Origin of the sequence: Paenibacillus sp. XY044 (assembly GCF_002257645.1) — a bacterium.
GTDB lineage: Bacteria > Bacillota > Bacilli > Paenibacillales > Paenibacillaceae > Paenibacillus_AQ.
Genome location: NZ_NQMO01000001.1, coordinates 1210427 through 1268097, shown reverse-complemented (window position 1 = coordinate 1268097; position 57671 = coordinate 1210427). Strand labels below are relative to the sequence as shown.

Annotated in this window: 42 protein-coding genes (2 of these 42 running past the window's edge); 4 read left to right on the top strand and 38 right to left on the bottom strand. The window is 54.2% G+C overall.

Features of this window, described 5'->3' with window-relative positions:
* Both CJP46_RS05865 and CJP46_RS05860 read left to right on the top strand, forming a co-directional pair.
* Positions 1-1145, top strand: partial view of a Ger(x)C family spore germination protein gene (locus tag CJP46_RS05865; RefSeq protein WP_094594620.1) — the 3' portion only. The gene continues 79 nt to the left of window position 1, outside the view; only the last 1145 of its 1224 coding nucleotides appear in the window; the start codon falls outside the window, past its left edge; the stop codon is at positions 1143-1145.
* 18 nt (positions 1146-1163) lie between these two features.
* Positions 1164-2273 (top strand): GerAB/ArcD/ProY family transporter, encoded by a 1110-nt coding sequence (locus CJP46_RS05860; RefSeq protein ID WP_094594619.1) that lies wholly within the window; start codon positions 1164-1166, stop codon positions 2271-2273.
* A 115-nt stretch (positions 2274-2388) separates the two neighbouring features.
* On the opposite strand, the gene CJP46_RS05855 is transcribed toward CJP46_RS05860, so the two are convergent.
* The 26 genes from CJP46_RS05855 to rhaB all read right to left on the bottom strand — a co-directional run bounded on the left by CJP46_RS05855 (position 2389) and on the right by rhaB (position 41256).
* Entirely contained in the window at positions 2389-4209 is a 1821-nt protein-coding gene (locus CJP46_RS05855) for an alpha-L-fucosidase (RefSeq protein WP_094594618.1), read from the bottom strand.
* 49 nt (positions 4210-4258) lie between these two features.
* The gene (locus tag CJP46_RS05850; RefSeq protein WP_094594617.1) at positions 4259-5440 is read right to left on the bottom strand and encodes a glycoside hydrolase family 88 protein; all 1182 of its coding nucleotides are present in this window, start codon (positions 5438-5440) and stop codon (positions 4259-4261) included.
* Between the two features lie 37 nt (positions 5441-5477).
* On the bottom strand, positions 5478-6509 hold the full coding sequence (locus CJP46_RS05845) for a glycoside hydrolase family protein (protein ID WP_256992203.1): 1032 nt from the start codon (positions 6507-6509) through the stop codon (positions 5478-5480).
* A gap of 92 nt (positions 6510-6601) precedes the next feature.
* Positions 6602-7798, bottom strand: a complete 1197-nt coding sequence (locus CJP46_RS05840) for a glucuronate isomerase (RefSeq protein ID WP_094594616.1) — start codon at positions 7796-7798, stop codon at positions 6602-6604.
* 22 nt (positions 7799-7820) lie between these two features.
* A complete protein-coding gene (locus CJP46_RS05835) occupies positions 7821-10205 on the bottom strand; it encodes a glycosyl hydrolase family 95 catalytic domain-containing protein (RefSeq protein WP_094594615.1) in 2385 nt (794 codons plus the stop codon).
* Between the two features lie 58 nt (positions 10206-10263).
* Positions 10264-11826 (bottom strand): extracellular solute-binding protein, encoded by a 1563-nt coding sequence (locus tag CJP46_RS05830; protein ID WP_094594614.1) that lies wholly within the window; start codon positions 11824-11826, stop codon positions 10264-10266.
* A 197-nt stretch (positions 11827-12023) separates the two neighbouring features.
* The gene (locus CJP46_RS05825) at positions 12024-13898 is read right to left on the bottom strand and encodes a cache domain-containing sensor histidine kinase (RefSeq protein ID WP_094594613.1); all 1875 of its coding nucleotides are present in this window, start codon (positions 13896-13898) and stop codon (positions 12024-12026) included.
* Positions 13895-14920, bottom strand: a complete 1026-nt coding sequence (locus tag CJP46_RS05820) for a response regulator transcription factor (RefSeq protein WP_094595091.1) — start codon at positions 14918-14920, stop codon at positions 13895-13897. The genes CJP46_RS05825 and CJP46_RS05820 overlap by 4 nt, the downstream gene beginning before the upstream one ends.
* Positions 14921-14996: 76 nt before the next feature.
* Positions 14997-16577, bottom strand: a complete 1581-nt coding sequence (locus CJP46_RS05815; RefSeq protein ID WP_094594612.1) for an extracellular solute-binding protein — start codon at positions 16575-16577, stop codon at positions 14997-14999.
* A gap of 143 nt (positions 16578-16720) precedes the next feature.
* Positions 16721-17584: a carbohydrate ABC transporter permease gene (locus tag CJP46_RS05810; protein ID WP_094594611.1), complete on the bottom strand. Its 864-nt coding sequence runs from the start codon at positions 17582-17584 to the stop codon at positions 16721-16723.
* A gap of 19 nt (positions 17585-17603) precedes the next feature.
* A complete protein-coding gene (locus tag CJP46_RS05805) occupies positions 17604-18497 on the bottom strand; it encodes an ABC transporter permease (protein ID WP_256992255.1) in 894 nt (297 codons plus the stop codon).
* Between the two features lie 163 nt (positions 18498-18660).
* Positions 18661-19293 carry an SGNH/GDSL hydrolase family protein gene (locus CJP46_RS05800; RefSeq protein WP_094594609.1) on the bottom strand — a complete coding sequence of 211 codons (633 nt, stop codon included), beginning with the start codon at positions 19291-19293 and terminating at the stop codon, positions 18661-18663.
* An 83-nt stretch (positions 19294-19376) separates the two neighbouring features.
* Positions 19377-21785 (bottom strand): glycoside hydrolase family 95 protein, encoded by a 2409-nt coding sequence (locus CJP46_RS05795; protein WP_094594608.1) that lies wholly within the window; start codon positions 21783-21785, stop codon positions 19377-19379.
* Between the two features lie 47 nt (positions 21786-21832).
* Positions 21833-23125 (bottom strand): Gfo/Idh/MocA family oxidoreductase, encoded by a 1293-nt coding sequence (locus CJP46_RS05790; protein WP_094594607.1) that lies wholly within the window; start codon positions 23123-23125, stop codon positions 21833-21835.
* Positions 23126-23383: 258 nt separating this feature from the next.
* Entirely contained in the window at positions 23384-26065 is a 2682-nt protein-coding gene (locus CJP46_RS05785) for a discoidin domain-containing protein (protein ID WP_094594606.1), read from the bottom strand.
* A 259-nt stretch (positions 26066-26324) separates the two neighbouring features.
* Complete coding sequence (locus CJP46_RS05780; RefSeq protein ID WP_094594605.1) at positions 26325-26642, bottom strand: thioredoxin family protein; 318 nt, start codon at positions 26640-26642, stop codon at positions 26325-26327.
* Entirely contained in the window at positions 26643-27017 is a 375-nt protein-coding gene (locus CJP46_RS05775; protein ID WP_094594604.1) for a MerR family transcriptional regulator, read from the bottom strand.
* 276 nt (positions 27018-27293) lie between these two features.
* Positions 27294-29366: a serine hydrolase domain-containing protein gene (locus CJP46_RS05770; protein WP_094594603.1), complete on the bottom strand. Its 2073-nt coding sequence runs from the start codon at positions 29364-29366 to the stop codon at positions 27294-27296.
* Positions 29367-29550: 184 nt separating this feature from the next.
* Complete coding sequence (locus CJP46_RS05765; protein ID WP_094594602.1) at positions 29551-31797, bottom strand: FAD-dependent oxidoreductase; 2247 nt, start codon at positions 31795-31797, stop codon at positions 29551-29553.
* A 4-nt stretch (positions 31798-31801) separates the two neighbouring features.
* Positions 31802-32647, bottom strand: a complete 846-nt coding sequence (locus tag CJP46_RS05760; RefSeq protein WP_179281044.1) for a carbohydrate ABC transporter permease — start codon at positions 32645-32647, stop codon at positions 31802-31804.
* A 23-nt stretch (positions 32648-32670) separates the two neighbouring features.
* Positions 32671-33552 carry a carbohydrate ABC transporter permease gene (locus tag CJP46_RS05755; RefSeq protein WP_094594600.1) on the bottom strand — a complete coding sequence of 294 codons (882 nt, stop codon included), beginning with the start codon at positions 33550-33552 and terminating at the stop codon, positions 32671-32673.
* 269 nt (positions 33553-33821) lie between these two features.
* The gene (locus CJP46_RS05750; RefSeq protein WP_256992202.1) at positions 33822-35159 is read right to left on the bottom strand and encodes an ABC transporter substrate-binding protein; all 1338 of its coding nucleotides are present in this window, start codon (positions 35157-35159) and stop codon (positions 33822-33824) included.
* 151 nt (positions 35160-35310) lie between these two features.
* The gene (locus CJP46_RS05745) at positions 35311-36060 is read right to left on the bottom strand and encodes a response regulator (protein WP_094594599.1); all 750 of its coding nucleotides are present in this window, start codon (positions 36058-36060) and stop codon (positions 35311-35313) included.
* A gap of 116 nt (positions 36061-36176) precedes the next feature.
* On the bottom strand, positions 36177-37967 hold the full coding sequence (locus tag CJP46_RS05740; protein WP_094594598.1) for a cache domain-containing sensor histidine kinase: 1791 nt from the start codon (positions 37965-37967) through the stop codon (positions 36177-36179).
* A 525-nt stretch (positions 37968-38492) separates the two neighbouring features.
* Positions 38493-39770 (bottom strand): L-rhamnose isomerase, encoded by a 1278-nt coding sequence (gene rhaA, locus CJP46_RS05735; RefSeq protein WP_094594597.1) that lies wholly within the window; start codon positions 39768-39770, stop codon positions 38493-38495.
* A 37-nt stretch (positions 39771-39807) separates the two neighbouring features.
* The gene (rhaB, locus tag CJP46_RS05730) at positions 39808-41256 is read right to left on the bottom strand and encodes a rhamnulokinase (RefSeq protein ID WP_094594596.1); all 1449 of its coding nucleotides are present in this window, start codon (positions 41254-41256) and stop codon (positions 39808-39810) included.
* Between the two features lie 256 nt (positions 41257-41512).
* Here rhaB and CJP46_RS05725 point away from each other — a divergent pair, with 256 nt between their 5' ends.
* Positions 41513-42418 (top strand): AraC family transcriptional regulator, encoded by a 906-nt coding sequence (locus CJP46_RS05725; protein ID WP_179281043.1) that lies wholly within the window; start codon positions 41513-41515, stop codon positions 42416-42418.
* 134 nt (positions 42419-42552) lie between these two features.
* Here CJP46_RS05725 and CJP46_RS05720 read toward each other — a convergent pair whose 3' ends face one another.
* The 3 genes from CJP46_RS05720 to CJP46_RS05710 form a co-directional block, all read right to left on the bottom strand.
* Entirely contained in the window at positions 42553-44148 is a 1596-nt protein-coding gene (locus CJP46_RS05720) for a histidine kinase N-terminal 7TM domain-containing diguanylate cyclase (RefSeq protein ID WP_094594594.1), read from the bottom strand.
* 186 nt (positions 44149-44334) lie between these two features.
* The gene (locus CJP46_RS05715; protein ID WP_094594593.1) at positions 44335-45204 is read right to left on the bottom strand and encodes a sugar phosphate isomerase/epimerase family protein; all 870 of its coding nucleotides are present in this window, start codon (positions 45202-45204) and stop codon (positions 44335-44337) included.
* Complete coding sequence (locus CJP46_RS05710; RefSeq protein ID WP_094594592.1) at positions 45204-46196, bottom strand: Gfo/Idh/MocA family protein; 993 nt, start codon at positions 46194-46196, stop codon at positions 45204-45206. Before CJP46_RS05710 ends, CJP46_RS05715 begins: the two co-directional genes overlap by 1 nt.
* 300 nt (positions 46197-46496) lie before the next feature.
* On the opposite strand from CJP46_RS05710, the gene CJP46_RS05705 reads away from it, so the two are divergent.
* A complete protein-coding gene (locus CJP46_RS05705; protein ID WP_256992201.1) occupies positions 46497-46697 on the top strand; it encodes a hypothetical protein in 201 nt (66 codons plus the stop codon).
* A 51-nt stretch (positions 46698-46748) separates the two neighbouring features.
* Here the strand turns inward: CJP46_RS05705 and CJP46_RS05700 are convergent, their stop codons facing one another.
* The 9 genes from CJP46_RS05700 to CJP46_RS05660 all read right to left on the bottom strand — a co-directional run.
* Entirely contained in the window at positions 46749-48053 is a 1305-nt protein-coding gene (locus CJP46_RS05700) for a discoidin domain-containing protein (protein ID WP_256992200.1), read from the bottom strand.
* A 293-nt stretch (positions 48054-48346) separates the two neighbouring features.
* Positions 48347-50299, bottom strand: a complete 1953-nt coding sequence (locus CJP46_RS05695; protein WP_094594591.1) for an elongation factor G — start codon at positions 50297-50299, stop codon at positions 48347-48349.
* Positions 50300-50549: 250 nt separating this feature from the next.
* Positions 50550-51107, bottom strand: coding sequence for a GNAT family N-acetyltransferase (locus tag CJP46_RS05690; RefSeq protein ID WP_094594590.1), 558 nt, complete (start codon positions 51105-51107; stop codon positions 50550-50552).
* 158 nt (positions 51108-51265) lie between these two features.
* Positions 51266-51550, bottom strand: coding sequence for a DUF4183 domain-containing protein (locus tag CJP46_RS05685; protein WP_094594589.1), 285 nt, complete (start codon positions 51548-51550; stop codon positions 51266-51268).
* A gap of 165 nt (positions 51551-51715) precedes the next feature.
* Positions 51716-54004, bottom strand: coding sequence for a 5-methyltetrahydropteroyltriglutamate--homocysteine S-methyltransferase (gene metE / locus CJP46_RS05680; protein ID WP_094594588.1), 2289 nt, complete (start codon positions 54002-54004; stop codon positions 51716-51718).
* Between the two features lie 186 nt (positions 54005-54190).
* Entirely contained in the window at positions 54191-55216 is a 1026-nt protein-coding gene (locus CJP46_RS05675) for an iron-hydroxamate ABC transporter substrate-binding protein (RefSeq protein ID WP_256992199.1), read from the bottom strand.
* Between the two features lie 94 nt (positions 55217-55310).
* Positions 55311-56243, bottom strand: a complete 933-nt coding sequence (locus CJP46_RS05670) for a DMT family transporter (protein ID WP_094594587.1) — start codon at positions 56241-56243, stop codon at positions 55311-55313.
* Positions 56240-57100 (bottom strand): AraC family ligand binding domain-containing protein, encoded by an 861-nt coding sequence (locus CJP46_RS05665; protein ID WP_094594586.1) that lies wholly within the window; start codon positions 57098-57100, stop codon positions 56240-56242. Before CJP46_RS05665 ends, CJP46_RS05670 begins: the two co-directional genes overlap by 4 nt.
* Positions 57101-57298: 198 nt before the next feature.
* Positions 57299-57671 carry the 3' portion of a gamma-glutamyltransferase family protein gene (locus CJP46_RS05660; protein WP_094594585.1) on the bottom strand. Its footprint extends 1235 nt past the window's final position, so the window shows 373 of its 1608 coding nt (coding positions 1236-1608); the start codon falls outside the window, past its right edge; its stop codon occupies positions 57299-57301.

Below are 57671 nucleotides of genomic sequence, written 5' to 3'. Positions count from 1 at the left end.
TAAATACGCTGAGCATCATTTCTGCGACGTCCATCGACCGGAGCAACGGGAAATGGGAGATTTCGTTCCAGGTCGTCATTCCGCAATCGATTGCCACCCAGACAGGCGGCGGCAGTGCTGGAAGCCAGTCTCCGACGACCATTTTCTCAACCAAGGGGCGCTCGATTGCTGAAGCGATGCAGAATGCCAGCCTGGAAACATCCCGGAAGCTGTTTTTCGCCCACAACTCCGTCCTAATTCTTAGCGAAGATGTGGCCCGGGAAGAAGGAGTCGGAGAGATTCTTGATTTTTTCCTTCGCCCGTTCGAGAGCAGGGAGACCATGTCCGTCCTGTTAACCAAGGGCAAAGCCTCCAATTTGCTGGAAGTGCTAATCCCTTTGGAGAAAATATCCGGCAACGCCATCCAGCGGATCATCGAACAAAGCCAGAAAAATTTGTCCCAAGCCCAAAACATGCGGCTCATTGACTTCGCCAGAATGATCGCCAGCCCAGACCAAAGCGCCATGGCGCCCGAACTTGAGGTATCCGGAGATCTGACCAAGCAGTCTTCCCTCGATTCCCTGAAATCGACGCGAAATGACGCGGTCATTAAGCTCGGAGAGCTGGGCGTATTCCGTAAGGACAAGCTGGTGGGATGGATCGATCAAAAAAACAGCCGTTCTGTAGCATGGCTCTCCGACAGCGTAAGCAGCATGATCATCGTGTTTCCGTGCAACGCAAAAGGCCAAGAAGAACAGCTTGTCAGCTATCGTGTGCTGAAATCGTCAACCAAGCTGGAACCGAAGGTCATTCATGGAAAATCGATCATTCTCGCCAAGATTCAAGCAACGGGAGCGATCGACGAAGCCGGCTGCAACCTGGACCTGAACAAGCCCAGCGTTATCCGGGAATTAGAGCGTACAATAAGCAAACAAATCGGCGATGAAGTCATGGCGACCTGGAGCCATCTGCAGGAAATGAACGTCGATCTGACCGGATTCATGAACGCGATTCATCGTAAAGATCCTCCCACCTGGAGAAAACTGATGGAATCGAAGCGTCCCATTGAGGAAATCAGCCTGCGCGTCCAGGTCAAAATCAACATCGAGCACACGAACATGATTAACAAGTCATACTCCAGCTTGCTCAAAAACCAAAAGTTCTAGCGGAAGGAGTGCCCCCACTTGCAAAAAATAGACAAATTTGAGCTGATTGCGATGATGATCCTGTTTCTGATTGGAACCACTCCACTATACGAATTGGGCGTGGGAGCCAAGCAGGACGCTTGGTTGGTCGTCATCGTCGCAATGCTGGCCGGACTGCTGCTGCTGCTGGTATATCTGTTCATCCAAAAGCGTAATGAGGATCACAATCTCTTCGAGATATTGAACCAACATTTGGGACGTTTCTTAGGGACCATCGTCACCGCCGCTTATATTTTCTATTTTTCTTATGAGGCCATGAGGAACACCAGGGAGTTTGGGGATATCATCAACATTTCCTTTCTTCCAAAAACGCCGCTGTCCCTCCTGATGCTGATTATGATATTGCTGTCCGCCTATGCGATTTCCAAGGGAACGGAAGTTTTTTTTCGTGTCGTCGAGTTTCTGCTTCCTTTTACCATCCTCGGCTATTTCCTGATCATCGTCATGTTCATTGTCTCCAAAAATATCCATCTGGAACGGCTTCAGCCCGTACTGGAGCACGGGGTGATGCCGGTGATCAGGGAAGCCATTCCGAAAGTCATCAGCTTCCCGTTTGGCGAAGTCGTCGTATTCCTTGCGTTTTGGAAGCATTTGAACAACAAAAAAAACCTGTCCAAGCTATCGATCTATTCCTACCTGTTCGTGGGAATCCTACTGCTGCTATTCAACCTGTTGAATTTAACGATACTGAGCCCCCAAATCTTAAGCATTACCACCCTCCCTATGCTCAGATCGGTTCGCTTAATCGAAATCGCGGACTTTCTCGAGCGTCTCGACCCGGTCATTATTTTGCTGATTTATATCGGCATTTTTGTGAAAATGACAGCTTTTTATTTGGGGGCGGTCATCGGCCTGTCTTATCTGGTCAAAATGAGCCACAAAAAATTGACGATCGTCGTCGGCACATTTATTTATGCCATTTCATTCGCCTCGCCCAATTTTATTTACCATACCTGGATCGGCTTTACGCGCAACCTAATGTATGACTTCCCGGTGTTTCAGATCTGGATCCCCCTAGGCCTGGCAGCCGTTGTGATGATAAAAATGATCTTTTCCAAAAAAGGAAAGCAGACGAATGGATCACAATAAGAAAGTTGCGCCTCCGAAGCTTCGTACTTTCTTATATCTTAAAAAAAGGGACCGCCGCCTGCTGCTTCGCAGAATCGGTGGTCCCTTTTTCCGAAAACAGCGCATGCCGGTTCGGTCAACGCTGCAGTTTCAAGCATCTTGGCTGCATTAAGTAATGGCCTGTAATTCTTTCCGCCTGAAGACGGATCAGATATTCCCCCGCTTCAGGGAAGCGCAGCCTCCCCACATCAAACTCGCGGAAGTCATACGGTCCGCCGGTAGGCTGCACCTGAGCATGCAGTGTCTGGTCTCCGGCGGCAACCAGGTAGGTCCCGCCTCCTCCCTGTTCGCCTACACCACTGCCGTATTCGATGTGGACGTCGAACTCTGCGGGACCCGAAGTCCGCACGGGCCAGACGGCCTCGGCATGTTCATCCGTCCAATCCAACAGGTTGTCACGGCCCCTTTTTCCGGTATCGTACTTCAGGCCAGCACCGGATATTTCGCTATCGAATACGCCCAGTTCATGGGAGCTATCTTCCCGCGAGTCCAGCAGCCTGACCGGATTTCCTGCCACCGGACCAGCACAAAGGACGGCGATGACCTGCGGTTTGGCACTGCCATCCGCGTCGGAAGACACCGATTCAGGGAGTTCGATCTCCAAATCCTGTTCCGATCTCCTGGATAAATTCAGCTCCCTGCCGTCTTCCAGCATGTAGGCTCGGAGAACATCCGTTTTCAGGCCGGGCACGACCAGCTTGTGGTCCGCCGGACGATCGAACACGTGCAGATACAGCGTATTCCCTTTCAACGTACACCTTCCCCATGATGGTCTTGCAGTGGGAGAAGCTCCTGCCCCGTAAATACTGTCTCCGTAAGTATCTAACCAATCGCCGATTTCCAGTAAAATCGATTCGGATACCGGATCCCACTCCCCCGTTTCCGTAGGGCCGATATTGATGACCAGATTACCGTTTTTACTAACAACATCGATGATCTGCCGGATAATGGATGCCGGGGATTTCCAATTGTGGTCCGATTTTTTGTAACCCCACGAATCGTTTAACGTGATGATGTTCTCCCAATCCCTGCGCAGGGTCCGTGTCGCCAGCTGATTATCGGATGTATTGGAATAATCCCCGAGGGGAGCCTTCCACACCCGGCTGTTCACCAGGCAGCCCGGCTGCAGCGAGTATACGGTGTCCAGAAATTGCTCTCCCTGCTCGCGGGTCAGCTTGCCGCCGCAATCGAACCACATCAGCCCCACCTTCCCGTAATCCGTAAGAAGCTCGCGAACCTGGGGAATCGATTTACTGTGCAGATAATGCTCGAAGCGGCTTCGTTTATCCGGATCGTGCAGCCAACTCTCTACGTCATCGTAAGCACCGATATTTCCGGGGTAGTCCCAGGTGTTCCCTTGGGAATCGGGATCATGCCAGTCCATGGCGTGCGAGTAGTAAATGCCCAGCACCATTCCTTCCTCCCGGCATGCTTCCGCCAACTCTCGGAGCGGATCGCGCCCAAAAGCGGCATGCTTGACGACCGAGTAATCGGACACGTACGAGTCATACATGGCAAAGCCGTCATGATGCTTGGCCGTAAAGATAATGTATTTCAAGCCGGCCCGTTTGGCGGTGCGTACCCACTTCAGCGCGTCAAAGGAGACCGGATTAAAACCCGCCGCCATCTCTTCGTATTCGGTGACCGGGATCCTTGCGCGCAGCATAATGTGCTCACTGTAGGAAGCTTGGATCTCCTCCCCATTCCACTCGCCTGCCGGCACTGCATATGGCCCCCAATGGATAAACAAGCCCAGCCGGGCTTCCCTCCACCATTCCATGCGGTGATCCCGATCCGCAGATTCCTGCGTTTCAGGAGCCGTCTCTATATGGTACGGATCATCGAGCAAGTTCTCCGGTGTGGACCCCGCTGCTGTCTGCTCAGCCTGTCGTTTCATTCTGCATGTCTCCTTTCCTGCTGATTCACTGCCTCGATGCTGACGAACATTACCACAATCTCCGTGCCGAGCCGCGCAGCTTGGAAACCGCCTCAACAAAGAAGTAATCGCCGTAAATCAGCGGCGTATCGATGTGCACGCCGCCCGGCAAATTGGATGTGCCGGACAGGATCAAGCCTTCTTCCTCCGGCATATCCCACGTCCCATAATGCTCATGAAGTGAGCGCACGATACGTTCCGCTGAACGGAGATACAGCTGTGCTTCCGCCTCGGGAACCAGACGGGACAGCTCGATCAGCCCGCAGGCCGCGCAGGCTCCAGCTGAAGTATCACGCGGCTTGCCTCCTTCTTCCGGTGCCCGGAAATCCCAATGCGGCACATGATCGTCCGGCAGGTTCGCCAGGAAGAAATGGGCCGCCCGCTTGGCCCCCGTCAGGAAGCGCTCTTCTCCCGTGTAAATATAAGACAGGGTCAGACCATAAATCGTCCAGGCGCTGCCCCTGGACCAGGCGGATTCTTCCGCATAACCCTGGCCTGGCATCGCGCCGATTCTTTCGCCCGTCTCGGAATCGAACTGGAGGATATGATAACTGGATCCGTCCGGACGCAGAAAATGCGCCAGTACCGTATCTGCATGTGCCGCGGCAATATGTCGGAACCGCGGATCCGCCGCCGCTTCGGAGGCCCAATACAAGAGCGGCAAATTCATCACCGTGTCGATGATGGACCAGCCTGCCCGGTTCACCTGCTCCAGGTCATGCCAAGCCCGGATGAAGTTCCCTTTTATATTAAAGCGGCTTGCCAGCTGGGCAGCGGCCATCAGCCCGCGGTGCTTGGAATGCTCGCTGCCGGTAATCCGGTAGTCGGCCACGGCCGAGAGCGTCCATATAAATCCGGCATCATGATGCACAGCGAGCGCATACAGCGGTTCGTCCAGCTTCTCCTCGATCAGCTCGGCAATCCCCTGCAGCCCAGGATGGTGCCCGCCTTCGGCGATAAGCCATAATATCCCCGGCCAGAAGCCGGCGGTCCACCAGGACGGTCGCATATTGTCGTACACCCCGTTAATGGAAGCATGCGGAAAACTGACGCCAATCCGCTGACTGGTGCGCTCCACTTTGTTCACGATTTGCTGCCAGGCGCCATCCGCCCACTGCTGAACGGATTCCGAAATGCCAAGAGCGCTTCCTTCAGTACCCGTTACCGTTTGTTTCGATCCGGTTTCTCCCATTTGATCTCCTCCTGTATCTGTTTGATCATCCTTGATTTCATGGCGATGTCCGCAGCGGGATCACCATATTCCACGTATGTTGCGCCTGCCGGAACCCTCCCGGTCCATCCGCAACCGCGGCAAATAAATGCGTCGGCTGCCCATCCTGGAACAGCAGAAATGGTCGTTCGAAACTGCCCATCCACAGCTCCGAGCCGTCTTCCCATCGAACACGCCGGGAATAGGATTTAGAGTTGTCCTCCAGCCTCCAATCACTGCCGTCCGAAGAAGTGGCCAGTATGCCACCGTGCATCTCGCCGCACAAATTCCCGTCCATATCTTTGGCGATCATGGCGTACCCGTCCGACGTGCGCCAGATGAACGGGTCTTCGATATGAAACCGTTCCGGCGGAAACAGCGGTGTATCCCGCATGACGCGGTACGGCCCTTCATACCTTGAAGCTTCTGCTGCCCCTAACGTCATTTGTCCATGGGTTGTACCTTCATATTTCCGGGCTTTATACACCAGCAGCACGGACCCGTCCTCCCGGATACATGGAGCCGGATTGGAGGTCAGGAAGCTGTCGAACTTGCCCGGCCTCGTCGGTAAAATAGGCGTATCCAGGCGCTTCCACGGCCCGTTGACGCTGTCGGCGACGGCCAGACCGACACGCTTGTTCGCCCTTGCCGCAATGACGCGGCAGTCGTCTGCATCCACCGTCTCTCCTGGCTGCGGCTCGGGGAAGGGGTGCGTCGTCCCCATGTAATAGAGCAAATACTTGTCTCCATAACGGAGAATGTGCGGGTTATGGGTGCTGCGTCCGTCCCAGTATTCCGCTCCTCTCGCGGGAAATACAGTCTCTTCGTAGGTATAGGGCCCTTCCGGGGTATCGGACGAGGCTCGGACGATTTCCGAGCGGAGCAGCCAACCCGGGTGCATCGGCAGCCATTTCGGCCACCGGGACGCAAACATATGAAAGCGATCGTCGTCTCCGCGTACGATCGACCCGCACCATACCCACCAGCCTTCCATCCGGAAGCCCCCATCCAGCGGAGCGGGCAGCATCCGGTCAAGCAGTGAAAATGTCACGTTCTCCCTCCGTTCTTCATTGAAGTTCATCGACCAGCCGTTCTGCCAAGCGCATTGCGGCTTACACGATTCAGCGGTTAGGGTTACGGCGATCAGATCACGTCCGCTAAACCGTAACGTTTTGCAGCACTGCCGTGCAGCCACTGCGCGGCCACTGCCAACGCATCGTCACGGGTGAGCCAGCCTTCCCGAACCTGCTCATCCAGAAAATGGGCCAGCAGCTGCTTCACGACCAGCAGCTTGCCGTACGTCCATTCGATGCACCGTGCATCCGAGACGATGAGCGAGCTTTTGAGCGCAGATATCGCCTCGAGCCGGTATTGCATGCTCTGCTTATAGGTGCTGGCACGGAAGTTGTACCACCACATGCCGCCTACGTGAACGTTGGCAAAATTCCAGGCTGCCTGTACGACGTCCAAATTGTTCAGTTCCGATGCAACCACCAGCTCGAACGGGATGGCGTAACGCTCGAACAAGCCATACAGCTTGACGATCCGGAGCGGATCGTTTACCGGGGCGGCCGAAGTGCTACCCCATCTTCGTTCCACCCCGAGGAACAGCTGCAGGAACATGCCGCGCTCCTGCAGGCCGGAGCAGATTTCATGGAGCAGCAGCATCATGATCTCATCCGTCCGCGCTGCGGTTTCGAGCTTGTAATCCTCGTGAGCCGCAGCCTCATAGTGGGGAAGTGTCGTCATGATCCCTGGACAGCCCATCTCATGATAGGACTGCAGCTGCTCGGAAATGAACGATTTCGCTTGCTCAAAACGATCCTGACGTTCGGCGTCGGCAGAGGGGGCGATACCCGCAGCGAGCCCCGGCAGCCATCCGTCGATTCGCGGCAGCAGCAGGGCGTCCTCCCGCATGCCCTCAAATCCGGCATGTTCGGGACGGTTCACGACAAACCGCTGCACGTGCAGCCGGTCAGCTACGCTTTGAGCCCAGCCCGGGGTGCTTCTCTGCCTGCGGACGACTTCATCCGCCTGCAGCACCGATGCCGCGTCATCGATGGCGATCCCGTATAAATCCCCCATGATCGCCGTAAAGGCACGATTCATCATCGTGTTGCGGGAAGCCTTGTAAGCCCTGACGAAGGCCTCCGCCCGCTCTTGAAACGGCATCTGTGCCGCATCCGCTGGATATCCCGCCGTTTGCAGCTCTTGGTTGAACCAGAAATAATCGGCGATTTCCCAGAAATCAGCCGCGCACAGCTTATCGCCTATCAAATGCGTATGCGTATCGATCACGGGCAGACGCATCATTTCTTCGAGTAATGAAGATGGATTCATGTCCTTGTCTTCTCTCCTCTCATTAACTGAATGACAACTGCAAGGTTAGGGATTCTCCCTGTTCAAACATGGCTTGGATCTGCCGATTCTCCGGCAGTCTGCTTCCGTTCCGAAAAACGCTGCATTCTTCCGGAAACACAAGTGTAACAGGACCTCCCGACTTCACTGAGCGAACCTTTACATCAAGCATACTTTCCTTCCTGTCCCAGGCAATATCTACTTCGTAGCCTCCGCAAGCCAGCATTCCAGCAGCGTTTCCAGACTGGAAGCGATCCGGCAAGGCAGGCAGGATGCGGATGACGCTCGGATCAGAATACAGCAGCATTTCCTGAACCGCAGCCGTCAAGCCCATATTCGCATCGATTTGGAAAGGAGCCCACTCCATATCCAGGCCGACGCCCATGCCGCGCCAGTCGTTGTGAAGCGTAAAGAAGTTATTCATCACGGCCGATCTGCCGAGCAAATCCAAACACTCCAGTGCTTTATCCGCTTCGCCCATACGGGCATACAAATTGGACATATGGGCAAGCGACCATCCCGTCTGCTCTTTTAAACCCACGACGAGCCTCTTCCTTACGGCGGTCACGAAGGCTGCAAACAGGCCGGGATCTTTCTCATGTGTTACCTCTTTCCCCGGGAACACGGGATAGAGGTGGGACTGGTGCCGGTGATGGTATTGATCCTCATAAGCAGGATGCATCCATTCGCGGACCGCGCCGTCCGCATTGACTTGATACGGCGGGATTTTGGCGATCATGCCTTTCCAGCCCGCCATTTCTTCGGCATACAAACCTTCCTGGGCAGCTCCCTCAACCAATCGGGTCAGCACTTCCTTGGCAATGGCAAAATCCATCGTCGCATTCATCGTCGTTCCCTTCGGTCCCCCTGCGCCGTTACCCGGCCGGTTCTCGGGTGAATTGGATGGGAAGCTGATGTACAGGCCGTCGTCCCCGGTTATCAAGAAATCTTCGTAGAACAAGGCGGCTTCCCGCAGGAACGGCAGGGCCCGGTTTCTTAAAAATTCCCTGTCCCCTGTGTACAGGTAATAATCATAATAATGCTGCGCGATCCACCCAGCCGCACCGGTCCAGTGGATAATATGGGGCGCGATCGTCTTCAACAGGCCGGAATCGGGTGCGGTCGGCGCAGGAATCCAGATCCCGCGGCAGCCGTAGATGCGGCGTGCATTACCGCGGTAATCGTCCATCTGCCGCTCCACGTAATCGAATACGGGCAGCAGCAGCTCGGGCATGTGTCCCGCGAGCGCCTGCCAATAAATCATCTGCAGGTTCTCGTTGGCCATATGAAACGCCCAGAAGCCGCGGTATTCCCCGCACCATAAGCCGTAGAGGTGGCAGGGATCCCCGCCTTCGCGCGAGCTTGCGATCAGAAGATAACGACCGTAGGCCCACATCTTCTCCAGCATGGCCAGCGGGGCTTCCCCGCGGTAAGCTTCAAGCAGCAGCTCTTCGTTCGAGGCGTCTCGTCCAGGTGCATCTAAACTCAGCGTCATCCGGTGAAATAAGCCTCCATGCTCCTCCATGTGCGGCTGCCGCAGCTCGTCATAGGAGCGATGTTCCGCGGCCAACTCCCGCTTTAACCGTTTCCAGGCCGCTTCACGCGGCTCGTGGACAAACAGTTTAACCAGGATCAGTGCCTTGGAGGCTTCTTCAAGAACGGACTCGCTGCCCGAGCTGCTGATCCTGCCATCTGTCGCCACAACCCGGACGACCGCGCCGAAATCGCTGCCGTTGTCATGGCATGCGGCATACCATATGAACTCGCCGTCGGACCCTGATTCGCTTCCTGTCGGCAAAGAAGCCTCAGGTCTGCCTGGCGGACGCCTGACATCCCCGCGATGATGCAGGTCAAGCCCGATCTTCGCCGATATCGAGTCCGGCCCTGACGACCGCAGCGAATAGACGATCAAATCATCCGTCCGGGACACGAACAAGGCCCGCTCATAATGCGTATGTCCGTCCTGCCAACGAACCGTGATTTCACCGGTTTCCATGTCCAGCTCCCGGCTGTAGTCTTTAAAGCCTTCGCTCACTTCCATGCTCAAGTTCAGATCGCCGAGCGGCAGCGGAACAGCCATGACCGGATCGTAACCTTGCTCCTTCAAGCCATCGATCAGTACATTTTCGGCAAGCGCCTCCTGGCCCTCCATCATTAACCGCCGCATCTCTCCTAGCCGGCCGCTCACGTCAGGCAGCTCCGGCGTGCGGCTCTGCCACCATAAGCCGCCGTGGGTTAGCATAACCGTTTCCAAATGAACTCCGCCATATACAGCTGCTCCGGTTATTCCGTTGCCTGCCGGCAGCGCTTCTCTCCACTTGGCTCCCCACCAGGATGAAGGGGTCAGAAGCTTCAGCTTATTCCGTCCGTCTCCGGTTTTCCTGCCCATATATTCCCCTCCTAACAGTGAGGAAGCCCTTCGCGTGAAAGGCTTCCCCGGAATCAACCTATTTGCGGCTTTGCTGATCGATAATTCCGTCTTTGTTGTTGTAACGCTCGGTAGCTTCCTTGACGATCTCATCGCCGCCCTTTTGCTTGTACTCTTCGATAACTTTAGGGAAATCGCTGATCGGCTCTTTGCCGTAAATCATTTTGACCATGTGGTCGATGATGAGTTTCGGCGCCTGGTCCGGACGCTTCGAAGCCAAGTCCGGGAACTGGCTGAACGATTCCAGGTCCGGTACAAACCCGATGCCGCCGACGCCTTCTTTGGCCAGCGTATCATCCAGCGCCTTCAGCACGTCCTGGCCGCCAGGGAGCAGTTCGGTGCGTTCACGGTTGACCGTTCCGTCACCGACCCAGCGCAGCAGCGAGCGGAAACCAGATTCGTCTTGCGCTGCTTTTCCTTCCGGCAGCTTGTAATCGATTTTTCCGTCTTTGACCGTATAATCCTCGCCTTCGATGCCAAAGCTGTAGAAATTTTTCGCTTCCGGCGTCTGCATCCACTCAAACATTTGGATGATGCGGGCCGCTTTCTCTTTGCTGACCTTGCTGTTGATATAAAGCGAAGTGTTGACCGAGCTGTACAACCCATATCCCTTCTGTCCGTTGTCACCTATCGGCGACGGGATGATATCGACCTTGGCGCCCGGAACCGCAGCGCCGATCTTAGTCCGGAAATCAAGAAGGCTGGCGGCGTTGGCCGTCCACATGCCGGCATTGCCTGCTTCGATATTTTCGCCGTACTGAGGCGCCTGGATCGTCGCGAAATCTTTTTGAATCAGACCTTCGTCATACATCGTTTTGTAGACGGTCAACGCCTTTTCCATATTTTCAGCGTTAAAGAATTTCGGCACGACCTGGCCGTTCATCTCGGTAAACTGATAGCCCAGGGCGTCATAAGCTCCGAATACGATATCCGCGTACTTAAAATTTTCCCGCAATTGATACGGCGCGCTGACGCCGAGTTTTTTGAATGCGCGCAGAACGTTCAGAAAATCGTCCATCGTTTTAGGTGCCGGCAGGCCCGTTTTTTCCAGCAGGTCTGTCCGTATGTAAGTGGCGCGCCGTGAAGGGTTGCTGAGCCATGTTGGAACACCGTAGATTTTCCCCTTGTAGCTCACCTCGTCCCATGCTTCCTTCGGTACGGCGTTCATCAGGTTCGGAGCGTACTCCTTCAGCAAGTCGTCCAGCGGCATAAACACGCCGGCCTGAACCGAACCGGCCATGGATTTATCCGTTGCCCCGCCGACATTTTGCACGACGTCCGGAATATCGCCGCCGGCGAACATGACGGCCATTTTCGAATCGAAGTCTTTCAGGGGGATCAGCCTGATGTCCAAATCCACGTTTGCTCTCTTCTCTACTTCCTTGACCCATTTCTCATTGTTGATGTCCTTGGAGCCTTCCGCGTAAGCGTTTCCACTTGTGGTTAAAGAAATGCTGAACTTCACCGGTTTCGATGCGTCGGCCGCATCATCCTTGCCGCTCGAGGCGCTTTTGTTTCCGCAACCTGCGGTCAGACCCGTGACAAGCGCCGTCGCGAGGATCAGACTGACCCATTTTTTCATCTTATAATCCCCTCTCTTCATGCAAAATGCAAAAGGTTTTCTATTTGCTGCTGTCCCCATCATAAGGCTTTGCCAAGGGAGCTCCCATGGGGCGGATTATTGTCGTGATGTGTTTTTTTGCGGTCGTTGGGCCAAAAAAAATCCCGCATTCCGCGCTCGGAATACAGGATCACCTTAAATTCATCCATCGTTTGCGTCTAGCCGCTGCCCGCCATGGGAAGAGACCGCAAAAGCTGAGCCGCCTCCGGCTCGGCCGGACCGCGCAGTTCTTTTACGCCGGAAATCGGCATCCGCATGATCATCCGGGTTCCCCACGCCGGGCTGCTCTCCACGGTTACGCCGTAGTCCTCGCCGAACACCAGCTGAATCCGCCGATGCACATTGGGCACACCGATCCCTCCGGCGCTGCCCCGGTCCTCTTCGTCAGCAAGTCGGTTCTCGCTCAGCTTGGCGCGAAGCTCCTCAAGCCGCTCGGGGGTCATGCCGCAGCCGTTGTCCTGGACGCTGACCCAGAAGGAATCCCCTTCTTCACCGGCGTCAATCGTTATCGTATGATGATCCTCCACACCTTGCCTGAAGGCGTGCTGGAACACGTTTTCCACGAGTGGCTGCAGCGAAAGGCGGACCATCTTCCGTAGAAGCAGCTCTGGACGTACCCGCACATCAATTTCGAATGTCCGCCCGATCCGGTGATTAATAATGACCATGAAATACATGACGTGCTTGAGCTCATTGGCTACCGTGATCTCTTCCAGGTTGGTGCGCACCGAATAGTGCAGCATATAGGACAGAGCGCCGACGATCTCCGTAATTTCGTCCGAGTCCTGAATGACCGCATAACATACGACTGTTTCCAGCGTGTTGTACAAGAAATGCGGGTTGATCTGCAGCTGGAGCGATTGAAACTCGGCTTTCTGCCGCTCGGCCTGCATTTCCTTGTTCCTCAGCTCTGCGCGGTACACAGTATCGACCATCTCCGACAATCGGTTCACCATCAAGTTGTACCGAATCATCAGCTCGGTAATCTCGTCCCGGTGCTTCGGAAGCGGGATGAACTTCCAGTTCCCTTTCTCCGTCTGGCTCATCCCCTTCATCAGCGTCCGGATCGGGGTTGTAATCGACTTCCCGAACCGGCTCGCCAGGAACAACGCCGTCAGAAATGTAAGGACTGCAACGACGATAATAGAGCTGCGAATCGTGGCAAGCGGTTTTTGCAGCTGGCTGTACGGAATGGATACGACCAGATTCCATCCGGAGTAATCGGCTTTGCGGCTGATGTACACCCGATCCATGCCCTCCGCCGAACTGCGGAACATCTCGGTGCCAGCCCCACTGATTTGCTGGCCGAGGCTGGCCGGAACGATCGAACCTACTTTGGCCTGATCGTTATGGTATTGAATCCTGCCTTCGTCATCCACAATAAAAAAATAGCTGTCCTTCCCCAGATCGATCCCCTTCCAGAGGGTAGACAGCTCCTCCGCCTTAACCTCGATGCCCACGAAACCTTTCATGTCCGTGGAACGCAGACCGCGGATACGGCGGATGAGCGTCAGCATCGGCGTCTTTTCACCCAAAATGCTGTAATTCATAATGGTCAGCCGGCCGCTCTCATCCGTGTTCTGTTTGAAGTACCGGATCTGTTTGGCGGTATCGTCAGGCGTAAAGGATGGTTCCGACCCTCCGTTATAATAATAGAGCGCATTTCCGGAGTAACCGATGATGTACAGGGCTTCGATCTCGGGATTGCGAATCCACACCGGATCCACGATCGCATCCCGGATATCGGTCATATAGCGGTAATTTTCGTATTCCTCCCGGTCCGCCGGCAAATCGATGTACCGTTTGACCTTGAGGTCGGTCAGCAGCGCCACCATCGACCGCTGATAAGAAGACAAATACAGGTTGGTATGGTGAACGGCATTGTCCACTATCTGGACCATTTGGCTTGTTGCGCTTTTTTGCAGCTGCTTGGCTGAAATACTGTAGAAGGCGATGCCTACCGCGGACAGCGAAAGAAGGATCACGATGGTAAAATACAGAAGCAGCTTCAGCCTCAGGGTTACTCTCATCATTCAATGCCAAAGGAAGACCGGTATTCCGACGGCGATACGCCGACAAAATTTTTGAACGTCTTCGTAAAATGGGGATAATCCTCGTAGCCCACCTTGACCGCGATGTCGGTGATCGTCAGGGTCGGTATGGCAAGCAGTTTGCGCGCTTCTTCCATCCGTTTTTTGATCCGGTAATGCACAAAGGTTTCCCCTGTCATTTTTTTGAAAAGGGCGCTGAAATAGGTTCGGGCCAGTCCCACCCGTTTGGCCACTTCTTCCAGCGTGATGTCCTCCGACAGATGCCGATCGATGAATGCCTTGGCCTCTTCAATCGGATCCTTGAAATTGCCTTTTCGCGTCAGCTGAAGCTCATCCAGAATCCGGTCAATACAGGCTGAAAAAGCGCGCATGGCTTCCTTTTTCGTATTGGTCGCACCGTTTGTACTCCGGCATCCGGACTGCGGCTTCCATCCGCGGCTCTCCAGACGCTCTGCGATCATGCTGAGGCAGTCGTTCAGCACCGCCTCCATGTTGATCACGTTCATTCCTTCGAACAAGCCCGAACGTTCGCCCTCCTCAATGACGCGAATCGTTTCGTCCCGCTGCAGCAGCCATATGTTCTGCTCAAGCTGCTGAGCCCAGTCCACATATTTTTGAACAGGAATAATACTGCCGGTCATGCCTGAAATCAGCTCCTTCAGCGTATCATGCACGTCCTGCTGGGTCACCGGCTTCAGCAAGTAACGTTTGACCCCGTACGCCATCGCCCGCTGTGCATACTGGAAGTCATTGTAACCGGAAATGACGACAACCTGAACATGACTGAATTCACGGTGAATCCGCTCGCATAACTCCAGTCCGTCCATCCGCTTCATCCGCAAATCCGTCAGCACCAGGTGCGGTTCCAGATTACGGATCGTCTCGAACGCAGTCTCCCCATCATCGGCGGTGTAAATCGCTGTGAAGGATGCCGGATATCGCTGAACCATCTTGACCAATCCTTTTTGAATAACAGGCTCATCTTCCACAATCAAAACTCGCACTTGGATCAAACCCCTTCCTATAGCGGATAGAAAAAGCGCAGCTGCTGTATCTAAAAGAGTCGGAAATACGTCATCCCTATCGGTTGTGCTGGATGAGCACTCCCTGCTTGGCCCGGTATCTCTCCGTGGCTTCCTGGATAATCGCATTTCCGCCGCGTTCCCGGTATTCCCGGACGACCTTCGGCCAATCCGAGATCGGTTCCTTGCCGTAAATCATCTTGACCATATGATCAACGATGACGGGAGGCGCCTGGTTCGGCCGCTCCGAAGCGAGGTCAGGATAGGCGCTGAAGGACTCCAGCTCGGGAACGAAAACGATACTTCCAAGCCCTTCCTTGGGCAGCGTCACGTCCAGCGCATGGAGCAGATCCTTCCCGCCCGGCACCAGCTTTGTTCTGGCCCGGTTGATCGTCAGATCGTGCGTCAGCCACAGAAGTTCGCGGAAGGTTTCCTCGTCCTGCTCCTCCCTTGTCTTCGGGAATGGATACGCAACCTTTCCGTGATCTTCCGTATACGTGTCGCCCTCGATGCCGAACGAAAAAAAACGCTGGGCTTCATCCGAAACCATCCAATCGAAAAATTTGAGGATGCCGATCAAATTTTCCTTGGACACATGTTTATTGATGTAGAACGAATTGATGACGGAGCTGTACAAACCGTAGCCATTAGTCCCTTCGGGCCCTTCCGGCGAAGGTATGATATCGATCTGAGCCCCGGGAATCGAAGTTCCGAGCTTGGTGCGGAAGTCCAGCAAGCCGGCGGCGTTTGCCGTCCAGCTTCCTACTCTACCGGCTTCGATATCATGGGTATATTCTGTTGATGAGACTGTTGCAAAGTCATCCGGAATGAGGCCCTCGATCAGCATCGTCCGGTACACCTGCAGCGCCTTCATCATATGTTCCTCGTCCAAAAATTTCGGAACGACCTCACCGTTCCGGACTTCGAACTGGTAACCAAGCACGTCGTATGCTCCGAAAATGACGTCTGCGTATTTGAAGTTCTCCCTCATCTCATAAGGAATCTCGACTCCCAGCTTCTTAAACGCGCGGAGCACGTCCAAAAATTCGTCGACGGTTTTCGGAACAGGCAGACCGGTTTGAGCTAGCAGATCCGAACGGATATAAGTAGCCCGGCGCGAAGGGTTGCCAAGCCAGGCCGGAATTCCGTAAATATGCCCCTCATAGCTCGTTTCCTCCCAAGCTTCCGGCGGGACCGCTTTCCATAGGTTCGGAGCATAAGTCTGAATCCAGTCGTCAAGCGGAAGGAACAGACCCGCTTGGACCGATCCGGCCATGGCGGCCGAGCTTGCCCCGCCGATCATTTGCACGACGTCCGGATAGGTATCGCCCGCAAGAATAACCGGCATTCGCCGGTCGAAATCCTTCAGCGAAATAAAACGGATGGAAAGTTTCGTATTTGTCAGCGCTTCCAATTGTTTGACCCAGCGATCTTCCGCGGGGTTCGTCAGATTGACCGCATAAGGATTGGCGCCGTTGGATATCGCCAGACTAAAGGCTGTCGGCTTAGGCGATGCTTCTTTTTCATTATCCTGCGCCGTTTGCGCCAAAGGAGAGGCCGATCGGTCCGTGCTTCCCGCCAGATAACAGATCAGGAGAATGACGGTCGCTGCCAGAATGAAATATGCTCCTCTTTTCACCGTGTTCTCCTCCCCTGCAACCAGCGAATTACCGATGGCCTATACTTGAACGCCGCTGTACAAGCATGGCGCTGATGTCTAATATCTTATCACATTTCGCATCTATGAAAACGCGTTCTTTTTCTGACTATATTGTAATCGCATCAGGCCTTGATCGACCCGATCAGCATCCCTTTGATAAAGTACTTCTGGAGGAATGGGTAAACGATAATAATCGGTACGACGGAAACGATGATCACCGCCATTTGCACGCCCGCCGGAGAAATTTCGTTCACATTTTCAAGCAGGTTCCCGGCCTGGCCAAGGTCATTGCTCAGAACGATCTCCCGGAGGCGAAGCTGCAGCGGGTAGAGCGCCCGGGTGTTGATAAAATACAGCGCCGATGAATATGAGTTCCAGTGGGATACTGCGTAGAACAGACCCATGGTCGCCATGGCCGGTTTGGACAGCGGAAGAATGACGCTCCACATCGTACGCAGTTCCCCTGCCCCGTCGATCCGGGCACTGTCGATCAGTTCCGACGGTAGAGCCACAAAGAAGGAACGCATGATGAACAGGTTGTACGCACTGATGGCCGACGGAATGATCAGGGCCCATAACGAGTCGATCAGATGCAGGTTTTTAATCACCATATAGTTGGGGATAAGTGGCGCTTGAAAGATCATGGTAATCAATATAAAGATCAGAACGACTTTGCGCATCGTATACTCGGGTCTAGATAACGGGTACGCCAGCGATGCAGTCAGGATCAGGTTAATCAGCGTCCCGACAACGGTGATGAATACGCTTACCAAAAACGCCCGCCAGATGGAGCTGTCACCCAAAATCACGTGATAGTTCGTCAGCGTCCAATCGACCGGAAGCAGCTTGACCTTGCCCGCATTGATGGCCTGGCTGCTGCTGAACGACTTGGCGAGCACATGGAGAAGAGGGAACACCATCAAGCATCCGACCAGGGTCAGAAAAATATAATTGAATCCGTCAAATAAGCTGCCTTTGTTTTTCATTGTGTCATCCTTCTCCTTACTAGTAGAGTCCTTCGCCCGAAGCCCGCTTGCTCAGCGTATTCCCGATCATAACGAGCATCAGTCCGACCACCGATTTAAAGAGTCCGATCGCCGTCGTGTAGCTGTACTGCTGGTCGATCAAGCCTACCCGGTAAATGTAGGTGTCGAGAATATCGCCCTTGCTCTCATTCAGGGAGTTTACGAAGACGAATACGCGTTCAAAGCCGAAATCCAGGAAATTGCCGATATGGAGCAGGAACATGATGGTGATGGTCGGCAGAATGGCCGGGATCGTGATCGACAAGGTTTGTTTCCATCGGCTGGCACCGTCGATGCGGGCGGCTTCATACAGTTCAGGGTTTATGCTGGCCAATGCAGCCAAATACACGATGGTGCCCCAGCCGCTGTCTTTCCAGATGCCCGTTCCGACCAGAATGCTCCGGATATACGAATCCTCGCCCAGAAAGTAAATCGATTTGAGGCCGAGCGCGTTAAGAGCTTGGTTCACGATTCCCGTTGTCGGCGACAATATGCCGATCATGATTCCCCCGATAATTACCCAAGAGAGGAAGTGTGGCAGATAGACCACGGTCTGAAGTATCCGTTTGTACACGACTTTTCTCAGTTCGTTCAGGAGTAGCGCAAAAATAATCGGAACCGGAAAAGCAAAAATCAAATCATAAAACCCGATGAAAACCGTGTTTTCAAGAATCCGCAGAAACTCCGGGTAAGTGAACATCCGGCGGAATTGGTCGAAACCGACCCATGGGCTGCCTGTAAAGCCCTTAAAGATGTTATAGTTTTGAAACGCCATGACGGAGCCCAACAGGGGCAGGTATTTAAATACGATAAAATAAATGATTCCCGGCAGTGAGATCAAGTACAGCGCCTTGTATTTGCGCAGATTGTTCATCCGCCTTTTGGATGCGGGCAAGCCCGGACTAGAGGCAGAAATGGCGGCGGGCGCTTGTTGTGGCATAAATATCGCTCCTTTTTGTATAGATCGCTTCATCGTTAATGTTAATCTTTTTGTCCGGACCATCGGAATGGGGATTTGTCGCTTTGCTTGTGTTTTATTATGATCGAGACAATCCCATCGTTTGTAGCCAGGCATCCGCAATGAGCGCATGCCCTGCCGGCGTCGGATGAACGCCGTCCAGCGTCCAGAACGAGGGCTCCCGAACGGAAGCCGCGCGTGCGAACAAACCATCGAGCGGGACCAGCGGCGCGCCGAATTCCGCAGATAGCTCGCGGACGGCATGTATTTTCGGATCCAGGTCCTCTCTCCAAGCTTTTCGGTCTTCCGGATAAGGAAGGACAAACGGCTCGATCAGGATGAGTCTTGCACCGGTCCGGGCCGTCCGTTCCAGGAGTTCACGGTAGCCCGCCTTGAAACTCTCGGGATCCGTCGGGTCATTGCGGTCATACCTGCGCCAGCAGTCGTTAATACCGATATAAACCGATACCCAGGTCGGTTTGAGTTCCAGACAGTCCTCCTGCCAACGCTCGCGCAGGTCGGAGACCCGGTTGCCGCTGATCCCCCGGTTGAGAAAGGTAACGTTCTTCTCCGGAAAGTTCATGCCAAACCATCCGGCTGTCATCAGTGCGTATCCCTTCCCGAGATCGCCCGGTTTATTCAGGTCCCTTCCCGCGTCGGTAATGCTGTCGCCCTGAAAAAGAACCACATCGTTGTGTTCCAGTCGGCTCATGATCCTGCCCCCATTCATCTTTGTTGGATTGATGCACAGCGTACAGTGTTCTTTATTGACCGTATACAGAAAGGTCCTTTCCGTTACTGCGCCCGAATGCTGCGGGTTTCCCCTGCTGCCAAAGTTAAAACATATTCATATCCCGGATTGTCAACACCTGACGCTGCCCTTAATGTCTTGGCTTCCGGGTGATCGGAAACCGTCAGTTCCAAGGGGACGGGAGACCATAGGCGGCACATGCCTGCATTAGAAGAATGAATCGTAACCTCGGCAAGCATTCCCATACTCCACGACAAATCTACCGTGTACCCTCCTCTTGCTCTAAGCCCTTGTACATGGCCGGAACGCCACGCCTTCGGCAGAGCCGGCAGCAGACGGATCTCTCCCGCATGCGATTGCATCAGCATTTCCGCCGCTCCCGCCGCACCGCCGAAATTGCCGTCGATTTGAAAAGGCGGATGGCAGTCCAGCAAATTCGGATAGGTGGACGCAGCCAACAGCTTCATGAGATGACCGCCAGCCTCCTCGCCCATGCCAAGCCGGGCGTAAAAGTTGACGATCCAGGCCCGGCTCCAGCCCGTGTGGCCGCCGCCTGCGGCGAGGCGCCGTGCCAGCGTCCTCTTAGCAGCGGCCGCCAGCTCCGGTGTGTCCCTTATATCGATCAGTTCACCTGGATGCAGTGCGAACAGCTGCGAAATATGCCGATGCCCGGGGTCAGCTTCCTCGTAGTCGTGCAGCCACTCCATAATTTGCCCGTTCCTGCCCACAGCCGGGCGCGGGATGCGATGAATCGTCTCACGCAGTTCGCCCAAAAATGACTGATCGTCCTCGCCGATGATTCCCGCCGCTTCAGAGGTAGCCAACAGCAGCGACAGCGCGATTTGCGAATCCATCGACGGGCCGATGCATAGACTGCCGCTGCCACCGTTCGGGAGAACGAAGCGGTTTTCCGGCGAAACCGAGGGTCCTGTAACCCGAAAGCCGTCTTCCTCGATCATATAATCAAGGAGAAACAGCGCAGCTTCCTTCATTGCCGGGTATGCCCTTTCGGCAAGAAAAGCGAGGTCGCCCCCGAAACGGAAGTGCTCCCACAAATGTAAGCACAGCCATGCGGCGCCCATCGGCCATACCGTGCAGGTCATCAAAATTCCCTCGGGCCGGGTTTCTGCCCACACATTCGTGTTGTGATGGGCGGTAAATCCCCGGCAGCCGTACATTTCATGTGCGGTAGCGCGCCCATTAACCCGCATCCGGTCAATCAAATCGAACAGAGGTTCATGACAATCGGGTAAATGAAGCACTTCAGCCGGCCAGTAATTCATCTGAACGTTAATGTTTATCGTATATTTGGATTCCCACGGCGGAGTAAAGCTGTCGTTCCATATCCCCTGCAGATTGGCTGCTAAAGTGCCCGGGCGGGAACAGGATATGAGCAGATATCGTCCATATTGGACATACAGGGCGGCCAGCCCGGGATCCCTAAGCTCCTCATTTACAGCAAGGGAACCAGCGGCGATGTCTTTGCCGCTTTCCTGCTCCAATGCGTTCTTTAATCGGAGCAGCCGCTGGTCCGTAGGAAGCTCGGCATACGGATCGACATCCGGCGTCAGATTTATCGCAAAGCGGCCGAACCGGGAACTGTACTCCTCCGTATGCCGCTTCAGCAGCGTTTCAAAAGGTTTGGCTGCCGCCCGCTCCAGCTGCTCCAGGCAAACCGCTGCCGGCTGCTCCACGCGAAAGGTGCTTTGCGCCGACAACAGCAGGGTTACATGATCCGCTCCTTCGATGGAGATGAAATCGCCGATGATCCTTTGCCGCCCTCCTTGGATCACGGCACGGACGGCCGCACTAAAACGGACGCCGTCCGCTCCGCATTCTCCGTCCATGACGACGGCCTCCGGCGGGGCGGTTCGGCAGCCGCCATCCAGCGGACGACGCATCAGATTGACGGCAAGCGTAAGCTGTCCCGGCTGGTCCGCCGTCAACCGGATCACCATCACCCCATCCGGTTCGCTGGTAAAATACGTCCTGCGATATAGAACGCCCCTGTGCCGGTAGCGAACGTCCACAACGGCCTGCTCCAAGTCCAGCTGCCGCTCGTAGTTTTCCACCGGCACCTCCTGCTCAGGAAACTTTATAATAAGCTCCCCGAGGGGCTGGTACGGCTGCTCGTACTTAGGGGAAGCCGTCATCGCCATTCTGGCTAAATGCTCTGCCTCTGCCTGCCTTCCCTCCTTCAGCATTGTTCGGATTTCGTCCAAATAAGGCTGCGACCGGGGATTGGCTGCCCTGCCCGGACCGCCGTACCAGATCGAATCCTCATTGAGCTGGACTTTTTCCTGCCAAGGCGTGCCGTACACCATTGCGCCCAGCCGCCCATTCCCGATCGGCAGCGCCTCATTCCAGCCGGCTGCGGGCTTCGTATACCATAAACGAAGTGTCTGGGCACGCGCAGAGACTTGCTCTTGCATGCTGCGATCCTGTTCGACCATATTCTTCACCCCACCTTTTCTGCTATGTCACCTGCAGGCAGCACCTTCTACTTTGTTTTGCCCGCTTCAAAAATGATCGCTTTGATCGGTACATCCCCGTCATTCAGGAGACCGTGCTTCCACCAAGGCTTGTTCAGGACGATGTCCCCGGCTTCCACCCGGTACGTTCTGCCGTTTACCGTCATCAAGCCGCTTCCTTCCAGCAGCATGTACAGTTCTTCATCCTCGCGGTGGCCATGCAGACCGATGGATGACCCTGGCGGGACGACCGTGTAGTGCAAAAATTTCAGCGGCGTGTCGAAATCGTCATTCCCAAACAGCTTGCTGCCATACACCAACCCTTCACCCCCATGGCTCACGGAACCTGTGAGATCGGCGCGAAGGAAATTCCGGACGACGGCCGGGTCGTAACCCCAGCTGTCTGAGGTGTCGACAGGGACTCCTGCCTGAAGAGATCGCCTGGTGTAATCAGCCAGTGCCTGGTTCTTCAAATAATCTTTGGCATTCGTTTCTCCCGGCCGGTTTTCTTCCAGTGACCGCAAAAACTCGGTGAACGGCCCCGGAGCGTCGATGCTGCTAAAATCCTCCATCCGCCGAACGCCTTCCGCCGTCGTGAGTTCGAGCACGCCGTCGGCGAAAGTCAGGCTGCCCAGCGATCCCTCCATCCGCCAATCGCCGGCCCACTGCGTTTCCCGCCCCTGGCTGGTCAAAGAACAGCGAAACGAGGCTTGAATGCCGGCTTGCAGATCCATCACAATATGAAACACATGCCTGCGTGAAGCATACAGCCTGCTCACTTCGCGGCCGGATAAATACCGCAGCAGATCAAAATGGTGAATCATAACTTCTTCCAGCACTTCGTCCCGTTCCAGGGTTGTTTTTTGGCGCTGCCTGAAAAAGTCGCATTCCATGGACCGAAGCTCACCGATCGCCCCTTCGTTCAGGAGCTGCTTCAGCTTGCGTACCGCCGGAAAGGTACGGTAGTTTTCCGCAATCATGAACGGAATTCGCTCCTGTTCAGCGCGCTGAACCATCGCGGCGGCATCCTCATAGTTATCGGCGATCGGCTTTTCGCAAAACACCGGCAGCTTATGGTCAAACGCCAGCTCGTTAATGCGCTTGTGCACCTCCCTAGGGGTGACGTTGATCACCAGATCGGGCTGCTCCCGCTCTATGGCTTCCCGGGCATTTTCGTAAAAGGGAATTCCGTCAGCCTCCACCGCCAGCCTTTTATCCGAATCCTTATCTGCAACGACGAGTTCCAAATCTGCATACTGGGACCGGAGCTTCCGGTACCAGCCGCCGCCGAAACCTCCCAATCCAACGAGAAGCGCTTTCATTAATTGAACCTCCTTTTCATTGTAAAAGCATCATTGGCGATTCCATTCATCCCGCTCACTGCGCGTTTCCAGCCTCCATGCTACTCCTGATCCGGCCGTCTCTCCATGGCATAGATTCCTGGCGGTTGTGTTTTTTTACGCTAACGAAAAAAACCATGATCCCGTACCGCCGTACCTCTGAACGAGTGACGGGGGTTGGAATTCATGGTTTCCTTCAAGCAAAATGCAGATTCAGCTTCGCTTCATATTAGGTGCAAGTTACTTTTTAATGTTGTTCAGTGCTTTTTTGCCCAACCGCTCTAACAGCTGCTGCTTATACAAGCTTTCCACGGTTACGTGCTGACCGTAGCTGTCCCAGTATCCATCGCTGCGCGGACGGGGATCATAGTCGCTTGGAACCAGACCCGGCACATTCTCGCCGACATGGCCGATGGCATAGTTCTGTGCTGTCGGCGGCTGCTGCGAGGTAAGCTCTCCCTCTGTGTTCCAGCTCACATAGTTGGCTCCGGCCCAGCCATGGCCGCTGCCGAGCCAAGCTCTGTCCCGGATGGAAATCGGAGCTTTGATGTTATCGAACAGTCCGCCTACGGACCAGCGGTGATGCGGTTCGCTGGTGTTGTAATTTTTCACCGCCTCGCCGTCCAGAAACACGTTGGGTCCCTGCACCCGGCTGTCTACGACAAAAGCATGCCGCGCGGTCTCGGTGTAGATCCGCTGCACAAAATTCAGCTGGCCCATCTGATGGATGACGTACCGGCGGCCGCCAGTGATAATGCTGACCATGTCGTACATCTTGCTGTCCTGAACGGTGATCCATTTGGAGTTGCGGCTCATTTGCACGAGAGAATACGATAAATGATACCCTGTCACATCACGGACCCAGCCGTTTTTAACGCTGTTAAACACAACGAAACGCTCGGCATGCTTCTCGTCTGCATAATACGGATCGGTCGTATCATTATCCATGACCGTATCCATGACGCTCGGGTCAAAGTCTGAATCCACCCGCATATTTTCAACACCTACCTGCTGAATGCGGGTATCATCCGTGTATTTGTAAATTTCTCCGCCGCCCCATTTTCGCTCGATTGCGCTGGCCAGCGGCGCGTCTACCGTAATGGAATTGCCTTCGACGGCGGTGATGACCCGATCGAAATCCAGGTTAAACGGAGACCACTGGGTTACCGTGCCACCCGGACGGTTGTAAATGTAATCCATGCCGATAGCATGAATCCAGTTTTTATCCCCGATTCGGCGGACGACGATTTGGTCGCCCACATGATAGGCACTGGCGTCTTCCACATGAAAGGTTCGCGAACCCGACGGCACATACAAATCGGAGATCGTCTGCTTGGAGCCGCTATCCACGGTAAGTCCGACATTCTCCCCGATTTCAATCAGATTGCGCGGGTTTGCGCCGGTGCCGTAAATAAGCGTCCCTTTTTCATCCTGTCCCTCACCGCGCAGCACGATCCCGCTGGCTTTGACGGTCAGCGTGCCGCCGACGTCATATCTTCCTTTTTTCAGCAGGACCGTGCCGCGGAACCCGTCCTTGCCGAGCGGAAGGCGGGCCACCTCGTCGATCGCCGCCTGGATGCGCGCCGTATCATCCCCCTCTCCAGGAGACACGGTAGCTTTTACAGGCACGTTCGGAATCTGTACGCCGCCTCCCATATAGCCGACATTCGAGAAGTCGAGAATTTTGTTGCCTCGGTAATCCCCGACGTATACCATTTTTCCGTCTTTGCCCAGGAAAGCGATTTGGCTTTGTCCTGCTGGAATGCTTTTGGGATCGAGCACTGTAAAGGAGTAGGACTCATATACAGGGGTTTTCCCGGTCTGTTCAATCGTCAAACGGATCTCATAAGTGCCCTGTTTGTCCGCCTTTCCCGCTGGCGTCCATTCCACCGCTTCACCTTTGGTCAATGCCGTCTTTGGCCAAGCATCAACTTTCTTACTTCCGTTATAAATCAATTCGCCTGTAACATTTCCGTTCACGGTTGGCGTCAGGGACACGGTCGGATAAACATCCTTCGGTTCGATGACCGCAGGCTGCCCGATCTCCGTCTTCATCCGCGGATGCGTAAGCAGGGAATTGACGACATAGGCTTCGCCTTGAAAAGCTGCGGGATCATCAACAACCACCCAGAGGTCGCTAGTCTTCAAATCCTCCGTTGTATGTACGAGCGCCTGCATCAATGATGCGCCGACCTGATTGGCCGTCACGGTCCCCGACGGGGACACGGACACATCCATGGTGGAAGACTTATAGGTTTTCGCCACATCGCTCAGATCTACGACGCTGCCGGATTTCAGCTCGCCTTTCAAGAACAGCTCGGCTTCCTCTCCTTTACTCAGCCGGATTTCACTGTTGTTCGGGTATTCCTTTCCAGCCGCATCGGTAAAAAAGATCCGCTGAAGATCAGCCGGCGCAGGTGTCTCCGTACTGTTATACACGGACAGTTCGGATAACTGCACATTCAGGTCTTTGCTGAGATTCAGGCTCAGCTTCAGATACCGTGCGCTGACTGCCTCAAAGTTGGCCGTTTCCGCCGGGCTCAAATCCTTGTTTTTGCTGAATGCTTCACTCCAAGTCGTTTGGTCGTTCGAATACAGAAGCTGGTAATCCTTCAGATTATCTGCCCGATTCAGGTTGAAAATCACCTTGTTGAAGGTGACCTCGCTGCCCAAGTCGATGGAAAGCCACACGTTCATATCATCCTTTCTGTCGGCGGCTAATGGCTGCCATACGGTTTCGGCTTTGCCGTCCACCGCGTTTGCTGCACTGCCCGAGCTTGCCGTGGCCGTACTGCCAATCGCCAAATTAACATCCGTGGCCGCAGCGGCATGAACTGCCTGCTTTCCTCCGGCCGGTGCCACTTGGGAGCAGATCATCAATACGATAAGACCTGCGCCGAGTTTTTTCATCCAACCCTTCAAATCATATCCCACCTTCCTTATTTTGAAATCGCTTACATATTAACAAGGGTTTCCATCGTTTAACATGTCGTTTTTATCGATCGGTTTGTGTTTTCTTACTCCTCCTCCAACAAACAAAGACGGCGACCGGCACACATGCAAAAAGCCATGCTTCCGGAACCGCCGCCTGATATGCTAATCCCCAATATCCTCGCAGATGTCAAGCATCCCCCGTGACTGGAAACGCTGCCTCACTTCACTTACAGCTTGATACCTTTTGTCAGCTGTGCTTGGATACAATCTGCTCGTAAACACTCTTCGGCCGCAGGCCGACCAGCTTCTCAACGGGCTCTCCGTCGCGGAACACGATGACTGTCGGAACGGACATCACCCGAAATTGGCTGGCGGTAGCTGGAGACTCATCGCAGTCCACTTGAAGGAACTGCACCTGATCTCCCAATTCTCCGGACAATTCGTCCAGCAGGGGGAGCAGTTTCTTGCAGGGTGGACACCATACCGCCCCAAATTCCACCAACGTGGTTCCCTGGGTTTTTATTTGTGACACAAACGTCGTATCATTGACCGCTTGGATACTCATTTAAAATTCCTCCTGACCGGATTTAGTTCGCTCGAGCAAGATGGAATCGATGCGCTCGGTTAAATTGGCCCGGATGCTGGTCAGCACCTGAATCTGTTTATCGATCTCCTGAAGCTTCTGCTGGTAGATCGGCAGCACGTCTTTACAAAAGGCTTCCTTGTTCTGCAAAACGCACTGCAAAATTCCGGAAATTTCGTCGGTGGACAATCCGAGGTTCAAATACAACTGGATCGCCTCAACCTGCTCTACCGCAAACGGGGTATATTCCCTGTACCCGTTATCCTTTCGTAGCGGTGCAAGCAGCCCCTTTTGTTCATAATAACGAAGGGAACGAATGCTGACACCGGTCCGCTCCGCCAATTCTCCAATATTCATGGCCCAATCTCCTCCTTCCTGCCCGGTTCGTCTTTATTGTAATCCCTGACACTAATGTGAGGGTCAAGAGCGGATCGAATGCGAGCTGCGGATTTAACTTATTTTACTGTATACGAGCTGTGTAATCCAAAAGGATGGCGGCTCATTGGTTACAGCCAGGATTTCTCCCGCTATAACGAAACAAACCACCGTCCCTTCAGCAAGTGAAGGATGCGGTGGTTTGGTGTTAAACCGATATGAAGTGATGAGATATGATAGCAGGTTACATGTAGTATATTATTTTTTCTCCAGTTCGATGCTGAACGAAGATCCGGCGTCACCTGCGAAAACAATCGTTCCGTTCTTGGGCAGAACGACTTGGTTGGATCCACTGGCTTCGCTCATATTTACGCAGTTGCCTTCAGCGTCATAAACGACGAATCCGCCTTCGACCGGAAGCTTCACCGTCATCGTTTTTCCGGCGGCCGCCTCCGGAACCGTGAACCATCTTGCGTAACCATCAGCCTTGATGCTTACGTTCGAGAGTTTGCCATGGTACAGCGGCTTAACCAGATCCTCGCTGACGAACACGCTTCCTGCGGCTTCCAGGTACTCGGCACCCTCTTTTTTATAGAAGCTGTACTCCGAAGTATCCCGGCCGCCCATGCCCGGAACCTGCAGAACGCTGGCTGCCGTATTCGGTCCGGTAATTTTCTTGTCGTTCAAATACCCTTGGAAATCTTGGGCCCGCTTAATCTCCAGCGTTGGCTTCATCAAGTACATGATCGACGTGTATTTCTCGTTTACCGGGTAATAGGTTTTGCCTTCGCGCTGCTCCCATGCTTTGGCCGTGTCTTTCGTCAACGGGTTGCTGTCCAGCTTCTGGGCCAGATAATGGGACAATGCAATTTGCCCGAGCTCAGGAATGCTGCTGTATTCCCGGACCCAGAGGTAAGTCAAACCGTTCTTTTCGGTCACAAAGCTGACTTCGGCGGTACCCGCTTCGTTCACGAATGTTCCGTCCGAAGTGTACACATACTTCTCCGCCGGATACTCAGGCACATTCGGAACCGTGACGGACATCATTCCGTCCTTCAGGTCAACCTTGACCAGTTGATTGGTCGAGCCGTAATATCCCGCATTCTTCTTCAGATCCTCCGGCATGCTGGCAGGAACCGGCTTCCCGAACGATTTATCCGGCTTGATCTCCTTGATCGTCCCTTTTTCTTTCAGCGCCTCCAGAAGAATCTGGGTCGCCAGGAGCTGGTTCGTCGAACTGCTTCCGCCTGAGGATACGACGGCTGCGGCCATGTTCTGATCCGGAAGGGCGATCAGCGAAGCGTGGTACAGAATCGTATCCCCGCCTTTGACAACCGCTTTGATATTATAGTCGTTAAACGGATACAGCCTTACGCTGTCCCAGCCTAGCCCGTAGTCGAAGGAATTATCCGCATCTTTCGGCCATAGTCCATTTTTGTATTCAGGCTGACCCATGGCCTCCACCGACTTGGCGGACAGGATGCCTTGCTGTTGCCCGGTAAAGATTTGCGAGAACCGTACCAAATCTTCCGCAGTGGAATAAATACCTCCCGCACCGATCACGTTGACCGTTTCATTCGGAAGCTGCTGCTGGATGCCTGGATAATACAGCCCTGCCGTTTGTGCCGTATCCACCATATCCTGCGAAGTTTTCGTGTTCTTCATGTCCAGCGGTTCGGTGAAATACTGATGAACGAAGGCGGTAAATTTCATCCCGCTAACGCGTTCCACCAAGATCTCCGCCAGCGTAAAGCCGTCGTTGCAATACACTGAGAAAGCGCCCGGATCGGCCTTCAAGCTTTGCTTGGACAGCTGCTCTAACAGTGTGTCGTGCGCGTAAGGGTCCGAGTCTTCAAACAAGAACGCATTATTCAGGCTGGATCCTTGAAACCCTGAGGAATGGTTCAGCAGCATGCGCGGGGTGATTTGCTTGTAGCGCTCATCCTTCATCTTGAAATCCGGTATGTACTGTACAAGCGGAGTGTCCAGATTGATTTTCCCCTCGTCGACCAGCTTCATGACGGCGGCGGCCGTAAACATTTTACTCGTTGAGCCGATGCCGTACATCGTGCCGCTCGTAAGCGGAACCTTGCCCCCTTCATCATTCGTTCCGGTTTGGCCGGAAACTTGGATCTTCCCTTGATCGATGAGCGCGTACTGCACGCTGACCGTTCCGTACTGCTTCGTGAGCAATGCCGCCTTTTCCGTGGCGATTTGTTCCAGCCCTTTAGCGGGAACCGCTGCTTCCGTGCCCGACGCCATCGCCGCGGTCGGAACCAGCGGAGTCAATGTCAGCGCGGCAGTCAGAAGCCATGCCATCCTTTTTTTCATGAATGAACCTCCTTTTGTTGGATTATTCAGTATTACGTTTTCAATCCCGGATATGGTTCAGTTTTCCAACAAAAAAGGAACTTCGTCTCATTCTGCGGTTCGCTATAGGACCAACTATCTAATTTTCGCAACGCCGAAAAGGCAGCCATCCTTGTGTATGGGCTGCCTTAAACAGTGCAACTAATCAGTACACCCGAATCTCTACGAGCTCGGCGGCGGAAGCGCCGTTGGTTTCTTCGATCACGATGCGCAAGGCATCGGCGGCAATACGATTATGCAAACAAATCCGATTGCTTCTGCGCCGGTTTTCTTTTGCAGCTGCAATCGTGATCCATTCTCCATGAGTCCGTGCCACGATCCGGTAAGACTTGACCAGTTCAGGGATGACATCGAAGGGTGTGCGATGATGATGCAGGTTGATCAGGTCTTCGTTTACATCATCGTTCCACGTCAGCCGGACTTCCTGCAGCGTGATTTCTCCCTCCCATGTCAACTGAAGCCACGCCTCATCTTCCGGTCCAATCGTATCCGATGCCCATAAATTCGGCCCCCCGAAGGGCCGCTTGTAACCGCCGACCGCCTTCGCCGGCGAATAGGCATCGGTCATGCCCTTGACCTTGAAGCAGAACGGCAGCCGGACCAGCGCTTTCATGCTCCATGCCACGACGGGCTGATTCTCGTCATGGTCCTCCAGAGCAGCCGAGGCGTTAGGTACAGCGCCCTTCTCAAAAGCAAGGACGCCGCTAAGCGGTTCGGACGCCTGGTACAAGCTGATATCCGGATTCCTGCGGATGACGACAAAAGCATTCTGCGGCGTATCCGGCGCCCATGCCAGTGGAAGGGATACCCACTGCGCTTCGCCTCTGAGGACGGCCTTTTCGGCTTCAGCCACTTTGGAGCACGGAACGTAGTTTTCCGGACGGCCGGTGCTCCACAGTTCCACGGCAAGCCGGGTATCTTCGCTCGCGTTCACGAGCAGCTCAAGCCCTTCCATCGCCGGCTCCACCGGAAACAAAATTGCGGCATCCCGCTCCAGCCGGTAGGCTGAATGCGGCTTGGTAACGCCGATGCTGCCGCGAATCGACGCTGCCGATACCTTTGCCAGGCGGGCCAGGTCCCGGTCGTCTTCATGCCTGAGGCCGATGACGGATGCATCCTGCCGGAGCAGCGTCTGCTGCAGCTCATGCAGATGTGAGCGGTAAATATCGCGCGGCGAAACACCCTTCGCCGCGCACAGCGAAGCGGCGGTGCCGGCCGCTTCCCCCATCACCGCGCAGGTCGCCATGACGCGCGTCGTCCCAAACGCCACGTGGGAAGCGCTGATATTGCGGCCGGCAAACAACAGATTCAAGACGTTCGCCGAATACAGGCTGCGGTACGGGATATGATAGATGCCGTCTGCGTGCATATGCTTGGAGCCGCTGGCTTCGGCATACATCCCCTGCGGCGGATGCAGGTCGATGGACCAGCCGCCGAAGGCGATGCGGTCAGGAAACGGTTCCTGCGCAATGATGTCGTTTTGGTTCAGCACGTAGTCGCCGATAAAGCGGCGGTACTCCCGTTTTCCCGGAATGGAACCGACCCACTCCAGCGTCATGGTATCAGCCTCGAACTGCCCCGAATTTTTGATATAGTCCCAAATGCCGTAAATGACCGACCACAGTTCGTCCCGAATGACTTCATTGTCGTGGACCGTATCCCGTTCGCCGCCCCACTCGATCCACCAATAATGGCAGCCCGAGTCGCCGCTGCGGATGACCCGCTTGATCGGGATCGGCGTTTGCGTAATATCCTTGGCGAAGGAAGGCGGTACGAACCGGACGGGATGTCCTGCGTCCTTCGTGTAGAACAACAGCGTGCTGCCCAAGGTGATGGCATCCGCTTCATCCGGCGCCCACGCTTCCCCATATTCACGGGAGGATTCCCGGCCGATCCGGTACCGGGCACCGGCCATAAAACCGACGAGGCCGTCGCCTGTACAATCCAGAAAGAGCGGGCTTTCCAGGCGGATGCGCCGCTCGGAGCCCATCATCCAGCCGGTCACCGACCGGATCGTCCGGTTCTCCTCCGGACCGTCCGCCTCGACTTCATGCACATCGGTATTCAGCAGCAGCGTGATGTTCGGCTCCGCCCGCACCGCTTCCAGGATCACCAAATCCCACAGGTACGGATTGCCGTCCGGATTGCGGTACTGGTTCTCCACGAACAGCTCGCCCATGATGCCGGTCTCCCTTGCGTACCGGTTGATGCCGTGTGCGGTCGCCCCGCACACCCACACCCGCACCTCGCTGCTTGAATTCCCGCCCAGGACCGGACGGTTGTTCACAAGCACGACCTTGCTGCCGAGCCTTGCCGCCGCAATGGCGGCGCATACGCCGGCCAGCCCGCCGCCAATGACAGTCACGTCGCTTAATATCGTCTCGGTTTTCATCTTCTCACCCTTTCACCGCAGAGTTGGTCAAGCCTTGAATAATGTAGCGCTGGCCGATCGCAAACACGACGATCATCGGGACAATGCCCGCAGACGCCGCGGCCATCATGCCGTTGTAGTCCACCGTATTTTCCAGAATAAAATTCTGAAGTCCAAGCGGAATGGTGTACAGCCGCTCATCGATCAAAAAGACCAGCGCGTTCTCGTAATCGTTCCACTGCCAGGAGAAATCGATGATGGCCAAGGTGGCCAGCGCCGGTTTGGCGAGAGGCAGAATGAGCCGGAAGAAAATCCGGAAATGCCCTGCTCCATCGATAAAGGCCGACTCGGAAATCTCATGCGGAATGGACAGAAAGAACTGGCGCAGCATGAATACGCCGAAAATCGTGAACAACCCGGGCAGAATCAGTGCAAGATGCGTATTATAGATGCCGGCCCATTCAAACATGATAAACTTGGGCACGAACAGCACCTGAGGGGGAATCATCATCATGGATAAATATAGCATGAACAGTGCATTTCTTCCCTTGAATTCGATCCGGGCAAAGCCGTATGCCGCGAAGGCGGACAGGAAGGTGGCTCCCGCCATGCCGATGAAGGCAATCTTCAGCGAGTTCAGGTAATAGGTGCCGAAGCTTTTCGGTCCGGTCCACACCTTGAGGTGATGCTCCCACGTCGGATGCGCGGGAATCCACTCGATCGGGTATTTGAACACCTCGGTCGGTGTTTTCAGGGACGTGCTGATCATCCATAAAAAAGGCATCACCATCACGATGGCCAGCGCCAGCATGATCAGCGTCACCAGCAGCCTGCCCGGTGTGCCGGCCAGCATTCGTTTATTTAGTTCCATGATGTATCAGGCCTCTCTTTCTCTTAATAATGGACCCATCGTTTTTGACCCAGCCATTGGATCACCGTGATGATCAGGATGATGATGAACAGCGCCCATGATATCGTGGCGGCGTAGCCCATGTCGTAATATCGGAAGGCGTTCTGGTAGACGTACAGGGACAGGATGGTCGTGCTGTTTCCGGGACCGCCCTGCGTCGTCGCCTGAATGATGCCGAACGTTTTGATCGTCATGATCATTCCTGTCACCAGCAGCAGGAACGTAGTGGGACTGACGAGAGGCCAGATGATTTTGCGGAGCAGCTGCCCCGCCCGCGCACCGTCGATCTTCGCGGCTTCCAGCAGCTCCGGCGATACCTCCTGCAGGGCCGCCAAATAAATGATCATGTTATAGCCCATCAGGAACCAGACCCAAATGATATCGATCGCAAACATTGAGGAGGTGGTGGTTGACAGCCAGCCCGGCGGATGTTCGAAGCCGATGCCGCGGAGGAATCCGTTGATCGGCCCCTGCTTCGGCTGGAACAGCAGCATCCAGACAAACGCGACGGCCACCCCGCTCGTTATGTACGGCATAAAGTACAGGGCGCGCAGAAGCTTTTTCAGATAGATCCGCTGGTTCAGGATGACCGCAACGACAAAACCGAGCGCAATGGATACCGGTACCGCCACAAGGAACAGCACGGTGTTCTTCAGCGACAGGTAGAACAGTTTGTCGTGCAGCATCCGGGTAATATTATCGAGACCGACGAACCCGACCTTGGGATTCATGAATTTGTAATCCGTGAAGACCAAGCCCAGGGAGTATGCGGCCGGTATGAGAAAGAACAGCAGCACGCCGATCATGCTGGGCCCGATGAAGACGTAACCCAGCCTGCGCTGCCTTCTCATCCAATGGTTGTTCATGCGTTTCGCCTACCTTCTTGTTTTTGATGTCCTCAGTCTAGCAAGCCGGGACGTTTCGCAGAAGGAACAAAACCACCGTCTTCATATCACAAAATGATGCAAAAAAATGCCGCGAGGACGCCCTCGCGGCAGCTGTTCATCAAATCGTTCTATCTATTGAGCAAGCGAATCAATATAGGGATCAACGTATCCGGAATGCAGCAAGGGACGGCCGTCATGCTTGGCCGTCCCTTGTTTTCAGGTGAGCGTGTCACATCCATAGCCATATGTCACTGCTGCGGATTGGATTTTAAATATTCGTTATGCCGTTTGACCATGGCCGCCACCGTCGCGTCCAGGTCCTGGGATCCCAGGAAGTACTTCTCGTATTCCTGCGAGCGCAGATCCATAACCTCCTGCGGAACGGTACGGACGAAGGTCGGCGTCTTGTTGTCGAACATGACGTACATCAAGGATTCCTGATCGTAGGTGTCTCCCTTGTCGCCCAGCATGCTCTTCAGCGCCGTATCCTGATCCGCATCCTTGGATGCAGGCAGACGCCCGCCCGCCGCCATCGGCGCCATGCCGCCGTCCGCGTACCATTTCAGGAACTCCCAAGCTTCCTTCTGATACTTGGACTTGGCGTTGATCGAAATATAATCGCCCAGACCGCCGCGCGTCACATAGTTAGCGGCATCTTCTTCAAGTCTCGGTACCGGGGCAAACGCGATTTTGAAATCGCGCGGATAATCGGTAAAGTTGTTGGAACTGCGGAGCAGCCATGCCCCGATGTTCAGCATCGGCACTTCGCCACTCAGAAACATTTGCTCGACCGGCATTTTGGACGTCAGCTGCTCACCGAGCGGTGGCGTCGTCTTGTCATCCTTCATCATACCGTTCAAGCTTTCCAGCCATTTGCTCACCAGAGGATGATCCAGATTGGAGCTTCCATCTTGTTTGGTGTACCCTTCTTTGGCGAGCACGGAGTCGATCGGGTCGACATACGGCTCGGTATTTTGGATGAATCCATAGCCGTCGCCTTTCTTCAGCTTCTTGGCGTATTCCCTCATGTCGTCCCAGGTCCAATCCTTCGGTACCGGAAGGTTGGCCGCATCAAGAGCATCCTTGTTCAGCGCTACGAAAAACGAGCTTTTCGTCGTCGGCACGCCGTAATATTTGCCGTCAATCTTCCAACCGGCCGCTTCAGGCCCCATTTTCTCATCAATATTATAGTCCGTGAACGTGCTCAGATCTGCCGCAGCCCCCGAAGTAACCCGTTTCGTCGCCTGCGAAGCGGAATAATTGACGAACAGATCGACATCCTGGCCGGTCATGATCGCCGTATCCAGCTTCAGGTTGCCTTCATCGTCATTTACAAAGCGCACGTATTCCACTTGAATGTCCGGGTGATCCTTGTTCCAGGCGTCCACAACCTCCTGCGGTCCGGCCTCCGGCGGAACTCCGCCCCACATTTTCAGTTTGACGGCACCGCCTGAAGCGGACGAAGCGGTTTTTGCATTGCCAACTGCCCCTTCGGCGTCCCCTTTACTGCCGCCAGAGCAGCCCGATACCATGCCCGCGATCATCACCAACGATACGAATCCCGCAAGCCAACCTTTTTTTCTCAATTGAAGCCCCCCGTATCCAATAGGATTGTTTGTTGCAGCTCAAGGATAGCAAAGCGGCGGGTCCTGCCGTAAGTAACAGAATCATGATTCCCATGGAACAGATATACGCAGTTCGGCGTCGCATGACCGGACACTGAACATTCATTTTGTTCTATTGCTTCATCCGGTACTGGCTCGGGGTCAACCCCGTCATCCGTTTGAAAATTTTTATAAAATAGTTGTCATTCATAAATCCGACGTTCTGGCAGATCCGATTGACCGGAAGTTCCGTTGTCTTCAAGTATTCGATGGCCTTCTCGACCCTCGTCCGGTGCAGGTAGTGGATCAAGGTCTCCCCGGTTTTCTTTTTAAACAAGGCGCTGACGTAGTTTTCCCCCATCATCACATAACGGGCGAGCGATTTGAGAGTAATGTCCTGATCGTAGTTTTGTTCGATATACTCCATAATTTTGTTCACTTCAGGGTGCGTGATCTTCTCCCGGGCCGCCGGCTGCCGAACCGGCCGTTCAACCGATGTTTGCTGGGCAGACAGTTCCCTGCTCACTTTAACCAGCGTCTCCCGAAGATCCTTAACGCTCATGGACAGCTTCAAAATATAGTTGGACGCCCCGTATTCCATCGCTCTGCGCATGGATTCAAAGTCACCGATGCAGGTCAGCATGACGAATTTGGACCCGATACCGGCTTTCCGCGTTTCCTGCAGGAGCTCAAGGCCGTCCATCTGCGGCATGACGATATCGCACAGCACCAGGTCCGGAGGATCTCTCTTGATCATCGGGAGCGCTTCCAGTCCGTTGCTAGCCTCGCCTGCGAGCATAAAGCCCATTTCCTCCCACCGGATAATCTCCTTGACCGATTCCCTCACGAAGGTTTCGTCTTCAACCAGCAGCACTTTCCACATGCGTGTTCACTCCTTAAAAACTAGATAGAAAAAGTCAAAGATAGCCATAACTCTATCTTGAACCTGTCCACATACCAGGTAATGAGTCCAATCAACTTTTGATCAATCTATAATGATCATGATATCGATTGACGTGTATTGTCATAAGGTTCGGACAGCAGCACGGGCAGGTGCATCCGGCACAGCGTGCCCTGCTCAAGCGGGATGATCTCAAGCTCCCCTTTGTCCTTGAACAAGAGGCGAAGCCGCTCCCTGACATTTTGCAATCCGATACTCGGACGCTTGCGGACTTCATCCCGATTTGCGCTGGACTGATCGATGCCGATGCCATTGTCTTCGACTTCCAGAGTGAGCCGCTCCGAGAGCAGCGGGCTGCGTCCCATACGGATCAGAATCCGTCCGCCTTCGGCCATATTGCCGATGCCATGCTTGATCGCATTGTCCACCAGGGGCTGCAGGCTCAGCTTAGGTACGAGCGCGTAAATCAGCTCTTCATCATAGCTGAACTCTACTTGAAAGCGGTTCCCATATCTCACCTGCTGAATATAGAGAAACGCGCGCGTAAGCTCGATTTCATCACGGAGATGAATCAGGTCCACATCGGAGTTAAGGCTCGTCTCCAGCAGCTTCCCGAGGGACAAGCAAATTTCCACGATTTCTTCGCTTCCGCTGCGCAGGCCGATCCACTTAATCGTATTCAGCGTATTCAGCAGAAAGTGAGGGTTCATCTGGGCCAGCAGCATTTGAAAATGCACCGCATCCTTCTGCCGTTCTTCGACCCGCAGCCTCTGGACCAAACCGTTCATATCGACCATCATCGTATTAAACGTCCGGGTCAGCTCCAAAATTTCCCCCTTGTAACGCTTCTCGGGCAGCCGGATCCGTAGATCCTTACGGACCGCTTCTTTCATCTTCATCTGCATATGGGACAACGGTCTTGTAAACGCATGGGCAATCATGAAGGCAACCACAATAAACGCGGCGGTAATGGCGTAAAAGGTCACGAAGTATTGCTTCTTCAGCGTTTCAATCTCCCTGAACAGCAGGTGAAGCGGAATTCGGTCCACGAGGTACCAATCCAGGGAAGACAAATAGCTGTAATTCACCAGCGAATCGGTCTGCTGATCCGTCCAATGGCCGCATTGCGGCATGCTTCCGATTTCGTTGACGGCCGTGTCCGACAACGACGAATCGGGAATCGACCTGGCGATCACCTCACCGGCACGGGTCATAATGAAGTACGCTTGATCGCTTTCGGATTTTTGGAGCATGGATTGAAACCAGAAGGAAAAATCGATGCTGATGCGCGCCAAGCCGTAGGCCTGGTTGCTTCGGTCCCGCAGTTCAGCGTACAAAGACAGCAGGCTTGGACTTTTGCTGACATCCCGTGACACGTAATTGGCGTCGTCGGACACCCAGAGATACGAAGACTTGGCCTCTTTAAGCGCCTTGAAGGATGCGTTCGAAGCAATCTGGCTGTAATTCAGGGATGTATTCGGCGGATAAGACGTATACACATGGCCGCTGTTGTCGAGAAGCGTGAAATAGACGGACGGATTGTACAGGAAAAAGCTGTTGTTGAGTCCTTTGAATTTGTCCTCCATAATCTCCTTGTTGTCCAGGACCGAACGCTCTTCCGGTTTCTGCAGGATGCGCCTCACCTCGGAATCCTGTTCCAGAAAAATCAGCGTCTTGAACGCAATGCTGAGCTGATCCTCAAGCGAACGGTGCAGATTGTCCAGCTGTTCATGGCTCTGCTCGCTGATTTTGTTTTGGACGAGCGATTCGATTTTTTGGTAGTTGTACAAATTCAGCACACTGAACGGGAGTAAAATGACGAGAGCAAACAGGGCAAACAACCGGTATTTCAGCTTGTGGGGGACCAGGTAACCGAGCCATTTCCGCATAACGAGAACTCCTTTTACACACTTGGTGCTCCCATTATATCTCACCCGGTGTCCCCAGATAAGAATGTTCGTGCAAGAGCGTAAATTTGTAGGGTGCAGGATTGCCAAAATCATCAAATCGTTCTATTGACACGCTGCTGTGGTTCCTGACTGGTAAAATAAAAAGGACCGCATTCCCTATGCAGTCCTTCGGGTGAATCCTTGGTTCGATCACGACCAACGCCGTACGTAAAGAACATTGTTCGTTACATGCCGATTCGTGTATAAAAAAAAGACAAGCCGCAGCGTTCGCGGCTTTCCCGAAATCGTAAATCAATTTCTTCCATAATACAGCTTGCGGTTCGTGACATCCACGAGGTACAAAATATCAACGCCGTTATTATTGCGCTCCACGCTAAGCCGCTCGATCAGAGTGGCTTACGCAAATCGCTGGTCATAGTTTTTCATGGCATAAGAAAAAACGACGCCGGAGGTGGCGTCGCTTTTGCACTATCGCTATTCGGTTTCCCTGACCTCTGCCTGAAATTAAGAGTTCTGGACTACGCTATATCTGGCGGATAATTCCTGCTCCTCATAGCTTTTCACTTCATTCAGCCATTGCTCGCGCACCGGCACCCCCTGCGAAGCGCAGTAGTAATCCCACACCGCCCCGAAGGGATAGGATTTGAATTCCTCGGTCAAAGCCAGCCGCGAAGTAAAATCACCTGCAAGCTCCGCCCGCTTCAACTCATCCACCGGTTCCAGCATAGCCCGAAGGAGCGCTTTGATCGTATTGCGGGTGCCGATCACCCAAGCCGCGATGTGATTGATGCTGCCGTCGAAGAAATCCAGGCCGATGCTCGTTCTTGGAAGCAAATCGCCCCGGATCAGCTCGCGGGCGATTTCCAGCAGTTCGTCATCCATCGTGACGACATGGTCGCTGTCCCAGCGCACGGGACGGCTGACATGCAGCAGCAAATGTTCGCTGAACATCAGGATCGACGACAGCTTGTTGCTGATCACTTCGGTTGGATGGAAATGTCCGGCATCGAGACAGACCGATTTACCCCGGGACAACGCGTAACCCATATAAAATTCGTGCGAGCCCACAACATAACTCTCAGACCCCAGACCAAACAGTTTGCTTTCCACCGCGTCGACGTTATATGACTGATCGATCTCTTCGCTGAAAATCTCGTCAAGCGAATCGCGCAGCCGCTGGCGCGGCGACAAGCGGTCGACCGGCGTATCCTTGTAGCCGTCCGGTACCCAGACGTTGGTCACGCAGGGCTGACCCAGCTCGCGGCCGAAATGCTCCGCGATCTTGCGTGATGCCTTGCCGTGGCGGATCCAGAACTGACGGATCTCATCGTCCGCATGGCTGAGCGTAAAGCCGTCGGCCGCTTTTGGATGGGAGAAATACGTAGGATTGAAGTCCAGACCGAGTCCCTGCTCCTTGGCCCAGTCGACCCAGCGCTGAAAATGGCGGGGCTCAAGCTCATCCAGATCCACCTTCTCTTCGGTATCCGCATAAATCGCATGGAGATTCACTTTATGCTTGCCGGGGATCAAGGACAGCGCCTTCTCCAGATCGTCTCTCAGCTGGTCCGGCGTGGCGGCGCGTCCCGGATAACTGCCGGTTACCGCAATTCCTCCGCCAAGCTCCGCATCCCTGAACAAGAAGCCTCTTACATCGTCTCCCTGCCAGCAGTGGAGCGAAATTTTGATCTGCGCCAGCTTCTCCAAAGCTTTATCCACATCGATCCCGTGCTGTGCATACAGCGTTTTGGCATCTTCAAAGCTCTTCTGAATTTGTTGATCCATGTTCCTTACCTCCCAAGAATTGGATATGGTTACATCATCATTTCTTCACGATCCGGTTCCAACGTTCCTTAACCCCGGACACGACGTGGGCCGGTTCATAGCGGGTCACTTCAAAGGATTCAGCGACGGTTCTTCTGGCTTCGTGTATATCCCGGAACACTCCGGCGTGTATCATCTGGACCATCAAGTTGCCGAGCGCCGTGGATTCGACGGGGCCTGCGCAGACCTGGCGGCCGGTGGCGTCCGCTGTCAGCTGGCAAAGGAGCTCGTTTTTCGCTCCGCCACCCACGATGTGCAGAACTTCGATAGCTTCCCCGGTTAGCGCTTCCAATTCGTCCAAATACGTGCCGTAGCTTAAAGCCAAGCTGTCGAAAATGCAGCGTGCCACCTCAGCAACCGATTCCGGAACCTTCTGCCCGGTTTCTTTGCAAAAGCTGCGGATTTCCTCCGCCATGTCCGGAGGATTGAGGAACCGGTCATCGTTGCAGTCGATAAGGCTGCGGTAAGGCTCGCATTGCCCGGCCATTTGGACCAGCTCTGCAAAACTGTAGCGGCCTCCACCCTGTCGGCGGACCTCCTGGATTAACCAAAGGCCGGTTATATTTTTCAAAAATCGGTATGTTCCGTAAGCGCCCCATTCGTTGGTGTAATTCGCTTTCATCGTTTCCTTCGTATTCAGCGGCTGCTCCCGCTCCACGCCCAGCAGGGACCAGGTGCCGCTGCTCAAATAGGCCCAGGAACTTCCCTGGCGGGCAGGCACTCCCAGCACTGCGGAAGCGGTATCATGGGTCGCCGCCACGACGAGGGTGCATGACGGCAAATCATACTGCTGCTGAAGTACCTGGTCCAACCCTCCAAGATAGGTTCCCGGCTCGGTTAACGCGGCAAACTGTTCCCGCCGCAGTCCCAATACCGACAACAGCTCTTCATCGTAATCCCGGGTCTGCAGGTTAAGCAGCTGAGTAGTTGACGCATTAGTTACTTCGTTGATTTGCTTGCCTGATAGCCGGTAATAGAGATAATCCGGTACGAGAAGAATTTGATCCGCCCGCGCCCGTTCGGCCCGGTCATGCGCAAACAGCTGGTAGATCGTGTTGAATGTCAGCTGCTGGATGCCTGTCTTCTCATAGAGGGCTTCGCGGGAAATAAGCTTCTCCACTTCCGCCGGGGCCGAATCCGTGCGCCGGTCACGGTACGCGTAAACCTCCCGCAGCCTTTTGCCCTCCCGGTCGAGCAGTGCATAATCCACCGCCCAGGTATCGATCCCCAAAGTACAGGACTCGACGCCGGCCTTCTTGGCTGCCTGCAGACCCGCAACAATTTGCTCCAGCAAATGCTCGATATCCCAATACAGGGAGCTGTCCTGTTCGCGGAAGCCGTTGTCAAAACGGTGGATTTCCTTTAGCACCAGCTTGGAATCCAGCAGCCTTCCGAGAACGAGACGCCCGCTTGAAGCCCCGATATCGACGGCGATATGAACATCCATACCTCCATCCCCTTTCTGAATCAAGTTCGACCATCCCCATGGAAACGCTTCCTAATTGCACTGCCGTATCAGGAAAAAGTTCTGCCGCCAGCCTTTCTGCAGCTGTCACCATGACCTCTCCGAGCGTCATTTTCCATAGTTTCATGACCAGATCTTGTTCTGTCCTCCTATTTATCATAAAATGATTAACACCCCGGGTAATTTAGGTGAAAGCGACATTTTACCTGGTAATTCCGACATAGCGAGGATAAAAATCATGCCTAAGCGTACGGTAAGGCTGCTGAGCGGCAGGGAATATTTCAACAATTGGGATGACTTCTCGATTTTCGTGAACCGCAATGCCGAGTCCTATGAGTTAACCGAGCATCATCATGATTTTCTGGAAATGAGTTATGTCAGTGAAGGAACCGGGTATCACCATACGGGCGATGAGGTGATGCCCGTGTCTGCGGGAGACCTGTTTGTCATTCCGATTGGCGCATCGCATGTCTTCCGGCCGGGCTCAACGGCCAAGGACCGTCAGCTGATCGTATATAATTGCCTGACCTCCATGGAAAACGCCACCAAAATTTTGGAATTGGTACCCGGCGGCGATGAGCTGAGAGAGCTTCTGGCGTTCAACGAGATCATGCACTATCGCGATCTTGACGGCGAAGCCAAGGGCTGGTTTGAACGGTTGTACCGCGAGTATGCCGTGGAGCGAACCGGAAGGGAAACCGCGCTGTACGCTGGCATGCTTCAGCTGATGATCTGCATCCTCCGGATCCACGAAGCCACCGTGGAAGGGGCACCTCCGCCCCCCTCCTCCGGCGTGGACCATGTGCTGTCCTTGCTTCACAGCCAATTCAGCCGGGCGTTAACCGTGGAGGAGCTTGCCGGCGAACTCGGCATTGGGGAGCGGCAGTTTCAAAGGCTGTTCGTCAAACATACCGGACTTACGCCCATCAAGTATTTGCAGCGGATCCGGATTCAGGAGGCTTGCCGACTGCTCCGGTCGACCCATCGCCGGATTCACGATATTTCTGCCGCCGTCGGCTATACAGACATCGCGTTTTTCAACGGACTCTTCAAAAAGATTACGGGCACGACTCCCAGGGAATACCGGCAGTCACACGCGTCCATGACAATGTCGGCAGAAGGTACGGAAGATATTGATTCATAATTGTAATCGTCATATGCACTATTTCATACACAAAAAAGCCAGTCCCCATGGGGCTGGCTTTTTACACGAATTATTCGCTGAAAGTTTCCGCATCCGCGGCGATCCGCACCGTATCTCTGCCGGCGCGCTTGGCCTCATACAAAACCCGGTCGGCCAGCTTCAGCAGCCGCCGCAGCCCGGCTTCGGCCGATTCGCCTCCTGCAAGGAGCGCTCTTGCAGAAGTCTCCTCCATTCCTCGCGCAAGGCCGCCGGCACGGGCACGGGCTTGTGACGGGCCCGTGTCTCCCGCTTCCCGTCCGGCCGCTGCTTCCGGCCACGCCAGGCCCACCGCCGGCAAGGGCGGCACGTATGCGTTCCGCTGTTTCGGCAGCTTCTACGGGGCTGAGCCCTGGAAGGGCGATCACAAATTCCTCGCCTCCATATCTGCCGAACACGTCCACGGCACGCAGCTGATTGCGGCACACCGCGACGATGTGCAGCAGGGCGTCGTCACCCGTGTCATGCCCGAACTCGTCGTTGATCCGCTTGAAATGATCGATGTCGAACAGGAGCAGCGACATCGGCTCCCCGCGCTGTAGGCATGCATGCAGCAGACTGCTAGCCAGCTTCATAAAATGCGCGCGGTTGTAAATCCGCGTCAACCCGTCATAGTAAGCCAGCTGGCGAAGCTCTTCTTGAAGACGCGCTTTCTCGGTGACGTCGATCAGCACGATCAGCCGCCCTGCTGCCTGCCCGCCGCGATTGCGGATGACAGACGTACGGATTTGATATTTGAAGTCCCGATCCGCGATATGCCAGTTCAATTCCTGGATATCTGCCCCCGAACCGCTGTCCGCATCCAAATCGTAATGAAGCAGCGTCCCTGCGGCGTGCCTTTCCCATAGCCCTTCCAGCGGATTCCCGATGGATGAGGTGCCTAGCTCGGGAATCATGGAGCCGGCGGCGTGATTGTAATCGACCAGCCGGTTGTCCTTGTCGAGCACCAGAACGCCGTCGCGCATGCTGGCAAACAGCTTGTCCCGGGCAATCGGAGCGACGTGGAACAACCCTTTGGACATAAGCGCCCATAAATATAGCGCTGAGGTCACCGTCATGATTACCGGAATCGGATCCATCCCTTCAGGGGTTATGCCGCCCAGGTAAAGAAAATCTCCGGCAAGCGGCAGCACCAGGCCAATCAGCATCGTGCCGAGTTGGAAACGGTATGACGGCATGCGCCGCCAGTTCCTTAGCAGCAGTACGACGCCGCCGATCATGCAGCCGAACGTGTAGGCCCCCTGAATAATGTACCAAGGACCTGCCACCACATCCGCTTTAAGACTGGACGTTCCTGCCCGGAGTAGGATGTCGCGGTAGTAGAAGTGATGCCAATCATTTGTCAAGACAAGCAGCAGCGTGACAACGGGAATGATGAACATGGCGGTCTTGAGACGCCTTCCCAAATAGCGTTCCATACCGAGATAAGACATAATGATGAGCAGATTTAGTGGTGGCAGGAACGGCATGCCCAAATATTCGATCTTAATCCAAAATTTGACTTCTTCGAGCGAACCGCTGGCAAGTTCAAGAGCGGACCCGAATGTATAAATGGCTGCCAGGAGGCTGAACACGAAAAAGGTTCGTACCATGGTGAGCTTGGACCTTCCCGACAAGGCATATAATCCCATCAGAAGATTTAAAACACCGGAGGTAACGATCAGAGTCAGGACAGCGGAGTAGGGTGTTCCCATAAGGTTGCAGGCTCCAAATCATGTGTGGTTAGCCGGAGCCGTCACGGTCCGGACATTCTTATTCCGATGTTACCACAGGAAATAAGGGCAAGGATACAGGAAAATAATAATCCCGCCATACGAGATGGCGGGATTGAATTCCATAAGTATCCTTCATTGTTGAAGAACAGATATAGGTGACCGAAATCATTTAAAATATAAAGCCAGATGCTCGGCAGCTTTCACGATTCCCTGCCGCTCCGCCTCAATCGATCCCCAGAAGCGGTGATCTTCAAGTTCTATGCTTACCGCTCCTCGGTAGCCAAGCCGGTCAAGCCTTACTGCAACCTTGCTCCACTCCACTTCGCCATGTCCCGGGATCGTATAACGCCATGAACCTTCGGAGAAGCCGTATTTCTCACCGAAGGTTGCCGGAATGACTCCGCATTCGTACAGCTCATCGTGCAAAATTTCCGTGTCCTTGCCGTGGCAATGAACGACCCGCTCCCCGAATTCGCTTAATGCGCGGAGATAGTCGATGCCCAGCCGGACCAGGTGGGACGGATCATAGTTGAGTCCGAAATGCCGGGAAGGGATCGCTTCGAACATGGCTCGCCACATTTCCGGCGTACATCCCAGCGTCGGATAATACGGTGCCGGGCCAGGCCAGCCTTCGATCGCCATATAAACGCCTTTCTCCTCGGCATGGCGAACAAGCTCGGGGAACGTCTCCTTCCAGATGGCGAAGCCTTCCCTGCGGGGCAGCGAATGGTCTTCCGGGACAAGACACATAAACATCACGCTGCCACCGAGCTCCGAGATGCCATCCATCTGCTGTTTTACTGAGGTCACGGCCGCCGCTCGCACGGTCTCATCGCGGCTCAGAAGCTTTGCCGTCTGCTGCGCATCGACCGATCCGATCCCGATGCCTGCCTCCTCGCATGCCTGTTTCACTTCCGGAGTCAGCTGCGGGACATCCAGAATATCAAGTCCGGCTTCCGCTGCCCACAGCGCGGTTTGTCGTATTCCTTCCGCACCGATTTTGGGTGGAATTCGCATTCCGATGGGATTGCTCATTAGACATTTTCCTCCTCTGTCATAGCCGCAGCCTGCGGAACATAGCCGGCCGCCTGATAGATCATCTCGGACAGTTTAACAACCTTAAGGGCGAATTCACCAGGAACCAGCACTTCGTGCCGCCCCAAGATCGCGTCGATGAAGCTCTTGTCCTGGTTCGTCGTCTGCTCCGGCAGTTCCGGGACGACGGGTTCTTGCTTCAGCCGCCGCAGCGTAATTTTTCCGTTGTCATAGAAGATACCGCCGTCCTCGCCGCAGAATACGAAGGTTTCATGCCAGCAAGGAGCGTAGCCGACCAGGTTCAATCCCGCCACTGCGCCTTCGGCAAACCGGATCGAGGTGAAGGTATCGATCTCGACCGGCGCACCGTGCATATGCAGCTGCGGTTTGACATCAACCGGCGTCATTCCAGTGGTCCAGAGCAGCACATCGATAATGTGGCTGCCGGAATCCATCAGGAAGCCGCCGCCGGATAACGCTGGGTCTTGGCGCCAGGAACCGGGCGTCCCCTGTCTCCATTCCTGATACAGTGAGGCGGTAACCGAGGTGACTTTACCGATAACGCCGCTCGCGATCGCATCCCTTATGTACAGAAACTCGGGTTGAAAGTGACGCTGATACGATACCTGCAAAATTTTCCCCGCCTGCTCGGCGGTGTGAATCAGCAGCTCGGCCTCGGCCGAGGAGCAGGTCATCGGCTTCTCGATCAGAACATGCCGACCACTGCTGAGCACATCCTGCGCCTGCTGAAAATGCTGGGTGTGCGGGGAGCAGATCACCACCGCGTCAAGCTCTGCCTGTGCCAGCATGTCCTCATAATCCGAGAACTGGCGGGCTTCACGAAGCTCGAATTTTTCCACAAATGCATTCCGATTCTTGTCGCTGGTGTCCGTCAAAGCTGTAATTTGAACCTCCGGTAGTTCCAGCAGCTGTCTGGCATGCCAAGCGGCGATGCCTCCCGTGCCGATAATGCCTACGCGAACTTTGCTCATGTACACAGCCTCCTCAATAAAATACGGTACTGTAAGGATACTTCCATACGGCTTGTCGGCTTCATCTCAGCAGTTATTTATGTCATCCCCATTATAGAAATGGAAGCGCATTCGAACAATGCAATATAACGACAACTTGCTGGCGACGCTGTCACGATTTCACAGAATAACGGCACCAATAAAAAGCCCCCCTTGCGTGTACTGCTTATTTTCCCAATCGCCCTGTAGTCAGCGGATATAAAAACTCGGATTTGGAAATGGCTGATGTATACTCACTACAAGGACAAAGGAAGCTGGTACATGAATATACATGCGATTAACAGCTGGATCAGACATCTCGCCCACAATTATTTCTTGATCGTCATTGCCGCGGTTGTCTTTTTTCTGTGCAAAGCGGTGATCGGCTATTTCACCTACCGGCATTACAACAAGAAGCTGGAAGCGCTGAATCATAAATTGGACCGGTTATCGGATGAAATGGGCAAAATAAAACGTGAATGATGCAAAGCACCGCCAGCTTCGAACGAACACTGACGGTGCCTGGTTACCGGGTTAAGGATACAGGCCGATTTCGGCGATTTGCAGCTCCGCACCTCCATTGTTCGCTGTCACGTTGAGCCGATAATACGAATAAGCGTTCGAGTTGCTGAAGGTATACGTCTTCGTCAGGAAACGGCTTGCGAAGGTTTGGCCCGTCTGGGTATCCAGCGTCGTCCAGCTCGTGCCGTTATTCGATCCCTGAAGCGACCAATTTTTCGGATCCCTGGCTGGAAAATCGTTGGCCGACGTTACCGAGTAGGAAGTGGCGATATGTGATGCCCCGCCGCCGAACTGATACTGGATCCAGCCGGCATTCGTAAATATCAGCCATTTCGTTGAGCTGCTTCCATCAAATGCCTTCTCCTTCTCTTCGCCGGATGGACTTCCCGAAGCGCTGGCGGATACCGTGCCGCCCGTCGTCAGCGATCCGGAGGCGGGTGCGCCCAGCGCACTGTTGATCGCCGCCGCATAGTCCGCCGCCGAGCCTCCGCTCGGATTATTCAAAATGGCGTCATAATACCAGATAAAACCGCCCTGGATACCCGCCGACGATTTCCAGGCGCTCATCCGGGTGTTGACTTGGGCAGGTGTGTTGCCGCCGCTGGACGTCTTGCTGTCCAAGCCCGGCATCACCGTGATCCCGAGCTGGCTGTTCCAGGATGCCGGATTATTCCCCGCTCCACCGTCGTACACCTGGAGGTACACGCGGTCCACGCTAGACCCCAGCTGGGATTTGACGTTCTGCCAATAGCTGACGTTGGTATAAGGGCACAGCGTTATCTTTAAGCCCATCCCAGACAGCATCTTGCCAAATGCGACCGCCGAATTGACGTCGTATAAGTCCTCGTTGTCAAAGCTCACCGCATCGACCCCAAGCGCCGACTTTAACGCGGCGAAGTTTTTGTACAGAATGCTTCCGGTTCCCGTCCCTTGGGAGGCCACGAGGTTTTTGATGTTCTGGAAATCGCTCACGCCCCATGAACCGACGCTGATCTCAAGACGATTCACCGAGGTGGGGGCCTGCTTAAGCGAGGCCAACTCGGCGGGCCATGACGCTTTGCCGATATAGCTGCCGTTAGATACCACCGGCTGATCGTTATACACCAGATCCCCGTTGCTGTTGACATGGATGGTCCAGAGCATGACCGTCGAGAACCCGGATGCTTTCAGCGTGTTCATCGTGTCGGTTCCCCCTGCATAGAACGGACCGCCGCCATAAATCACGGATTCAGGGGCTGTCTCTGCGGATGCGCGCCACGGAAGCAGACCTAGCAGCAGCATGCAGCTCATGAGTACTTTGAATGCTTTTCCTTTCAAACCATTTCACCTCTCTACAAAGAATGGATTGTACGGCAAATCTGCAGCAGCTGAAACGTTGTGCCATCTAACGATATGAGTCATATTCAGGGTTCAGAATCAGTTCTTCCGTGTCTGCCTCCGACGGCATGCCAACAATCCGACGTTCGCCGGGAACCTCGGATCGTGGATGAAACGTATATTTGAAGTTCATAGAATATAAAAATTTTCAGCGAAGCTGAACCATCCTATGATCGCAAGAAAAACCTCTGCTAAACGCGGTCTGTCTTCTGTGAAATGATGCCGACAGACGTTTATCTGACCTTGTTAATGTGCAGCATGTAATCGCCGCGATGGAGCGGATTCAACTGCCTCCGTTGATTGACGGGCGTGGGCGATACGGCGGGAACGTAACCGCCTGGCTTTACCGACATGACGCCTGCCCCGCCGGTCAGCCCATGCAGTTCGGTTTTCAATACGTCAGCATTTCGCACCGGAATCGTTCCCGTGACGTAAACACTGCCGCGATCGAATTTTGGTTCCTCAAACGTCCCGTCCAGTGCCGTGATACGGAACAGCACTTTGCTGATACTGGATTCGGGAAGGCTGATCTGGAGCTCGCTGACCGGTTCATAGACTTGTGTCCCTGCCCGATCCAGCGCCTTCATTAGTACAAGCGGTGTCAGCAGACGGAAGTCCTTCGCCGTGGATACGGGACTGCTGTAACCGGTGTCGGTTAGGGTAACCGTGATATCGGTCACGCCCCATCCGTGTAGACCTTCCCGCAGGACCTCCGCTACGGTTTCCCTGATCGCCTTTTGAAACGACAGGGGAAGCGAGCCCAGTTCAACTTCCAAACGGTACACCAGGCCGGAATCCGCAGGCCCCGGCTCGACGCGGAATCCGACGGTTGCCCAGAACGGGTTGTCCGGCTCGCCGATGGTTTCCGCGGCTTCCCCGGAAGATACCGGTTTTTCGATACAGATTACTTGAGGTGCCGAGAAAGCAGCCTCAATCGAATACTTCTCACGCAGGGTCTCGAGCAGCACTTCCTGCTGGACCTTGCCGAAGACGTGGATGATATTTTCGTGGGTGTGGGCATCGTATACGTACTGCAAAAACGGGTCTTCCACGGTCAGTTCGCTCAGCGCCAGATGAAGCGGATGTCCGTCTTCCGGCCGAACCGCCGATACCTGTACTTGAATCGGAGGCTTTTGAAAACGGAATACCTTCATGCTCTCCGATACGCAGCCGATCACGTCCCCCACCTGAACATGTTCGCTGCCAAAAATAGCGATATCTCCGGCATCAACGTGCTGAACCGGTTTTCTTTCGCCATCCATCAGCCCGTACAGCTGCTTGATCTTGATCCGTTCCAACAAGCCATCCTGCGCAATGACTGTCACTTCAGCCCGGGCTTGAAGCCGTCCGCCGAACAATCGGACAAAAACCAGCCTTTCCCCGCCTGCCTGGACGATCACTTTGAAAGCCAGACCTGTCAGCGGCAGGGTGGTCAGTATCTGCGATTCTTGGACAGGAAAAAAATAGGAAAGTCCGGAGAGCAGCTCCCGAACCCCCAAGCCTTTCGCCGCCGATCCGGCAAACAGCGGAAACGCAAGCCCCTGCCGGCTTTGTCTGCCAAGCTCCTGCCGCAGCCGGTCTTCGGAAATTGCTGCATCCTGGGCAAAATCCTCCATAAGCGATTCGCTGCCCAAAGCCAGCACCTCGATCCAGCCGGAAACTGCAGGATCCGCCTGGACCACCTGAACCGACTCGGTTCCCTCGTGGTCGGCTATGGACACCTCGCAGATGCGGTCATCCAGCAATTCGCGGATTGAGGCGCATACCTGAATGAAATCCGCCCCCATCCGATCGATTTTATTGACAAAAAACAGGACCGGAATCCCGTGCTCCTGCAGTGTCCGCATCAACACCCGCGTCTGTGCCTGCACTCCCTCAACCGCAGATACGACCAGTATCACGCCGTCCAGGACGCCCAGGGAATGCTCGACTTCGGATATGAAATCCGCGTGTCCCGGCGTATCGATCAAATTCACCTTCAGATCACCAAGTATAAACGACACGGCTGCCGCTTTGATGGTGATCCCCCTTCTCCGTTCCATGTCCAAAGAGTCGGTGATCGTACTGCCTTGGTCGACCGATCCCGCCTTCTCGATCACCCCCGCCTGATACAGAATTTGCTCCGTCAGAGTCGTTTTGCCGGCGTCAACATGGGCCAAAACTCCAATATTTATTGTATCGTTCATATCGCTGTAACCTCACAGGTTTCATAAGATTAGATCCTTTCGGTTTCATTTCGATATAGTGTTGCCGCATGCGTACCGCCTCCTGTATGTTTTGTACATTTATTGTATCCCTGATCCGGACATCCGGACCGTGTATAAAATGCTTATAACTAAAAAATATCGGGTTATGCATCCTGTAAAGATCAAAAAAAGACCGGTCCCGCCAGGCCGGCAAACGGCTGGAAGGAGCGATCCAGGGACATCAGTGATATTATATTTTGAACGTGATGGGGGTATCTTCGATTTGTCGGGACCAGATCATATGATGCTGTCCCTCTCCCCAATGGTGGTCCAGCACATAGTCCGCCTCGCCGAATTTCCGGGTCCAGATGCGCTGGGCGTTCCGGTACCCGCTGTCCAAGCAGAATTGCGAGATACCTCTCGCTTGAAGGGTGAGCAGAATGGCGCTCCACAGCGAGCTGCTGATGCCCTGGCCATGAAGCTCGGGATGAACCAGTACGGTCCCGACTTCAACCACATCTCTCAGCGCATGACCGGTGGATTCATCGATCAGGGAGCTGGAAGGTCCACACTCGATCGTACCAACGATCCTGCCCTCCATCCATGCGATAAGAAAATAGCGATGATGGCCTTGCGATTCCAAATCCCGGTGAAGATAATCATGCTTGGAAGCGATTTCATGTTCGATATCTTCATGCAGGTCGGCTATGCCTTCCTTCTCAAACGTATCCGTGATAACGAGTCTAAAAAACGTATGTATCGCCTCGACATCCGCTGCCTTTGGTCTTCTGATCTCTAATCTCATGATCCAACCCCCGAATCGGCTTCAACAATAATAGATCGAAGCTTTGTTTCTGTCGCATGTGTTCTATTAATATATCATGAAACTAGTTAAAGGATAGACGCAAAAAACCGTCCCAGAAGGATCTGGACGGTTCATTGCAATGTTGGTGCTGCGATATACCGTTAGGAGACGACGAACTGAACGACAAGAGGAGTTCCTCCGTCCAGAACATCACCTCCAGGTATGGTGATGGCGGTCGTTGTGACCGAGGACGTATCCGCTGTCTGGAGCATTCCGTTGATAAACAGGTTGTAATATTTATACGCTCCTGGAAAAGCTGTCGCCGCCGTGCCCGCATCGTTCGTAAATGCCGTGGCTGCAACGGTAAACGCAGCCCCTGTCCCGGTCCCTGACCCGATGGTGGACGTATACCGCAAGCTGTTCTGGTAAGGCGTTACAATAGGCATCCTTGCTCACCTCCCTTCTCTATCAATAGATGCGCTATGTTCAGAGAGGTGAGGGCAAGTCTATAAAATGGATGAAAACGGCGGAAGATTCATAGTCAGCCTTACCGTTCTCTTGGATGTACTCTAAGCATCGCGGCAATGAAACGCATTTTGGGTCATATCCATTTATACCTTCAAAGCATATTTCTCGCGGGAAAGGCGCGTAGCTTCGACCATGTTCCGCAGCGAGGCAACCGTTTCCCCGATTCCCCGTGTTTTGAGTCCGCAGTCCGGATTGATCCAGAACAGCTTCGGATCCAGCACCCGCAGAGCACGGTCGATCATCCGGGTCATTTCTTCCACGTCGGGAACGCGTGGACTGTGAATATCGTAAACGCCGAGGCCGATACCCAGCGGGTAAGTATTCTCCTCGAAGCTTTGAATCAGCTCTCCATGGCTCCGTGAAGTTTCGATGGAAATGACGTCCGCGTCCATCGCAATAATCGAATCGATCATGTCATGGAATTCGCAATAGCACATATGGGTATGGATTTGCGTTGCATTCTGCACCGTGCACGTGGTCAGCCGGAACGACTTCACCGCCCATTCGAGATAACCTTTCTGGTCCTGTTCCTTCAGCGGAAGCCCTTCACGAACAGCCGGCTCATCCACCTGGATCATGCCGATGCCGGCTTTCTCCAGCGCCTCAACCTCTTGACGTAATGCGTAAGCCAATTGGTAAGCGATTTGTTCGCGGCTGATGTCGTCGCGGACGAACGACCAGTTCATAATGGTGATCGGTCCGGTGAGCATACCTTTGACGGGTTGCTTCGTTTTGGACTGGGCATACTCCGTCTCCTTGACCGTCATCGGCTTCTCCCAAGCAACGTCGCCGAAAATAATCGGCGGTTTGACGCATCGGGAACCGTAGGATTGAACCCAGCCGTTCTGCGTAAAGGCGAATCCCGCCAGCTTTTCCCCGAAAAATTCGACCATGTCCGTTCGCTCAAATTCGCCGTGAACGTACACATCGAGCCCGATTTCCTCCTGCAGCTGAATCCAGAGATCGATTTGTTCCTGGATAAAATTCGTGTACTGCTCGGCGTTCCATTCGCCTTTGCGCCACAGCTGGCGTGCCTTGCGCACCTCCGCCGACTGCGGAAAGCTGCCGATAGTCGTCGTTGGCAGAATAGGCAGCTGCCATCGGTCATGCTGAATGTCGCGGCGCTGCGCAAAAGCAACCTCGCGCTGCGCAGGCTCCGCACTGACAGCGGCTACCGCCTGCTGGATATCGGTGCGGTTGCGTTCGCCGGAACGTTTGAGCGCGGAAACCGCTGCTTCACTGCTAGCCAGCTCCGCGGAGATCACCGATTCTCCGGATTGAACGGCTCTGCTGAGCAGCACGATTTCTTCCAACTTCTCATCAGCGAATGCCAGCGCCCCCAGGAGTTCCGGCTGAAGCTTGGTTTCGGCCCGGACCGTGACCGGTACGTGCAGCAGGCTGCAGGAGGATTGGATAACCAGCCGTTCAGAAGGTATGACCTCGGCGACCTCGTTCAGCAGATCGAGCTTTTCACGCAGGGATGCTTTCCAAATGCCGCGTCCGTCGACAACACCTGCTCCGAGCACTTTATCCTGCGGGAAACCGAAGTCATGGATGGATTGCCGGTTCCCTGCCAGCCCGTGGACCAGGTCCAGCCCGATGCCATCAACCGGGAGCTGCGTAATTTCTTGATAACGTTCCACAGCCTCGAAATAAGTCTGCAGCATGATTTTTACGCCTGGCGCCGCATCTTTGAGCGTTTGGTAAATCTTCCACAGGCGGCTGATGTCTTCATCGCTTAGCTTCGTGACGAGGATCGGCTCATCGACCTGCACCCAGTTCACGCCTTCCTGCTCCAGCTCTTTCAAGATCCGCGCGTACAGCGGTAGCAGCCGCTCAAGCCAGGCGTCCGTTTCCGATGCGCTGTACCCTTTGGACAGCTTCAGGAAAGTGAGCGGACCGACGATCACCGGTTTTCCTTCGATGCCAAGCTTGTCCTTGGCTTCGCGGTAAGCCAGAAGCGGCTTATTTTCGGTAAGGACCGGCGTGATGCCGCCCAGTTCCGGCACGATATAATGATAGTTCGTATTGAACCATTTGGTCATTTCGCAGGCGGTGGCGCCTTTGGTTCCTCTTGCCATCGCGAAGTAAACGGATACGGGCACCGGCCCGCTGGTGTATTCGAAACGCTCCGGTATAATCCCGAACATGGCTGCCGTATCCAACACGTGATCATAATAGCTGAAATCGTTAACCGGAATCAGGTCGATTCCTTTTTCCCGCTGCTTGCTCAGATGACCCAAACGAATTTCCTGCAGCTGAGCGTGCAGCTCCGATTCTTCGATTTTACCGGACCAAAACGCCTCCAGCGCCTTTTTCCACTCCCGGTTTGCGCCGATGCGCGGGTATCCCAAACTGCTGCTTTGTGCCATCTTCATTTACCCCTTTGCAAATTGTTAAAATTGTTATCAAAAAGATAACACGTAACATCTGCAGCCGTATAACTGGAAATAACTATATCTAGTTATAGCCGGAAGCTATAGCAAGCGTCCTTGTTCTAAGAAAAAAGCTCCGCAGGGTGCGTTTTTATTCGCAGCTGCAGAGCTTACTTCAACATCTTATTTAACGGACAGCAGACTGTCCGATATGAACTTAAGCTGAGCTTCCAATGAGACCGGGTCGTTATACGTGTCCGCCTTCGGATTCAACTGAAACACATGACCCGCTTTAACCGCAGGCAGACTTTTCCACACCGGATTGTCATAGACGATGTTCGGGTCGCTTGTGTCTCCAGACCACGGACATGTGAAAATGATGTCTCCGGCAAATTCGGGGAGCGTCTCCATAGAGATCGTAGCCCAGCCGGTCCCGCTGTCAATCGCTTCCTTCTGCGCTTCCGGCGGCGCCTTCAAGCCGAATTCGCCATAAATGATTTCCCCGCCGCGCCCGTAGTTATGTCCAAACACATATAACCCTTTGGCATAAGGATTCAGGATGGACACCGTTTTGCTGCCTACCGCTTCCTGGATCTTCGGCTTCAATTCATCGATCTTGTTTTCCCACTGCTCGGCCCAAGCCTTTGCCTCTGCTTCTTTACCGGTCAATTTGCCGAAGTCGATCATCTGATCCTTATAATTCTTCTTGCCGTATTCGATGGCGACGACCGGGGCAATTTGCTCCAGCTTATCGATTCCGTCCGTCCCCGTATAAGTGATAATCAGATCCGGTTTCAGCGACAAAATCTTCTCGGGCGAAGGCTCGTTACCGATGCTTTCGACGCCGTCCAGCATGCCCTCGAAATACGGATTCTCCATGGCGCCTTCCAAAATACCAACCGGCTTGACGCCTAGTTCCAGGAAATATCCCGTATAGAAATTCGTCAAATCGACGATCCGCTGCGGATGCTCCGGTACTTGAACATCGCCGTTGCCTGCATGGAAGGTAACCGTTTTACCCGTTCCTGAAGACTCCTGTCCGCCGGTTTGGGATGCAGATGCTTCTGCTGATGAGGAGGAACCCGCCTCTCCTCCGCCTCCCACCGTTCCTGAACCCGCACCGGATCCGCTGCTGCCGCAGGCTCCCAGCAGCAAGGCTATTCCCAACACACACATAATCAGTGTGTATGGTCTTAAAAATTTAAACAACGAAATCCACCCCTATGTAATTGATATTGAGAATCATTATCAATATATCATGGCAGTTCAGGGCTGGCAATCGATTTTTGGGGTGACCTGTATTTCACAAGGGCTTGTTAGATGTTCTTTTGTGCAGGCCTCCTCTCTTTTGAACTCCCCTTCGTTCGGAAAGAACCAGTCCGGCAACGGTTAACAACGCGCCCCAGAGTGCAATTCCCGTTATATTCTCATGGAGGACGAGGACCGCCGCAGCCACGGTGATGGCCGGAACCAGATAGATGTATACACTTGTTTGCACGGGCCCTAGTACACCAACGCTCCAATTCCAGGTGACAAAGCATAACGCCGATGCGCCCAGCCCAAGAAACAGCAGATTGGCCAAATTGGCGCCGTCAGACAAACGCTGGAGATTACCGGGCAAGCCCTGGGTGAATAAAATCGGAAGCATAAAGAGCAACCCGTAGAAAAAGATCCGCCGCGTACAAGCGATGATAGGATAGCCCAGCCGGCTTATCTTGCGCGTCAGAATTGAATAAATTCCCCAAAACACGCACGCCAGTGCAGCCAGAGAGTCCCCGAGCGGATTCAGCTTCAGCATGTAGCTTCCCTGCAGCATAAGAAGGACGACACCGCTCATGGCCACCACAAAACCTGCGAAAAACAGCCCGTCCAGCCGCCCTTCTTTTAAGATAAGTCTGGCGGTTAATGCCGTGACAAAAGGGGCGACCGAGACAATGATGCCGACATTGGAGGCAAGCGTATACGTCAACGCCACATTTTCCAGCAAAAAATACAAGGTTACCCCGCAAAGCCCTGCGCCTGCAAACAACAGCTCTTCCTTGATTCTCCGGAATGGGATGATTCGGGGATGAACGGCGAGAAGTGCCAAATATCCGATCGCGAAACGCAGCAGCAAAATGTCGAAGGGCTCAAAATCGGTCAGGAGCAGTTTGGTCGAAATAAACGTCGTTCCCCAAATCAGAATCGTCAATAAAGCGGTCAGGTGGCCTGCAGTCCGGTTTTCGGTCAGCTTCATACGCCTTTGACCCCTTTCACTGGCGGGATGCGCTCCACCTGTCGTTCATCTATGAAAATACGCATATACTGACGCGGCGTCAGTCCAATGAAACGCTTGAAAAAGTTGCTGAAATGGCTTTGATCGCTGAACCCGGTCTGCAGCGCCGTGTCGGCCGGAGGTACTCCCTGCTCCAGCAGCTTCTTGGCGTGTCCGATTCGCACCGTCTCCAAATAGCTGTACGGCGATATGCCCCGTTCCCGGGTAAACGAGCGTAAAAAGTGGTATTTGCTCAGCCCTGCCAATGCGCTTAATTCATCCAGCGAAACGGCCCCTGCGAAGTTCGCTTCCATGTAATCGCAGACGTCCTGAAAGCCCACTCCCACTTCATAGAAGCCGTCGGCCGGGGTATCCGAATACTCCTGAAACAGCTGCCCCATCAGCAGAAAGAACCGCTCTTCCTTGATAAAGTCCGGTTCTCCCTCACAGATCATGGCGTGAAGTTCCTGTAGCGAAGGGGCAAACTCGCTTTGGCACAGAACGGTTTGTGTAAAAACCGGCAAATCGCTTCGGCCCGTTATCTCCTGCACGATCTCCATCATGCGCTCAGGCTGGATATTAATACAGCGGTAATCCAGCGCACGGCCGTCCACTTGCTCGCAGGTATGAACATCACGCGGATTAAAAATGATGATATCGCCCGGATGGATGATGTATTCCTGCTGCCGGCATGCCAAATAGCGCTGTCCGCCTTCAATAAACCCGATCACGTAATAGTCGTGAAAATGAGGCGGGAATTTCTGTTTGACGCCTACAAATCGGTATGCCTCGACCTGCAGGCCAGCGTCATAATAAACCGTTCGAATTTCGTCCGGCATGCCGCCACCTCCTTCTTGGTTACTCTGTAAGGGTATCAGAAAGCTCACCCGCTGGATTGGACGATATTGCTCGGTGAAGCCGTGAACGCCATTGCGAGCTGGTGCGGTAACGGAAAAAAACCGCCAACATTCATGCTGGCGGCTTCACATCCGTCTCTAGTGGGTCCCCTATTGGGCGAACCTCTTGCTGGAAAGGCTTTACCAGACAGCGACTCCCCCATCGGTCCGGGGGTCGGTTCCTCCGCACAGCACACCGGTATCCGGATCTCTCCAGATGATTTGCCCCCGCCCAAACGAGCTGAAGTCAGGAGCAACCTGAACGTCATGTCCCATACGCTGAAGACGTCTGACCATGTGCATCGGAAAGTGAGGCTCAACCGACACAGTCTTCCCCTTCACCCACTGCCATCTCGGGGCATCGAGCGCTGCCTGCGGATGAAGATCGTAATCAATCAGATTCATCGCCACTTGGACATGTCCTTGCGGCTGCATATACCCGCCCATCACGCCGAAGGGGCCAACCGGCTGTGCTCCTTTAGTGATAAATCCTGGGATAATGGTATGGTACGTA

What these genes read in the sequence shown, in the direction of transcription:
- CJP46_RS05855 (WP_094594618.1), bottom strand. Translation starts at nt 4,209, where the DNA reads ATGAAACGACAGGCTGAGCAGACAGCAGCGGGGTCCACACCGGAGAAC.
- CJP46_RS05850 (WP_094594617.1), bottom strand. Translation starts at nt 5,440, where the DNA reads ATGGGAGAAACCGGATCGAAACAAACGGTAACGGGTACTGAAGGAAGC.
- CJP46_RS05840 (WP_094594616.1), bottom strand. Translation starts at nt 7,798, where the DNA reads ATGAATCCATCTTCATTACTCGAAGAAATGATGCGTCTGCCCGTGATC.
- CJP46_RS05835 (WP_094594615.1), bottom strand. Translation starts at nt 10,205, where the DNA reads ATGGGCAGGAAAACCGGAGACGGACGGAATAAGCTGAAGCTTCTGACC.
- CJP46_RS05830 (WP_094594614.1), bottom strand. Translation starts at nt 11,826, where the DNA reads ATGAAAAAATGGGTCAGTCTGATCCTCGCGACGGCGCTTGTCACGGGT.
- CJP46_RS05825 (WP_094594613.1), bottom strand. Translation starts at nt 13,898, where the DNA reads ATGATGAGAGTAACCCTGAGGCTGAAGCTGCTTCTGTATTTTACCATC.
- CJP46_RS05810 (WP_094594611.1), bottom strand. Translation starts at nt 17,584, where the DNA reads ATGAAAAACAAAGGCAGCTTATTTGACGGATTCAATTATATTTTTCTG.
- CJP46_RS05805 (WP_256992255.1), bottom strand. Translation starts at nt 18,497, where the DNA reads ATGAACAATCTGCGCAAATACAAGGCGCTGTACTTGATCTCACTGCCG.
- CJP46_RS05800 (WP_094594609.1), bottom strand. Translation starts at nt 19,293, where the DNA reads ATGAGCCGACTGGAACACAACGATGTGGTTCTTTTTCAGGGCGACAGC.
- CJP46_RS05795 (WP_094594608.1), bottom strand. Translation starts at nt 21,785, where the DNA reads ATGGTCGAACAGGATCGCAGCATGCAAGAGCAAGTCTCTGCGCGTGCC.
- CJP46_RS05790 (WP_094594607.1), bottom strand. Translation starts at nt 23,125, where the DNA reads ATGAAAGCGCTTCTCGTTGGATTGGGAGGTTTCGGCGGCGGCTGGTAC.
- CJP46_RS05780 (WP_094594605.1), bottom strand. Translation starts at nt 26,642, where the DNA reads ATGAGTATCCAAGCGGTCAATGATACGACGTTTGTGTCACAAATAAAA.
- CJP46_RS05775 (WP_094594604.1), bottom strand. Translation starts at nt 27,017, where the DNA reads ATGAATATTGGAGAATTGGCGGAGCGGACCGGTGTCAGCATTCGTTCC.
- CJP46_RS05770 (WP_094594603.1), bottom strand. Translation starts at nt 29,366, where the DNA reads ATGAAAAAAAGGATGGCATGGCTTCTGACTGCCGCGCTGACATTGACT.
- CJP46_RS05765 (WP_094594602.1), bottom strand. Translation starts at nt 31,797, where the DNA reads ATGAAAACCGAGACGATATTAAGCGACGTGACTGTCATTGGCGGCGGG.
- CJP46_RS05760 (WP_179281044.1), bottom strand. Translation starts at nt 32,647, where the DNA reads ATGGAACTAAATAAACGAATGCTGGCCGGCACACCGGGCAGGCTGCTG.
- CJP46_RS05755 (WP_094594600.1), bottom strand. Translation starts at nt 33,552, where the DNA reads ATGAACAACCATTGGATGAGAAGGCAGCGCAGGCTGGGTTACGTCTTC.
- CJP46_RS05745 (WP_094594599.1), bottom strand. Translation starts at nt 36,060, where the DNA reads ATGTGGAAAGTGCTGCTGGTTGAAGACGAAACCTTCGTGAGGGAATCG.
- CJP46_RS05740 (WP_094594598.1), bottom strand. Translation starts at nt 37,967, where the DNA reads ATGCGGAAATGGCTCGGTTACCTGGTCCCCCACAAGCTGAAATACCGG.
- rhaA (WP_094594597.1), bottom strand. Translation starts at nt 39,770, where the DNA reads ATGGATCAACAAATTCAGAAGAGCTTTGAAGATGCCAAAACGCTGTAT.
- rhaB (WP_094594596.1), bottom strand. Translation starts at nt 41,256, where the DNA reads ATGGATGTTCATATCGCCGTCGATATCGGGGCTTCAAGCGGGCGTCTC.
- CJP46_RS05725 (WP_179281043.1), top strand. Translation starts at nt 41,513, where the DNA reads ATGCCTAAGCGTACGGTAAGGCTGCTGAGCGGCAGGGAATATTTCAAC.
- CJP46_RS05720 (WP_094594594.1), bottom strand. Translation starts at nt 44,148, where the DNA reads ATGGGAACACCCTACTCCGCTGTCCTGACTCTGATCGTTACCTCCGGT.
- CJP46_RS05715 (WP_094594593.1), bottom strand. Translation starts at nt 45,204, where the DNA reads ATGAGCAATCCCATCGGAATGCGAATTCCACCCAAAATCGGTGCGGAA.
- CJP46_RS05710 (WP_094594592.1), bottom strand. Translation starts at nt 46,196, where the DNA reads ATGAGCAAAGTTCGCGTAGGCATTATCGGCACGGGAGGCATCGCCGCT.
- CJP46_RS05705 (WP_256992201.1), top strand. Translation starts at nt 46,497, where the DNA reads ATGAATATACATGCGATTAACAGCTGGATCAGACATCTCGCCCACAAT.
- CJP46_RS05695 (WP_094594591.1), bottom strand. Translation starts at nt 50,299, where the DNA reads ATGAACGATACAATAAATATTGGAGTTTTGGCCCATGTTGACGCCGGC.
- CJP46_RS05685 (WP_094594589.1), bottom strand. Translation starts at nt 51,550, where the DNA reads ATGCCTATTGTAACGCCTTACCAGAACAGCTTGCGGTATACGTCCACC.
- metE (WP_094594588.1), bottom strand. Translation starts at nt 54,004, where the DNA reads ATGGCACAAAGCAGCAGTTTGGGATACCCGCGCATCGGCGCAAACCGG.
- CJP46_RS05670 (WP_094594587.1), bottom strand. Translation starts at nt 56,243, where the DNA reads ATGAAGCTGACCGAAAACCGGACTGCAGGCCACCTGACCGCTTTATTG.
- CJP46_RS05665 (WP_094594586.1), bottom strand. Translation starts at nt 57,100, where the DNA reads ATGCCGGACGAAATTCGAACGGTTTATTATGACGCTGGCCTGCAGGTC.